The sequence below is a fragment of the Blastococcus carthaginiensis genome, from assembly GCF_030731085.1.
Lineage (GTDB): Bacteria > Actinomycetota > Actinomycetes > Mycobacteriales > Geodermatophilaceae > Blastococcus > Blastococcus carthaginiensis.
In genome coordinates, this window is record NZ_JASNFN010000036.1 from 1 (window position 1) to 53,214 (window position 53,214).

General features: G+C 71.3%; 49 protein-coding genes and 1 tRNA gene. 12 read left to right on the top strand and 38 right to left on the bottom strand.

Features of this window, described 5'->3' with window-relative positions:
* The first annotated feature begins 132 nt into the window (after positions 1 to 132).
* Positions 133 to 1,419: an ISL3 family transposase gene (locus QOZ88_RS20665; protein WP_305997790.1), complete on the top strand. Its 1,287-nt coding sequence runs from the start codon at positions 133 to 135 to the stop codon at positions 1,417 to 1,419.
* Positions 1,420 to 1,428: 9 nt separating this feature from the next.
* Here the strand turns inward: QOZ88_RS20665 and QOZ88_RS20670 are convergent, their stop codons facing one another.
* The 6 genes from QOZ88_RS20670 to QOZ88_RS20695 all read right to left on the bottom strand — a co-directional run bounded on the left by QOZ88_RS20670 (position 1,429) and on the right by QOZ88_RS20695 (position 10,236).
* Entirely contained in the window at positions 1,429 to 2,670 is a 1,242-nt protein-coding gene (locus QOZ88_RS20670; RefSeq protein ID WP_306001583.1) for an SIR2 family protein, read from the bottom strand.
* Between the two features lie 380 nt (positions 2,671 to 3,050).
* Positions 3,051 to 4,205: an EVE domain-containing protein gene (locus QOZ88_RS20675; RefSeq protein ID WP_306001584.1), complete on the bottom strand. Its 1,155-nt coding sequence runs from the start codon at positions 4,203 to 4,205 to the stop codon at positions 3,051 to 3,053.
* A complete protein-coding gene (locus QOZ88_RS20680; RefSeq protein ID WP_306001585.1) occupies positions 4,202 to 5,731 on the bottom strand; it encodes an HsdM family class I SAM-dependent methyltransferase in 1,530 nt (509 codons plus the stop codon). The genes QOZ88_RS20675 and QOZ88_RS20680 overlap by 4 nt, the downstream gene beginning before the upstream one ends.
* Positions 5,725 to 6,264, bottom strand: a complete 540-nt coding sequence (locus tag QOZ88_RS20685; RefSeq protein WP_306001586.1) for a restriction endonuclease subunit S — start codon at positions 6,262 to 6,264, stop codon at positions 5,725 to 5,727. Before QOZ88_RS20685 ends, QOZ88_RS20680 begins: the two co-directional genes overlap by 7 nt.
* Positions 6,265 to 6,404: 140 nt before the next feature.
* A complete protein-coding gene (locus tag QOZ88_RS20690) occupies positions 6,405 to 8,777 on the bottom strand; it encodes a DEAD/DEAH box helicase family protein (RefSeq protein ID WP_306001587.1) in 2,373 nt (790 codons plus the stop codon).
* Positions 8,778 to 9,810: 1,033 nt separating this feature from the next.
* Positions 9,811 to 10,236 (bottom strand): hypothetical protein, encoded by a 426-nt coding sequence (locus tag QOZ88_RS20695; RefSeq protein WP_306001588.1) that lies wholly within the window; start codon positions 10,234 to 10,236, stop codon positions 9,811 to 9,813.
* A gap of 189 nt (positions 10,237 to 10,425) precedes the next feature.
* On the opposite strand from QOZ88_RS20695, the gene QOZ88_RS20700 reads away from it, so the two are divergent.
* Positions 10,426 to 10,671, top strand: coding sequence for a helix-turn-helix domain-containing protein (locus QOZ88_RS20700; protein ID WP_306001589.1), 246 nt, complete (start codon positions 10,426 to 10,428; stop codon positions 10,669 to 10,671).
* A 216-nt stretch (positions 10,672 to 10,887) separates the two neighbouring features.
* On the opposite strand, the gene nucS (QOZ88_RS20705) is transcribed toward QOZ88_RS20700, so the two are convergent.
* Positions 10,888 to 11,547, bottom strand: coding sequence for an endonuclease NucS (gene nucS / locus QOZ88_RS20705; protein WP_306001590.1), 660 nt, complete (start codon positions 11,545 to 11,547; stop codon positions 10,888 to 10,890).
* Between the two features lie 423 nt (positions 11,548 to 11,970).
* Complete coding sequence (gene nucS, locus QOZ88_RS20710; RefSeq protein WP_454971285.1) at positions 11,971 to 12,573, bottom strand: endonuclease NucS; 603 nt, start codon at positions 12,571 to 12,573, stop codon at positions 11,971 to 11,973.
* An 86-nt stretch (positions 12,574 to 12,659) separates the two neighbouring features.
* Between nucS (QOZ88_RS20710) and QOZ88_RS20715 the strand changes: the two genes are divergently transcribed.
* The 4 genes from QOZ88_RS20715 (at position 12,660) to QOZ88_RS20730 (ending at position 15,500) form a co-directional block, all read left to right on the top strand.
* Complete coding sequence (locus tag QOZ88_RS20715) at positions 12,660 to 12,929, top strand: EAL domain-containing protein (RefSeq protein ID WP_306001591.1); 270 nt, start codon at positions 12,660 to 12,662, stop codon at positions 12,927 to 12,929.
* On the top strand, positions 12,926 to 13,831 hold the full coding sequence (locus tag QOZ88_RS20720) for a hypothetical protein (protein ID WP_306001592.1): 906 nt from the start codon (positions 12,926 to 12,928) through the stop codon (positions 13,829 to 13,831). Before QOZ88_RS20715 ends, QOZ88_RS20720 begins: the two co-directional genes overlap by 4 nt.
* A 172-nt stretch (positions 13,832 to 14,003) precedes the next feature.
* Entirely contained in the window at positions 14,004 to 14,216 is a 213-nt protein-coding gene (locus QOZ88_RS20725; protein ID WP_306001593.1) for a hypothetical protein, read from the top strand.
* 123 nt (positions 14,217 to 14,339) lie between these two features.
* On the top strand, positions 14,340 to 15,500 hold the full coding sequence (locus tag QOZ88_RS20730; protein ID WP_306001594.1) for a Fic family protein: 1,161 nt from the start codon (positions 14,340 to 14,342) through the stop codon (positions 15,498 to 15,500).
* Between the two features lie 43 nt (positions 15,501 to 15,543).
* Here QOZ88_RS20730 and QOZ88_RS20735 read toward each other — a convergent pair whose 3' ends face one another.
* Positions 15,544 to 16,314, bottom strand: a complete 771-nt coding sequence (locus QOZ88_RS20735) for an enoyl-CoA hydratase-related protein (protein ID WP_306001595.1) — start codon at positions 16,312 to 16,314, stop codon at positions 15,544 to 15,546.
* A 52-nt stretch (positions 16,315 to 16,366) separates the two neighbouring features.
* Complete coding sequence (locus QOZ88_RS20740) at positions 16,367 to 18,397, bottom strand: protein meaA (RefSeq protein WP_306001596.1); 2,031 nt, start codon at positions 18,395 to 18,397, stop codon at positions 16,367 to 16,369.
* 100 nt (positions 18,398 to 18,497) lie between these two features.
* On the opposite strand from QOZ88_RS20740, the gene QOZ88_RS20745 reads away from it, so the two are divergent.
* The gene (locus QOZ88_RS20745; RefSeq protein WP_306001597.1) at positions 18,498 to 18,827 is read left to right on the top strand and encodes a hypothetical protein; all 330 of its coding nucleotides are present in this window, start codon (positions 18,498 to 18,500) and stop codon (positions 18,825 to 18,827) included.
* Here the strand turns inward: QOZ88_RS20745 and murA are convergent.
* Complete coding sequence (gene murA, locus QOZ88_RS20750; protein ID WP_306001598.1) at positions 18,824 to 20,104, bottom strand: UDP-N-acetylglucosamine 1-carboxyvinyltransferase; 1,281 nt, start codon at positions 20,102 to 20,104, stop codon at positions 18,824 to 18,826. The two genes, QOZ88_RS20745 and murA, sit on opposite strands and share 4 nt — an antisense overlap.
* 137 nt (positions 20,105 to 20,241) lie before the next feature.
* Here murA and QOZ88_RS20755 point away from each other — a divergent pair, with 137 nt between their 5' ends.
* The gene (locus QOZ88_RS20755) at positions 20,242 to 20,853 is read left to right on the top strand and encodes a cob(I)yrinic acid a,c-diamide adenosyltransferase (protein WP_306001599.1); all 612 of its coding nucleotides are present in this window, start codon (positions 20,242 to 20,244) and stop codon (positions 20,851 to 20,853) included.
* Between the two features lie 53 nt (positions 20,854 to 20,906).
* Here the strand turns inward: QOZ88_RS20755 and QOZ88_RS20760 are convergent, their stop codons facing one another.
* The 25 genes from QOZ88_RS20760 to argS all read right to left on the bottom strand — a co-directional run bounded on the left by QOZ88_RS20760 (position 20,907) and on the right by argS (position 46,012).
* Positions 20,907 to 21,308, bottom strand: a complete 402-nt coding sequence (locus tag QOZ88_RS20760; RefSeq protein ID WP_306001600.1) for a DUF2550 domain-containing protein — start codon at positions 21,306 to 21,308, stop codon at positions 20,907 to 20,909.
* A 21-nt stretch (positions 21,309 to 21,329) separates the two neighbouring features.
* Positions 21,330 to 21,719 carry a F0F1 ATP synthase subunit epsilon gene (locus tag QOZ88_RS20765; protein WP_306001601.1) on the bottom strand — a complete coding sequence of 130 codons (390 nt, stop codon included), beginning with the start codon at positions 21,717 to 21,719 and terminating at the stop codon, positions 21,330 to 21,332.
* 134 nt (positions 21,720 to 21,853) lie between these two features.
* Positions 21,854 to 22,042 carry a hypothetical protein gene (locus tag QOZ88_RS20770; protein WP_306001602.1) on the bottom strand — a complete coding sequence of 63 codons (189 nt, stop codon included), beginning with the start codon at positions 22,040 to 22,042 and terminating at the stop codon, positions 21,854 to 21,856.
* 242 nt (positions 22,043 to 22,284) lie between these two features.
* Positions 22,285 to 23,727 (bottom strand): F0F1 ATP synthase subunit beta, encoded by a 1,443-nt coding sequence (gene atpD / locus QOZ88_RS20775; RefSeq protein WP_306001603.1) that lies wholly within the window; start codon positions 23,725 to 23,727, stop codon positions 22,285 to 22,287.
* Between the two features lie 48 nt (positions 23,728 to 23,775).
* Positions 23,776 to 24,747, bottom strand: coding sequence for a F0F1 ATP synthase subunit gamma (locus QOZ88_RS20780; protein WP_306001604.1), 972 nt, complete (start codon positions 24,745 to 24,747; stop codon positions 23,776 to 23,778).
* A 4-nt stretch (positions 24,748 to 24,751) separates the two neighbouring features.
* Positions 24,752 to 26,389: a F0F1 ATP synthase subunit alpha gene (atpA, locus tag QOZ88_RS20785; RefSeq protein ID WP_306001605.1), complete on the bottom strand. Its 1,638-nt coding sequence runs from the start codon at positions 26,387 to 26,389 to the stop codon at positions 24,752 to 24,754.
* 49 nt (positions 26,390 to 26,438) lie between these two features.
* The gene (locus tag QOZ88_RS20790) at positions 26,439 to 27,311 is read right to left on the bottom strand and encodes a F0F1 ATP synthase subunit delta (RefSeq protein WP_306001606.1); all 873 of its coding nucleotides are present in this window, start codon (positions 27,309 to 27,311) and stop codon (positions 26,439 to 26,441) included.
* Positions 27,311 to 27,928 (bottom strand): F0F1 ATP synthase subunit B, encoded by a 618-nt coding sequence (locus QOZ88_RS20795; protein WP_306001607.1) that lies wholly within the window; start codon positions 27,926 to 27,928, stop codon positions 27,311 to 27,313. The genes QOZ88_RS20790 and QOZ88_RS20795 overlap by 1 nt, the downstream gene beginning before the upstream one ends.
* Before the next feature lie 25 nt (positions 27,929 to 27,953).
* Positions 27,954 to 28,160, bottom strand: a complete 207-nt coding sequence (locus QOZ88_RS20800; RefSeq protein ID WP_091928810.1) for an ATP synthase F0 subunit C — start codon at positions 28,158 to 28,160, stop codon at positions 27,954 to 27,956.
* A gap of 86 nt (positions 28,161 to 28,246) precedes the next feature.
* Positions 28,247 to 29,029, bottom strand: coding sequence for a F0F1 ATP synthase subunit A (atpB, locus tag QOZ88_RS20805; RefSeq protein ID WP_211434908.1), 783 nt, complete (start codon positions 29,027 to 29,029; stop codon positions 28,247 to 28,249).
* 83 nt (positions 29,030 to 29,112) lie between these two features.
* Positions 29,113 to 29,358 (bottom strand): hypothetical protein, encoded by a 246-nt coding sequence (locus QOZ88_RS20810; RefSeq protein ID WP_091928811.1) that lies wholly within the window; start codon positions 29,356 to 29,358, stop codon positions 29,113 to 29,115.
* Positions 29,355 to 29,801 (bottom strand): hypothetical protein, encoded by a 447-nt coding sequence (locus QOZ88_RS20815; protein ID WP_306001608.1) that lies wholly within the window; start codon positions 29,799 to 29,801, stop codon positions 29,355 to 29,357. Before QOZ88_RS20815 ends, QOZ88_RS20810 begins: the two co-directional genes overlap by 4 nt.
* Positions 29,802 to 29,859: 58 nt before the next feature.
* Positions 29,860 to 31,095 carry a glycosyltransferase family 4 protein gene (locus QOZ88_RS20820; RefSeq protein WP_091928813.1) on the bottom strand — a complete coding sequence of 412 codons (1,236 nt, stop codon included), beginning with the start codon at positions 31,093 to 31,095 and terminating at the stop codon, positions 29,860 to 29,862.
* 4 nt (positions 31,096 to 31,099) lie between these two features.
* Complete coding sequence (locus QOZ88_RS20825) at positions 31,100 to 32,404, bottom strand: serine hydroxymethyltransferase (RefSeq protein ID WP_306001609.1); 1,305 nt, start codon at positions 32,402 to 32,404, stop codon at positions 31,100 to 31,102.
* Positions 32,405 to 32,592: 188 nt separating this feature from the next.
* On the bottom strand, positions 32,593 to 33,234 hold the full coding sequence (locus QOZ88_RS20830; protein ID WP_306001610.1) for an L-threonylcarbamoyladenylate synthase: 642 nt from the start codon (positions 33,232 to 33,234) through the stop codon (positions 32,593 to 32,595).
* Positions 33,235 to 33,280: 46 nt separating this feature from the next.
* Positions 33,281 to 34,744 (bottom strand): protein kinase domain-containing protein, encoded by a 1,464-nt coding sequence (locus QOZ88_RS20835; protein WP_306001611.1) that lies wholly within the window; start codon positions 34,742 to 34,744, stop codon positions 33,281 to 33,283.
* Positions 34,745 to 34,835: 91 nt separating this feature from the next.
* The gene (gene prmC, locus QOZ88_RS20840; RefSeq protein ID WP_306001624.1) at positions 34,836 to 35,693 is read right to left on the bottom strand and encodes a peptide chain release factor N(5)-glutamine methyltransferase; all 858 of its coding nucleotides are present in this window, start codon (positions 35,691 to 35,693) and stop codon (positions 34,836 to 34,838) included.
* On the bottom strand, positions 35,690 to 36,769 hold the full coding sequence (gene prfA / locus QOZ88_RS20845) for a peptide chain release factor 1 (protein WP_306001612.1): 1,080 nt from the start codon (positions 36,767 to 36,769) through the stop codon (positions 35,690 to 35,692). The genes prmC and prfA overlap by 4 nt, the downstream gene beginning before the upstream one ends.
* Before the next feature lie 108 nt (positions 36,770 to 36,877).
* Positions 36,878 to 37,111: a 50S ribosomal protein L31 gene (gene rpmE / locus QOZ88_RS20850; protein WP_306001613.1), complete on the bottom strand. Its 234-nt coding sequence runs from the start codon at positions 37,109 to 37,111 to the stop codon at positions 36,878 to 36,880.
* 139 nt (positions 37,112 to 37,250) lie between these two features.
* Positions 37,251 to 39,296: a transcription termination factor Rho gene (rho, locus tag QOZ88_RS20855; RefSeq protein ID WP_306001614.1), complete on the bottom strand. Its 2,046-nt coding sequence runs from the start codon at positions 39,294 to 39,296 to the stop codon at positions 37,251 to 37,253.
* A gap of 246 nt (positions 39,297 to 39,542) precedes the next feature.
* The gene (gene thrB, locus QOZ88_RS20860; protein WP_306001615.1) at positions 39,543 to 40,493 is read right to left on the bottom strand and encodes a homoserine kinase; all 951 of its coding nucleotides are present in this window, start codon (positions 40,491 to 40,493) and stop codon (positions 39,543 to 39,545) included.
* Positions 40,490 to 41,563, bottom strand: a complete 1,074-nt coding sequence (gene thrC, locus QOZ88_RS20865) for a threonine synthase (protein ID WP_306001616.1) — start codon at positions 41,561 to 41,563, stop codon at positions 40,490 to 40,492. The genes thrB and thrC overlap by 4 nt, the downstream gene beginning before the upstream one ends.
* The gene (locus QOZ88_RS20870; RefSeq protein WP_306001617.1) at positions 41,560 to 42,864 is read right to left on the bottom strand and encodes a homoserine dehydrogenase; all 1,305 of its coding nucleotides are present in this window, start codon (positions 42,862 to 42,864) and stop codon (positions 41,560 to 41,562) included. Before QOZ88_RS20870 ends, thrC begins: the two co-directional genes overlap by 4 nt.
* The gene (gene lysA / locus QOZ88_RS20875; protein WP_306001618.1) at positions 42,861 to 44,354 is read right to left on the bottom strand and encodes a diaminopimelate decarboxylase; all 1,494 of its coding nucleotides are present in this window, start codon (positions 44,352 to 44,354) and stop codon (positions 42,861 to 42,863) included. Before lysA ends, QOZ88_RS20870 begins: the two co-directional genes overlap by 4 nt.
* Positions 44,351 to 46,012, bottom strand: coding sequence for an arginine--tRNA ligase (gene argS / locus QOZ88_RS20880; protein WP_306001619.1), 1,662 nt, complete (start codon positions 46,010 to 46,012; stop codon positions 44,351 to 44,353). Before argS ends, lysA begins: the two co-directional genes overlap by 4 nt.
* Positions 46,013 to 46,169: 157 nt before the next feature.
* Between argS and QOZ88_RS20885 the strand changes: the two genes are divergently transcribed.
* From QOZ88_RS20885 to QOZ88_RS20895, 3 genes are all read left to right on the top strand, one after another.
* Positions 46,170 to 46,892, top strand: a complete 723-nt coding sequence (locus QOZ88_RS20885; RefSeq protein ID WP_306001620.1) for a DUF3105 domain-containing protein — start codon at positions 46,170 to 46,172, stop codon at positions 46,890 to 46,892.
* A 31-nt stretch (positions 46,893 to 46,923) separates the two neighbouring features.
* The gene (locus QOZ88_RS20890; protein WP_306001621.1) at positions 46,924 to 47,586 is read left to right on the top strand and encodes a DUF305 domain-containing protein; all 663 of its coding nucleotides are present in this window, start codon (positions 46,924 to 46,926) and stop codon (positions 47,584 to 47,586) included.
* A gap of 70 nt (positions 47,587 to 47,656) precedes the next feature.
* Positions 47,657 to 47,728: transfer RNA gene (locus tag QOZ88_RS20895), tRNA-Arg, on the top strand.
* Between the two features lie 188 nt (positions 47,729 to 47,916).
* Here the strand turns inward: QOZ88_RS20895 and QOZ88_RS20900 are convergent.
* A complete protein-coding gene (locus tag QOZ88_RS20900; protein WP_306001622.1) occupies positions 47,917 to 49,266 on the bottom strand; it encodes an aminotransferase class V-fold PLP-dependent enzyme in 1,350 nt (449 codons plus the stop codon).
* 138 nt (positions 49,267 to 49,404) lie between these two features.
* Between QOZ88_RS20900 and QOZ88_RS20905 the strand changes: the two genes are divergently transcribed.
* Positions 49,405 to 51,609, top strand: a complete 2,205-nt coding sequence (locus tag QOZ88_RS20905) for a putative bifunctional diguanylate cyclase/phosphodiesterase (protein ID WP_306001623.1) — start codon at positions 49,405 to 49,407, stop codon at positions 51,607 to 51,609.
* On the opposite strand, the gene QOZ88_RS20910 is transcribed toward QOZ88_RS20905, so the two are convergent.
* Complete coding sequence (locus tag QOZ88_RS20910; protein ID WP_305999899.1) at positions 51,606 to 53,099, bottom strand: RNA-guided endonuclease InsQ/TnpB family protein; 1,494 nt, start codon at positions 53,097 to 53,099, stop codon at positions 51,606 to 51,608. The genes QOZ88_RS20905 and QOZ88_RS20910 overlap by 4 nt on opposite strands.
* Positions 53,100 to 53,214: the final 115 nt, after the last annotated feature.

The following is a 53,214-nucleotide window of genomic DNA, read 5'->3' on the forward strand; positions in this document are numbered from 1 at the left end:
GGCTCTTCGCGGTTCCTGGTGATGGCGAGGCGTGAGCCGGAGATCGTGAGGCTGGGCCGGAGACGTTGAGGGCCCGTGGTCCTGCTGGGATGGGTGTTGCCTAGACATCCGCACCAGTGAGGTCCACGAGCCGTGTTCGAGCCTACGGGCTCGCAGCGTGATGCTGCGAGCGCGATCTTCAACCTGCCCGACTACCGCGTCCTGAGCGCCGCCGACGTGGGCGACGGCGTGCGCCGGGTCGAGGTGGAGTCCAGCGATCCACCCGGCTGCCCGGTCTGCGGGGTGCTCGCGGTCCGGGTGCACTCGCGCCGCCGGCAGGCGTTGCGGGACCTGCCGGTCGCCGGCCCGACCGAGGTGGTGTGGCTCAAGCGTCGCTGGTTCTGCGACCAGGCCCGATGTCCGCGGGGGACGTTCAGCGAGGTCACCGACCAGGTGCCGGCGTTCGCCCGCTCGACCGCCCGACTGTGTCAGGCGCTGGTCGCCGCGGTCGTGGTCTCCGGCCGGGCGGCCAGCGAGGTCGCCCGCGCGCATCGGGTGTCGTGGTGGCTGGTGCAGTCGATGCTCACCGCGGCCGCCGACCTGATCGGCGACCCCGATGACGTGCTGGTGCGCCGGCTCGGGGTCGATGAGCACCGCTACCGCTCGGTCCGCTTCTTCCGTGACCCCGACGGTGGCTGGCGGCGCTACGAGCCGTGGATGACCACCCTGGTCGATGCCGACACCGGCCGGGTGCTCGGCGTGGTCGACGGCCGCGACTCCGCCGGCGTCGGCGCCTGGCTGGCCGCCCGCAGCTGCGCCTGGCGGGATGCCGTGGAGGTGGTGGCGATCGATCCGTCAGCGGCGTTCCGTAAGGCGCTGCGCGAGCAGCTGCCGCACGCGGCGGTCAGCGTCGACCCGTTCCACCTGGTCAAGCTGGCCAACGACATGGTCACCGCCGTGCGGCAGCGGGTCGTCCGCGACCGCAAGGGCCGCCGCGGCCGCGGCATCGACCCGGCCTGGGCCAACCGACGGCTGCTGCTGCGCGCCGGCGACACGCTCGGCCCGCGGGCGCTGGCCCGGCTGAAGGCGACCTTGCGCACCGATGACCCGACCGATGAGATCGGCGCTGCCTGGGGCGTCAAGGAGGCCCTGCGCCGGCTGCTGACCAGCGGCTCCCTGGCCGAAGCCCACGAGCACAAGATGCGGCTCGGCGTCTTCGTGCTCGCCGCCAACATGCCCGAGACCGACCGGCTCTGGGCGACCATCGACGCCTGGTGGGACGCCATCGAGGTGCTCGTCGTCACCGGCGTCACCAACGCCCGCACCGAGGCTGCGAACACCGGCATCAAGCAGATCAAGCGCACCGGGCGCGGCTACCGGAACGCTGCCAACTACCGCACTCGTATCCTGCTCGCCAGCGCCGCCCGGACGGCAGCGTGAACACCCTTCTCAGCGACACCGTTCACCAGGAACCGGGAAAAGCCTGTAAAGCGGATAGCAGATGGGCGCATACTTGGCACCCTTGAAGATTTCGGGAAGTAGAACCTCGGTCAGCATCTTGACGTCGTGCTGACGGGACCCCTTCAGCATGTCGCGGAAGACGTCCCAGCGGTCGTACTGCGCGTACCCCTTCTCACCCAGCCGGGCCATGATTCCGACACCGATGACGACCTGGACTTTGTCGAGGTCAGTGTCGTCCTCTATGTCGACGACATGCACGGTTCCGGTCGGAGGGGTGTTGAATGCCAGTTCGTACACGTCGTGCTTCAGCCTGCGAATCAGGCTTACGTCAAACCTCTGAGGTAGTCCGTTCAGGACCTTGTACAATAAGCCAAAGTCGGACAGGACGACTTCCCGAGCGTTAACGGAGTGACCGTGGATCGTCAAGGGGGCATTGTTGAGACTCTCGACCTCATTCGGAGTCCTTGGCCTCCGGACGAAGACGAGTCGATCGTTCAACACCTGCACCTGGCTCGCAGTCAAGCATGCAATAAGGTTGCCTAGGAGTCGCTGAATGTGAGGGTCCGTGAGGCTGTACCCCAGGAAGATGACCGGATGCTCGACGAACATTGTGAGCATCTTGGCGATAAGGTACGGATTCTTAGCCCAGTAGTCCTCGTAGTCCTCGGCGGTAAGAACCATGGAAGACGGGTCCGTAACCGAACCGTGGATCTTGTAGATTTCTCCGATCGCCTGAGTCTGAGCGAACAAGATGTCTTGCTGGCCGACGAAGACCTCTAAGTGGGGCAGTGACTCCTCAAGGAAGGTATCCCAGTTGGTGGTAATCACTGAGTGGACGCGGACCGACTTCAGAGCCTTGACTTCTGCCACCATGTCGGCCTTTTTTACTGGCCGAAGGGTACGCAGGTACTTGGCAATCTCAAACTTCAGTGGGTCGGCTCGCTGACGGACGCTAGCCTGCTGTTCCCGCCGGGAATGCTGGTACTTCCGCTTCGTGAACCATTGCTCGAAGAAGTCTTCGGCCAGGAGCGAGGCGACGGCGGGCAGGTCATCGCCCGCCTTTCCGCGATAGTAGGGCATTGGGCGACCCGCATCCGCGGCGAAGCGCTCCAACAGTGCAGCCCATGTGGGAGCCTTCAGATACCGGAGAGAGAGGCCAGAGCCAACAAAGAGAACTGGAAGGCTGTTGGGCTGTTGGAGGAGTTCCTCTAGGTCTTGTTCGACACTCACGTTGCTTCGCCGCGCTCCTTAGGGGACGCCTGAGGCAGGCACCCTTAACAGTCCGAATAGAACCAGCGTCAAACGTTCCAGCGGCCGGGCGGGGACGCTCGTGTCTCCGAGGTTCACGGAGCCGTGGCAACGAACGCCTGGACGCCCTCGCACGATACGTGTCAGGGGCCTGGCCCTCGTCTTCTCCACCGAGTCGCGGACGGTCTAGTGGGCGCACGAGTCGTGCGCGAGACGGGCTCGGGCGCCCCGCTACACGGACCCCCCTGGGCCCTGGAGCCGGGTCAGCCGACCGTCGAGAGAAGCGGAGTACGAACAACGTGCCGCTTGGCGCGGTGGACCCCGCTCTGGCACCGGCAGTGGCAGTGGCAGTGGGGCGCTGGCTACACGTCGTCTGGCGCGCAAGACTCACTGATCGTCTGGAGCCAGTCTGCCTTGAGGTAGCGGACATACGGCTGTGCGGCTTGCAGGTTCTCGCGCAACACATCGAATGAGATGTAGCGACACACACCAAGCAGCGGACGCTTCATCCGATCAAAGGTCGGTCGATTGACCTGTTGAATCACCTTGCCTCGTCGCTCGTCAGGTGCGACAAGGAATAGGGGGATCGCGATGTTGGGTTGCATCGCCAGCAAGTCACTCATGCGCAGTAGACCCGAGTAGATCGATGTCGTGCTTTCGATCTCGAAGGCCGCCGTGATCGCGTTCCCCTGCAACCAAAGCAGATCGATCAACTCGATAGTCCGATTGGTGGCGGGGTCGAACTGTTGCGGTAGATGCTCGCGCAGGCGGGGCAGGTCCCCAAGCCGCTGCCCCTTCCACACTCGACTGGTGTCGTTGCGTGCGACGTGTACGTCGAACCCCATGTCGGCGCCCAGGCGTGCCAAGAGGAACTGGATTTCGGTATGCGTCGTGCCCTCGTCTTGGGCGGGCGCAGGCTCGACGGAGTCCTCGACGGGGACGTGCTCTACGTGCCCGTCATCCGGACCGTCGACCGGAACGGCGACCGATCTGGACGCCCGACGCAATCTTCCGAGGGGGCGTTCAATGGGGTGGTCGACAGCACGTTGGAGCGCCCGGACGACTGCCTCCCCGTCCGCTGGCTTCCACTTCGCTGGTGAACCTCGAAAGGGGCCGCTCCACATGTTGGGGTTGCTCAGATTCTCGAAGACGCTGAGTTCATCGCGCATGTCGAGCACTGGCACGCCAAACTCAGCGTCCACAGCGAGGACTACCTTGACCGGCACGCGGCTCGGAAATACCTCGGAGGCCCAGATGGGGCTCTCGTCAAAGTAGGGCTCGCCGGTGACTTCGAGGATCCCAACCCACCGAGAAACTCGCGTCAAGTAACAGAGCAGGTAGTCTCCGGCCTTCATCCGCTGAACGGTGGCCATCCGGGCTTCGCTGAATCCAGACACGCTCGCGCCGTGGTCCCGGAACTCTTGCCAGGTGTCCACGGTGAACAGGTCGAGCCAGTAAGTACGCGACACCGGGCGAGTTCCAGTCTCGTCGAGTATGGGCGTTCCTGAACCGCTCACGTGATGGCAGCGAGGGCCGTCTCCATGATGTCCCGAGACTCCTTGAGTTCATCAAGAAGTTCAGAAGTCGTGCGGGGGTCCGATCGGTCGTTCGCTGTCGGGTTGATCGCCTTCAGGTCGTAGGTGCGGCTCTTGATGCTGTCGATGTCGACGAACCACGACCGATCGCTGACCCGCTCAGGGTCGTCCGCGTCAAGGGCCACTCGATACAGGAAGTCGTCGAAGTCGTCCCGCGTCAGAGGATTCGACTTATTGACCTTGCGGTCGGAGAGGTCGTAGTACCAGACACGCTCAGTTGACTGCCCCTTCTTGAAGAAGAGGATGTTCGTCTTGACTCCGGCACCAGCGTTGACGAACACACCCTTGGGCAGGCTGACGACACAGAACAGGTCGCACTCGTTGAGCAACTTGCGCTTGGTCTGGACCGACGCGGTGATGGTCTGGAACATCACGCCCTCGTCGATGACCATTCCACAGGTCCCGCCAGGAGCGAGGCTGTCGACGATGTGCTGGAGGAAAAGTACCTGCGCCTTCGCGATCTTGTACGCGAAGTGCGCCTGAGCATCCTTCCCCTCCTTACTCCCGAACGGAGGATTTGTGAGGATGTAGTCGTACTGCGCCGGGGCGTCCTGCCAGAGGTGGTCCGAGGTGGCGACCCCGGTGAGCGTGTTGCCGTGCCAGATCCTCGGCGTCTCAATGTCGTGCAGGATCATGTTCGCCAAGGTGATTGGGAGGGCCTCATTGGCGTACTCGCGACCCCAGAGAACGTCGCGCCTCAGGGATTCCAACTCCGTGGGTGCCGGACCCTGAAGGATCAGGTGCTTGTAAGCCTCGATGAGGAAGCCCGCCGTCCCGGCGCACGGGTCATAAACGGTCTTGCCCAGGCGCGGATTGACGACTTGAACCATCACGCGAGCGACTTCGCGCGGCGTGAAGAACTGTCCACCGTCGTTCTTCTTCTCGCCCAGGAAGGGCAGGAGACCCTCGAACGCCTGAGAGATCGTGAAAAGATGCTGCTGACTTACCTCGCTGCGCCCGAGAACGTCGACGCTGTCGAGCGCGTCCAGGAGCGTGGTCTCGCTCTCAAGGACGGTCGAGTCCTTGTTGCCGAAGATGAGCGCCGTGACTCGCTGCCGGGCGGTCGCATTCGGCTTCTTACCGAGGGAGCGAAGGTAAGGGAAGAGTTCGTCGTTGACGAAGGCCAGAAACTCGCCCATCGCACCCGACGCGAGTGAGGCACGGTGCTCGCCGTTACCGGCAGCGTCTGGCGTCGCGGCCCAGTCGCGCCACCGGTAGGGCGCTTCCAGTGTGGGCGTGAAGGAGGCGCCGACAGCCTTGGCCATCGCCTCCTCTTCGGCTTCCTTCACGTCAAGGGCGTTGAGGTACAGCATCCACGTCAGTTCTGCGACGTACAGGCGCGCACCCTTAGCCTTGTCGCGCCGCAGAATGTTGCAGATGCCCTTGATGTACCTGTTGAGGTCACCTTGCGTCTCGAACTTTCGCGGAGCCGCCGCACGCCTTACCATATTGCACCTTCCTCAAGGGGCGGCTGGTGAGCCCCAAATACATCTCGCAGCATTGAATGAGGCAGGGCCTCGGCCGCCTTCATCTGCCGGGTGGCAGCAATGCGCAGTCGTTCAATGGATTCGAACTTCGACTGGAGCGAAACTGCGAGTCCCTGCTGCTCAGGAAGAGGAGGCAGGGGGATGTGCATCGCCTTGACGATTTCGTCGCGAACACTGGCCTGGTTGACCCATTCCGTGGCTACACGTTCGAAGTAGCCTCGCCCCCAGTGGTAGCGGAGGAACGCAGCCAGCCACTCGGGCGCGAGGGTCTCCTCGTTCGTCCGATACCGGGTCAGGTGGTTGCTGTAGACCACGGGCTCGTCTCCGGCGACGGCCTGGTACAGCGCCGTCTTCCCGACGAGGGCCTTGCTGTTGGTGTTGTTGAACAGGACGTCAGAGTCACGCAGTAGGTAGCGAGCGACTTCACGGTCCTCCAACGGGATTCGCCACAGGGCGGACGAGTCCAACTCACCGCGCGTGTTGATGTTGTTCATCCGGAGGTGCACCACCCCCGCCGTCCGAGACTTCTCGCCGCTCGCGATGCCGCCCTGAGGCTCGCCGTCGAGGTGGTCTCGGACGAGAGCCCACTTCCATCCGGGCGGAAGGGCCTGCTCCGCCTCCGCAGTAGCCGTCGTCAACGAAGCAACCTCTTCTTCAGTCCTGTGAGCACCGCTTCCGCACCCTCGGGGTGCCGGTTCAGAGCCCGGAAGCCACCGGCGTTCCGGACGGCGGGGGTGTCGAACAGGGTAGCCGTCTCAAGTTCGTCGATCCCGCCGCGCCCGAACTCCAGCGCCATGGCGAGGACTGTGTTCTTGATGTCAGGGGCGAGGCTCGTGAGCCAGGGCTTCTCCTGCGCCTCGAAGGCCGCAACGCGCAGGGCCCGCGTCTTGGCCGGAGCCTTGAAGGTCAGCTCCGCGACGACGTCGTACAGGTCGCAGTCGTCCTGGTCCCGCATCTGCCGGAGCATGCGCAGGGAGGCTCCTCCGCCCTCCATGGCGCCGAACAGGTCTCCGCGACGTTGCGGGTCAGCCCAGACCTCCCGGAGACCATCCAGATCCCCCACAACGTCCTGTACTGCTGCTGCGATCTCAGCCTCGTAGTCCTCCAAGGGGATCAGCGCCTCGCGTCCGCCCCGCTGGACGACGATGGATCGACCCGCACCTTGGACCTCGACGTCGAAGCCCTCGACGCGGATCATCGTCGGGCCAGCACCCGGAGTGCCCGGATCATCGTGGTCGGGAGCGGGCGGCTGCCCTGCGTCCTCGGGCTTCTCCCTCGCCTCAAATGGCTGTCCAAAGAGGCGGGTCACGTTGGTGTAGTCGTACACGCGGAAGAGCAACTTGCTCCCCTGAGGAGTCCCGGTACGTGTTCCTCTACCCACCCGCTGATAGAACTCGATAGGTGAGTTCAGGTACTGGAAGAACACGACATTACCGAGATCGGGCACATCGACGCCGGTAGAAAGAAGATCGACTGTTACGGCGACGAAGTGGGACGCCTTGCTCCCACGGAAGTCGGGAATGAGTTCCGCTGCTGACGGTCGGAGATTCGGGTTCCCCGTGCACTGGAACGCATACGGTTCGGCGGGCTTCTGCCCCGTGGACTTGCACCACTCCTCGTAAATGTTGTTCAGGGCCAGGGTCACCTCGGTGGCATGGGTGTCCCTGACGCAGAAGATGGCGGCTTTCTGGTGCGGCCCGCCGGTCTCCAGCAGCATCGCGAAGAGGTCTTCGCACATGGCGTCCACACGGTCCGGCAGTTGCAAAGCCTGCTCGTAACGGCGAGCGTCGTACTGGTCATCGATGTCGCCCGGCTGGATGGTCCGGCCGGTGTAGTAGTCCTTCGCCGAGCGCTCGACGATGTCGTCGCGGGTGATAGCGGTCGCGTCCAAGTCCACCGTGCGCCGGATGACCTCAGACGCAGCCAAGTACCCGTCCTCCTGCCCTTGGACGAGGCTGTACTCGTACACGGGCTCCCCGAAGTAGCGCAGATTGTGCGCGGTGATCTGCTCATCGCGCTCCCGCCCCGGCTCGCCCGCGTGGCCACCAACAATCGTGCGCGGAGTGGCGGTCAATCCGATGTGGACGGCATTGGGGTTATCGCGCAGAACGACGCTCCACTTACCCCACGCGGATCGATGGCACTCGTCGATGATGATGTGACTGAAGTAGTCGGGCGGGTAGTTCTCGCGCCAGAACTGCGGCTCGCCGTCGCTGTCAACATTCAGCGTCTGATACGAAGCGACAAGGACGCGGGCGTTCGCCTGTGGGTTGGACGAGGTGACGATCTGCGCACCATCGCCGAAGAACCCGTGCAGTCTTGACCAGGCTTGGGTACGCAACTCATCCCGGTCACAGACAAACAGAGCGCGCCGGAGTTGTCCGCCGGTCGCCAACTTCCAGAGCAACTGTGAGGCGATGTTCGTCTTGCCCGCCCCGGTCGGAAGAGTCAGCAGGACACGGTCCTGGCCCGTGGCCATGGCTTCGAGTGCTGCACGGACGGCCGCGTCCTGGAAGTACCACCTGCTCGACTCCCCACCCTTGTAGGTCTTCAACAGCGGAGCGGCGGCCGGGGAACTCAGACTGATGCCACGGAGCGCCTCGTAGCGCTGCCTCAACTCATCCGGCGTCGGAAACTGAGCCAGGGGAAGGTGCGAGGCGATGTGGCGCGTGTCCTCGCCCCACTCGGTGTACAGATGGCCGTTGCTGGCAAAGACGAAGGGTACGTGGAAACGTCGCCGATAGTCCTGAGCCTGCTGGAGGCCCAGAGCATCGCCTTCCTCCTCCTTCTTGGCCTCGATGATGGCGATCGGCAGCGGACTGCCCCCGTCCGGTGCAGGGAGGCAGAGCAGGTAATCGGTCCGGCCCTTACGTCGCCTCGGCCGTCCTCCGATGATGTCCGACCCACCGACTGTTGTCTCGACTCTGATGAGGTCGCTTCCCCAGCCGCGTGCGGCCAAGGCCGGATCGATCAGGTCCCGTCGAGTCTGGTCCTCGTTGCGCGCCATCGTGCCTCCCCGTGACTCCGTCGTAACGTGTGGGAGCCATTGGACGCGGAGGGTATGACAGTCCGCTTGACGCGATGTATGCGCGGGTCTCGCCAGCAGCGCACGCGGCGTGTCGCTGGAGCGCGATCAACCGCTAGGACCAGGGGCCACGCCCGTCGGCGGGCTCGCCGTCGGGCGTGGTGGGTCTCGCCCCGCCCGCCCGCATCTGAGGGTCTACCCCGTCATGCATCAGGCTCCACAGGCGCCCCTCCGCATTGTTGCGCGATGCGGAGAATACGGTAGTGGCTCCGTTGAGCGTGTTGCGGAGATCGCGCGCAATGTCAGACCACGACAAGTCTGTCCGCCGCCATTGAACGCGGACAACATGTCTGCGCTCCGGTGGCTCGGAGCCCAGGTACTGGTACCCGGCGCTGCAAATACCCAAGGCTAACGAGCCAGACCCCTTAAGTGGCAGGACCACCAAGTCGCCAGGAGTGATGCGGTGGCGCAAAGCCCAGAGTTGATTAACGTAGTTCCCTACTCGACCCTTGGGGGCACTTTGCATCACTTCTCTGACGGTCTTTTCCATGGCTTCCCGACTCGCGACCAGTGTCAGGTCCGGGAAGTCACTGAAGCCTCCGCCAGCCAGGCCGCACCCGAGCGCCCATGCATCACGCTCGCCGCCAGCACCGGCGCGCACAACCCAGGCGGTCATTGCACCTTCCCGACGACGACGCGATCAGGCTCACGTTCACTGCCCTCAACCTAGGCACCACCGGCGCTGGTGGCATCAGGCGCGGCAGGAGATCACCCGTCCTTGCGCCTGATGCTCGCCTGCACGCTCGCTCGGCGGGGCGTGTCGCGGCAGGGGTGCTCAGCCCATCGTTCCGCGCAGGGCGTGCAGTCGCGTGTCGATCGCCAGGGATCTCATCGCTGGCTCTATGTCTGGCCCAGGAGGCCCGCCAGGCGCTGGAGAGGGGGGAGGTTACCTCCCTCCAATGATGGTCATTGCGTCACCCTCGAATGGTGGTGCATCGCTCGCGGGGTCCGGTCCTCACTCTTCTTCGTGCAGGATGCCTAGCGCTTCGTTTGAGTCGCTGGTCGTCACGAGAGAGAAGACGATGCGAGGCCGTCGATAATCGGGCGCACACGGCCTTACAAGTCTGCGGATGCTGATCTCCAGTTCCTCATGTTCGCCGACTGGAACGAGCCACTCGACAGGCTCACCCTCTGGCACGCCTCCAGGGTTTCTGATTGTGCGTTGCACGGTGGCGATGGACTCCTGGAGGTGGTCCTGGGGGACCACGGAAACCGTTGCAATGTCGGAGACGAGGATCGGCACGTCAGTGCCGTCATCTTGCTCAACCTCGACCTCTGCGGACTTGCCGGTCGGCGTCTCGACGGTATGAAGCAACCAGGGACGCCCTTCGATTCTCTGCCCGCCCGTAGTTTCAAGGGCGACGCGGCCTTGGACGCTCATCCAGGCCGCTGGGCGATCCTCCCCCGAGTCGGTCCGTACGCGCTCGCACGTGCATGGCTGTTCGCCTGGCGTCACGACTCCCCCTCTGGCGTGCTCCCGTCGACTTCTCCGTGAGGACTGCCGATCAGGCACAACATGGAACATAGATGTGGTGGTGGGTGGTACGCCAGCGCCGGACGGTTGCTGGTCGTGCCCGCCTACAAGTCGGCTCGCCACGCGAGCCTGTCCGCAGAGCGCAGGCAGACGCTTGGATCCCGGACTCGCTTGCTTCGAGAGGAGGCCGGACTGACGGTGGAGGCCCTCGCTCAGGCGTCGGGTATCGCGGACAAGCACATCCAGCGGATCGAGGGCGGCAAGGGCAACCCGACGCTGGCCACGCTGTACGCCTTGGCGGATGCAGTCGGACGCCATCCGCGCGACCTCATCCCCGATTAGGGGCCTCGTCCGCCCCCCTGGCACCTCCATCCCACGAGTTCTTCCTCCTCGGGGGCGACGGCATAGGCGCGCCACGGGTTCTGTCATGAGTGCAAGCCAGCATGCCCTTCGCTGGCTTGCACTCATGACAGGTTCTGTGGCCCGCTGGCGCCGACGACACCGGCCGGAGGAAGAACGGACCAGACACCCTCGGGCCGGACGAACACGATCAGACGACTAGAAGAGGGTGTCTTCGTCCTTGACGACGCCCCGCATCGCGTCGTAGTCCAGCGTCACGCACTGAATCTGTCGATCTGCGGCCAGCGTGCGCGCTTGACGGCTCAGGGACTGCGCCGCAAGAACCCCACGAACGGGGCGCAGCCGAGGATCGCGGTTCAGGTAATCCAAATACCGGGTCAACTGCTCCACGCCATCGATTTCGCCGCGCCGCTTCACCTCCACGGCTACGTGCCCCCCGGCCGCGTCGCGTAGCAGGTGGTCAACGGGGCCGATCGGCGTCGGCCACTCACGTCCGACGAGGGTCAGGCCATTGCCTACAACGTGAACCTGATCAGCAAGCAAGGCTTGGAGGTCCCGCTCAACGCCTTCCTTGACCAAGCCGGGCTCGACGCCGACGTCGGCCGTGTGCTCGTGAAGCACCTCGTGCAGGTCGATAACGAGTGTCTCAGCGGTCTTGGAGTGCGTGATCGTCCAGGTGCTGCCGTCAACCTTGCTGGTGCAAGGCGGCCCCATCCAGAAGAGTGCCTTGCTCCCCATGCTGCCGTGTACGAGGACCGTGCCGTCGGACTTCTGGACGATCAGCCGCTCGGCGACGGGCAAGGACGCATTCAACTTGCCGCTGTAGGTAGCCGAACAGCGGGCTACGAGGATGCGCATACGTTCTCCGTGGCGACGAAAGCCGAATCGGTCCAGGTGGCAGGTGCGGTTGCGCCGCGCTTAGGCGAGGACGTTAGCGACAAGGCGCAGACTCCCCGAGCATCGGCCCTGCTCCGGCCCGCCGCTACGCGGGTCGGAGCAGGGGTGCCCGAGGACGCTGCTACTCCGGACTCGGGCCGCGCTGGGTCGTCGGCCATCCGATCCAGTGCTCGGCGGGAACCGTAGTACTCGCACGCGACGGCTGCACCCGCGCTCAGCGCTCCCAGGAAGCGGCGTCAGGCAGCAACGCCCGACACTCCGAGAGGTCGGTCGTATCTGTCGTACCTGCGTAGGTCGTACCCAGCCGACCAGGTGCGCGAGGGGTAGTGCGTGGAGCCCAGTCGCAATGTTGCTGGTCAGGCCGGAAGCGAGGGCCGCAGGGGGTCATAGAACGGTGGCCAGCACGCGCGCCTGCGGCTTGATCTCCTGCGCCGCGAACACGCCCTTGACCGGGGCCAGCAGCGGATCCCGGTTGAGCAGCTCCAGGTACCGCGTCAGCTGCTCGACCCCGTCGATCTCGCCCCGGCGCTTGATCTCCACCGCGACGACTCCCCCGTCGGCGTCCCGGCAGAGCAGGTCCACCGGACCGATGGCCGTCGGGTACTCCCGCCGTACCAGCGACCAGCCCACCCCGAAGGTCTCCACGTGCAGGGCCAGCAGGCGCTGCAGCTCGGCCTCGACGCCGTCCTTCTGCAACCCGGGGTCGACCCCGAGGTCGTGGGCGTGGTCGTGCAGCACCTCCTCGATGCTGATGATCAGCTGCTCGCCGGCCTTGTTCGTCACCGTCCACGTGCCCGAACCGTCGGTGAGCGCCTCGTCGAGACGGCACGGCGGGCTCATCCAGTTCAGCGGCTTGTAGGCGCGGTCGTCGGCGTGCACCGACACCGAGCCGTCGGCCTTGACCAGCAGGAGACGGGTCGCCATCGGCAGGTGGGCGGTGAGCCGACCGACGTAGTCGACGGAGCAGCGGGCGATGACCAGACGCACGGGCGCCGACGCTACCGCGCCGCGATCGGAGCCCGGGCCGGCACCGAGTTCCGGAAACATTCCGGTGCGGAAACGTGGCCGTCCGGGTGACCGGCACCCCAGAACGGGCGGGTGAGCGCAGCGTCGGCGACCGGCACCCCTCACGCGGACCGGCTGGCCGGGCGGCGATCGCCGTGAGCGTGGACGACGCGGGCGCCGGCTACGCCAGCCTCCGGCACATCCTGCGGCTGGACCCCGACGTCATCGAGCTCGACATCGGGCTGGCCACGGGGCTGCACACCGACCCTGCCCGCCAGGCCATGACCTGGGCCCCGGGGGAACCTCCCGGCCACCCCGACCCGTCGTCAGGGGTATGAGCACCCGCCCCCTGCGCGCCGCCACCCTGCTGGTCCTGGCCCTGCTGCTCGCCGCCTGCGCCGACGCGGCCGGTGGCGGCGGCACGCCCGCTGCAGACCCGTCGTCCCCGGCCGCGGAGGACGCCACCGTCGTGCTCCAGGTCAGCGAGGTCGGCGGCTTCACCACGCCGGCCCTGCTCGCCGGACGAGTGCCCTCCGCGACGCTCTACGCCGACGGCCGGCTCATCACCGACGGTCCCGTGATCGCCATCTGGCCGGCCCCCGCCCTGCCGAACCTGCAGGTGTACCGGCTGGGTGACGGCGGGGTGCGCGACCTCGTCGAGCGCGCGGTCACCGCCGGGGTGACCGAGACCGGCGACCTCGGCAGCCCGCCGGTCGCGGACGTGACGAGCACCCGGTTCACCGTCCGCACCGGCGGGGAGACGGTGACCCGCGAGGTGTACGCCCTCGGCATGGGCCCGGCGCCCGAGCGGGAGCCGGACGGCGGTCTCCCCACCGGGTTCGACACCGGGATCACCGAGGAGCAGGCGGCCGCGCGCGCCCGGCTCTCGGAGCTCGCCGAGGCGCTGCGGGACCCGGTCGCCGCCCTGGGTGCCGACCGGGTGAACGGGCCGGAGCCGTACCAGCCGGAGGCCGTCGCCGCGGTGGTGGGCCCCTACGTCGAGGTGGACCCCCCTCAGGCCGAGCAGCCGTGGCCGGGGTCGGAGCTGCCGGGCGAGCCCATCGCACCGGGGACGACGTGCGTCACGGCCACCGGGGAGCAGGCCCAGGCGGTGCTCGAGGCCGCCGCCGAGGGCAACGCGGCCACCCCGTGGGTCGGCGAGGCCGGGGCGCGGTGGTCGGTGGTGCTTCGGCCGCTGCTGCCGCACGAGTCCGGCTGCGCCGACCTGACCGAGGGATGAGCGATGGGCCCGGATCTCCTGCGAGGTCCGGGCCCGTCGCGGCCGGCCGCCTACGCGGTGGTGGGCCTCGTAGGTCGGTGTCGACGCCGGCGCGCTCCTGGACCGGGTCGGCGCCACTGCCCGTCACCGGCACGACCCTGCCCGTGCGGCCGGACGTCGCACTGGCCTCGGAGTGCGAACCCTGGACCCGCAGACGTACGGCAAGGACTTCGCCGTCGTCGTGGAAGGGGTGCTGCAGCGACTGTCGGCCACCGGCGCGCAGCTGGCGGTGAAGCTGGAGATCTCGGCGACCACGGCCGACGGCTTCGGCGACGACGCCGTCCGCACAGTCTCGGAGAATGCCGGCACCCTCCGCTTCGAGCAGTCCGGCTTCGAGACCGACTGATCGATGTCCACCGAAGTGGGGAAAACGGAGAAACCTAGTTCTCATATCTTCTTCTAAGTGAGAATAAGGTTGGCTCGTGTTCTCGCCTCCCACGCCCTCCTGGCCCACGTCACGTGGCGCGACGTGACGTGGCGGCCGAGCGTGCCACCCGACGCCGTTCCGCGGTCGGTTCGGCAACGGCACTCCGGCCCCTACCGTGCGGCGATCGTCCCGCGGATCGCGACTACGTCGACACTGACGGTCGACGGTGCAACCGCCGCGCTGGCGGACGAGGCATCTCGCGAGGTCACCCGCTTCGATGCGCAACTGGGCGGTGAGGTCGCCCCGTTCGCGTCGGTACTACTGCGCAGCGAATCGGCTTCCTCATCGCAGATCGAGCAGCTCACCGCCGGCGCCAAGGCCATCGCTGTGGCCGAGCTGGGCAACGGCACGACCCGTAACGCAGTCTCGGTCGTCGGCAACGTCAGGGCGATGAGAGCCGCACTCGACCTGGCCGGCGAGCTGGACCCGACTTCCATCCTGGCCATGCATGCGGCCCTGCTCGAGGAGGTCGAACCCGCCATCGCCGGCCGGTGGCGCACCGAGCAGGTGTGGATCGGCGGGAGCTCCTACGGACCCCACGGCGCGGCATTCGTCCCGCCGGTCGCCGACGACGTTCCCGACCTCATCGACGATCTGATCGCCTTCGCCCGGCGGGACGACATCCCCCCGCTGGTGCTCGCTGCCCTCGCCCACGCCCAGTTCGAGACCATCCACCCCTTTCCCGACGGCAACGGGCGGACGGGTCGGGCGCTGATCCACGCCCTGCTTCGCCGGTACGAGCTGACTCGGGCGGTCACCGTCCCGGTGTCCGCCGGGCTGCTCACCGACGTGGACGGGTACTTCGCAGCCCTCACCGCTTACCGGGAGGGCGATCCGACCGGCATCGTCGCGGCGCTGGCCAACGGCGCACTGGAGGCCATCGTCAATGCCCGGCAGCTGGTGGCCGACCTGCACCAGGTGCGCGCCCGGTGGGACGACGTCGTGGTCGCCCGCCGCGACGCCGCCGCCTGGCGGGTCGCCGATCTCCTCCTCCGCCAACCGGTGATCGACGCCGCCACCATCGCCCGGGACGTGGGCGTCGCACCGAGCAACGCGCTTCGTGCTCTAGAACCGCTGCTCGCCGCTGGCGTGGTCACCGAGTTCTCCGGCCGGGCGCGCAACCGGCTGTGGCAGGCCCGCGAGGTGCTGGCGGCCGTGGACGCCTTCGCGGCCCGGGCCGGCCGTCGTCGCCCGGGTAGCTGACCCGGCCGCAATGCCCGTCGGCGGACGACGGGGCACCGGCCCCTCAGTCCGTCCAGACCGGCTTCCGCTTCTCCAGGAAGGAAGCCATGCCCTCGCGCGCTCCCGGCAGCTGGCTGGCCGCGGCCATGACCTCGATCGCGGTGGTGTAGGCGTCGCGCTCGGGCCGGTCCAGCTGCGCGTACATCGTCTGCTTGCCCCACCCCTTGCTGGCCCGCGACCCCCGCGTGGCCCGCTCGACGAGCTCGTCGACGGCGGCGTCGAGCTCTGCGTCGGGCACCACGCGGTTGACCAGCCCCCAGTCCAGCGCCGTCGCCGCGTCGATGACGTCGCCGGTCAGCGCGAGCTCCATCGCCCGCTTGCGGCCGACGTTGCGGGCGATGGCCACCATGGGCGTGTGGCAGAACCAGCCGCCCTTCCCGCCGGGTGCGGCGAATCCCGCGGACTCCGCCGCGACGGCCAGGTCGCACGAGGCCACCAGCTGGCAGCCGGCGGCCGTGGCCAGGGCGTGCACGCGTGCCACGACGACCTGCGGCACGTCCTGGACGGTCTGCATCAGCTCGGTGCACAGCTGCAGCAGGCTGCGCACCCCGGGCAGCGAGGCCCCGGCGACGTCGGCGAAGTCGTGACCGGCGCTGAACACCGGGCCCTCCGCGCCCAGCACGATGCCGGCGGCGTCGCTCTCCCCCGCCTCGGTGACGGCGGCGAGCAGCTGCGTCAGGTGTTCGCGGGAGAGCGCGTTGCGCTTCCCCGCGCGCGTCATCGTGATGCGGACGACGTCGCCGTCGCGCTCGACCCGGGGTGCTCCGTCAGCCATGCCCCGACGCTAGAGGAGATCCGCGGGCGGGACACCCGCGGATCTCCTCCGGTCACGCCGGGGCGGGGACCTGCTCCCGCGGGTGGGCGGGGAGGCCGTTGGCCTCGCGGACCACGTCGACCACCTGGCCCATGATGTCGTTCAGCCCGAAGTCCTTGGGCGTGAACACCCGGGCGACGCCCTGCTCGCGCAGCCGCCGGGCGTCGCTGTCGGGGATGATCCCGCCGACCACGACCGGGACGTCGTCCAGCCCGGCTTCCCGGAGCCCCTGCAGGACCGCCGGCACCACCTGGAGGTGGGAGCCGGAGAGCACCGACAGGCCGACCACGTGCACGTCCTCCTCGACGGCGGCGCTCACGATCTGGGCCGGGGTCAGCCGGATGCCCTGGTAGATCACCTCGAACCCGGCGTCGCGGGCGCGCACCGCGATCTGCTCGGCGCCGTTGGAGTGGCCGTCGAGCCCCGGCTTGCCGACCAGGAAGCGCAGCCGTCCGCCCAGCTCCTCCCCGGTGGCCCGCACGCGCTCGCGGACCTCGGTGAGCGTCTCGTCGGCCTCTCCGCCACCGGTGGCGGCGGCGACGCCCGTGGGGGCCCGGTACTCGCCGAAGACCTCCCGCAGCACGCCGGCCCACTCGCCCGTCGTCACCCCGGCGCGCGCGCACTCGAGGGTGGCGGGCATGAGGTTCACGTCGTCGCCCGCGGCCTGCCGGAGGGCGTCGAGCGCGCGGTCGGCGGCCGCCTGATCTCGCTCGGCCCGCCACGTCCGCACCGCCTCCTGGGCCGCGGCCTCGACGGCCGGGTCGACCACCATGATCGCGGTGTCCAGGTCGGCGGTGAGCGGGTTGGGCTCGGTGGTGTCGAACTTGTTGACCCCGACGACGACGTCCTCGCCGCTCTCCATCCGGCGCCGGCGCTCGGCCAGCGAGGCCACGAGCTCGCCCTTCATGTAGCCGGACTCGACCGCGGCCACGGCGCCGCCCATCTCCTGCACCCGGGCGATCTCGGCCCGGGCGCCCTCGACGAGCTCGGCGACCTTCTTCTCCACGACGACCGAGCCGGTGAACAGGTCGTCGTACTCGAGCAGGTCGGTCTCGTAGGCGAGCACCTGCTGCAGTCGCAGCGACCACTGCTGGTCCCAGGGCCGGGGCAGGCCGAGGGCCTCGTTCCACGCCGGCAGCTGCACGGCGCGGGCGCGGGCGTCCTTGGAGAGGGTGACGGCGAGCATCTCCAGCACGATGCGCTGGACGTTGTTCTCCGGCTGCGCCTCGGTGAGGCCCAGCGAGTTGACCTGCACGCCGTAACGGAAGCGGCGGTGCTTGGGGTCCTCGACGCCGTAGCGCTCCTTCGTCAGCTCGTCCCAGAGCTGGGTGAAGGCCCGCATCTTGCACATCTCCTCGACGAAGCGGACTCCCGCGTTGACGAAGAAGGAGATGCGCGCGACCACCTCGCCGAAACGCTCCTGGGGCACCTGGCCGGAGTCGCGGACCGAGTCCAGGACCGCGATCGCGGTGCTCATCGCGTAGGCGATCTCCTGCACCGGCGTGGCCCCGGCCTCCTGCAGGTGGTAGCTGCAGATGTTGGTCGGGTTCCACTTCGGCATGGTCGTCACCGTGTAGGCGACCATGTCGGTGATCAGCCGCATCGAGGGCGCCGGCGGGAAGACGTAGGTCCCCCGCGACAGGTACTCCTTGATGATGTCGTTCTGCGTCGTCCCGGCCAGCTTCGAGACGTCGTGCCCGTGCTCCTCCGCGACCGCCTGGTAGAGCGCGAGCAGCCACATCGCCGTGGCGTTGATCGTCATCGACGTGTTCATCTCGTCGAGCGGGATGCCGTCGAAGAGCGCGCGCATGTCACCGATGTGCGTGACCGGCACGCCGACCTTCCCGACCTCCCCGCGGGCGAGCTCGTCGTCGGGGTCATAGCCGGTCTGCGTCGGCAGGTCGAAGGCGACCGAGAGACCGGTCTGACCCTTCGCCAGGTTGCGGCGGTAGAGGGCGTTGGACTCGGCCGGCGAGGAGTGGCCGGCGTAGGTGCGCATGACCCAGGGGCGGTCACGCTCGTCCGGCGTCTGCGGGAACGGCATACCGGCGGAGTGTAGGGCGGTTACCGGCCGGTAGCAGCCCCGCCGGGAAGAGTGTGCGGTGGGACACTCGAGAAAGGGTGAACCCGGAGGGAGGAGAGCCGTGGCGGTCGCGGACAGCCTGCTGCACGCCGGGGGGCCGGTGATCGCCCTGGCGGCGTTCGCGCTGGTGGCGCTGTTCACCCGGTGGGCCTTCGGCAGCGACCTCGCCCGCGACCGCAGGCACCGCGGGCCCGTCGACGACGGGCTGCTCACCCACGTGGCGACGCTGAGCCGCCGCGAGTCGGCCCTGGCGCTCCGGGCGGTGCTCTCCGACGCGGGGATCCGCTCCACCCTGCGCTTCCCGGCCGCCCACCGCGCCGAGGTGCTGGTCTTCCCGGAGGACGCCGACCGCGCGCGGCAGCTGGCCGCCTCGTTCGGCGGCGGCGCCTAGCCCGGCCGCTCGGTGCGCCGTACCACGGCGCCCAGACCCGCCAGCTGGTCGACGAAGTCGGGGTAGCCGCGGTCGACGTGGTGCACGTCCTGCACCTCAGTGACGCCGTCGGAGCACAGGCCGGCCAGCACCAGCCCGGCACCGGCGCGGATGTCGGTCGCGAGCACCGGGGCGCTGGAGAATCGCTCGCGCCCGCGGACGACCGCGTGGTGCCCGTCGATGCGGACGTCGGCGCCCAGCCGCACCAGCTCGTTGACGAACATGAACCGGCCCTCGAACACATTCTCGGTGATCAGGGCCGTGCCGGTGGAGACGGCGGCCAACGCCACCGCCATCGGCTGCAGATCGGTGGGGAACCCCGGGAACGGCAGGGTGACGACGTCGACGCAACGCGGCCGTCCGTCCATCGCCACCCGGATGCCGTCGGGCAGCGCCTCGACGACGGCCCCGGCGTCGGTCAGCTTGTCCAGGGCGACGGTGAGGTGCTCGGCGACGCCGCGCTCGATGACGACGTCGCCGCGGGTCATCACCGCGCCGATCGCCCAGGTCCCGGCGACGATGCGGTCGGGCACCGTCGTGCACTCGACCGGCCGCAGCGACTGGACGCCCTCGACGGTGATCGTGGAGGTGCCCGCGCCGTCGATGCGCGCCCCCATCTCACCGAGCATCCGGCAGAGGTCGACGATCTCGGGCTCGCGGGCGGCGTTGTCGACCACGGTCGTGCCGGTGGCGAGCACCGCCGCCATGACCAGGTTCTCCGTGGCGCCGACCGAGGGGAAGTCCAGCCAGATCGAGGTGCCGGTCAGCCGCGGGGCGGTCGCCACCAGGAAGCCGTGCTCGCTCACGATGGTCGCGCCGAGGCGTTCCAGGCCGGAGATGTGCATGTCCAGCCCGCGGGAGCCGATGGCGTCACCACCCGGCAGCGCCACCCGGGCGCTGCCGCAGCGCGCGACGAGCGGGCCCAGGACGCTGATCGAGGCGCGCATCCGGCGGACCAGGTCGTAGTCGGTCTCGGTCGAGGGCGCGTCCGGGACGTCGATGGTCAGCCGGCCACCGCCCCCGCTGCCGGGGGTGCGCTCGTAGGAGACGGCGCAGCCCAGCCGGCGCAGCACCTCGCTCATGATCGCCACGTCGAGGATGTCGGGGACCTCGTCGATGGTCGAGCGCCCGGGCGCGAGCAGCGTCGCCGCCATGAGCTTCAGCGCGCTGTTCTTGGCACCGGTGACCCGCACCCGGCCCGCGAGCCTCGCTCCCCCGGTCACCTCGAAGCACTCCACCGGACCACCCTACGGTGGTCCCACTGCCGGGTCCCGCCGCGCACCCGGTGACGCGGGAACGTCCCCCTGCGGCGACCCGCTCCGGGCGCCGGCGAGGAGTGGGGGCAGGAGGGTCCTCCTCCCCCTAGGCTGCGGGCATGACCGTCCGGCTCACGCGCATCTACACGAAGACCGGCGACGCCGGTCAGACCCACCTGGGCGACATGAGCCGGGTGGCCAAGACCGATCCCCGACTGGTCGCCTACGCCGACGTGGACGAGGCCAACAGCGCGATCGGGGTGGCGATCGCGCTCGGCTCCCCCGAGCCGGCGCTGGTAGAGCTCCTCCGCAGCATCCAGAACGACCTGTTCGACGTGGGGGCCGACCTCTGCACGCCGATCGTCGCGGAGCCGCAGTACCCGCCGCTGCGGGTGACGGCGGCGTACACCGAGCGCCTCGAGGCGGCGTGCGACACCTACAACGAGACGCTGCCGAAGCTCGACAGCTTCATCCTCCCCGGGGGCACCCCGCTGGCCGCGCTGCTGCACCAGGTGCGGGTGGTCGTGCGCCGGGCGGAGCGCAGCGTCTGGGCCCTGCTGGAGAGCGACGGCGAGCGCACCAACCCCGAGACGGCGCGCTACCTGAACCGGCTCTCGGACCTGGTGTTCATCCTGGGCCGGGTGGCCAACCCCGACGGCGACATCCTGTGGGAGCCCGGCGCGCACAGCGGCGTGCACGCCCAGCGCGCGGCCGCCGCCCCGCAGGAGTAGGCAGCCCCCTCCAGGGCACCGCCCGAGCGCGAGGAGGAGAGAGGGGTACGTCGTCAGCTGCCCGGCGGGGCCGACTCCAGCCAGGACAGGAAGCCGGTCACCGTCGAGCGGTCCATCGCCAGCTCCCGCCGTCCCTGCGCGGTGCTGCACTGGAGCACGTGGACGTCGGCCGGAAGGGCCAGGTCGTCGCGATGCGCCGGCCGCTGGGCGAGCACCCGGAAACCGGCCCGGGTGAGCCGCTGCTGCGGCCGGACCGACAGCGAGAGCGCCCGGTACCAGAGCAGGGCGTCACCGCCGTACCAGGCGACGCCCACCGACCAGCGGGGCGTGCCCTCGGGGCGCAGCCACATCGTCACCGCGCCGAGCCCCGACAGCAGGAAGCGGCGGCGTAGCAGGAAGACCACGACGACGAGCAGCAGCAGGACGCCGATCAGCACCCACAGGGCGGTGGTCATCCCGCGCGCTCGCCGGCCGGGTCAGGCGCTCGCGCCGGCCGCCCTCAACCGCGACTGGGCGCGGCGTGCGGCGGCGACCGCCTCGGGGTCGTCGCCCTCGCTCTCGGCGCGGCGCAAGGCCTCGCGAGCGCGCTCGACGTCGATCTCCGAGGAGATCTCCGCCGTCTCGGCGAGGATCGAGACGCCCCGCTCGGTGACGGAGAGGAAACCACCGTGGGCGGCGATGACCATGTCCTCGCCGGACTCGGTGTGGATGGTCACGACGCCGCCGTCGGCCAGCTGGCCCAGCAGCGGCGTGTGCCCGGGCAGCACACCGAGCTCGCCCTCCGTGGTGCGGGCGATGACGCTCGTGGCCTCGCCGGACCAGATCTTGCGCTCGACGGCCACCAACTCGACCTGCAGGGTCGCCACGACACTCCTCGGGATCCACGCGGACGGGCCTTCACTGTAGCCACGGGGCCGATCGCCCCGATCCACCGGGGCCGTCGACCCCGCCCGGGCACAGAACCTCGCCTCGGCCGAGGTGGAGAGGGCAGGGCCCTGCGTCAGGCGGCGCGGCGGTACAGCAGCGTCCAGCGGCCGACGCGCACCCACGGGTGGCGGACGCAGGTGGACGACGCCCAGCGCTCGGTGTCGAAGTCCGCGGTGCGCACGTCCACGGGTGCGCACGGCGGCCAGGTCCAGTCGAGCGCCGGACGGCTCGCCGGCCGCAGTACCGCGCTGTCCCGCTCCACGTCGCCCCTCGTGCCGGCACCCGTCTCCCGGGTGCGCCTGCGGGGATGGTCGGCAGGCCCGCGCCCGTCCCGCAGACCCCGCGGTCGGATCTCACCCCATCGGGCGACCGGATCACCCCGCGAACGCCGAAGGCCGGGCCTCTCCTGCGAGAGACCCGGCCAAGGCGACCGTCCTGGAACGGCCCCGCTGCAGGAACCCGCGCCGAGCGGAGCCAGGAGTGGGGGGCAGCGGGGTCCTTCTCCTACTTCTTGAGCTTCGAGGCGTTCTTCTCGAGGTCCTCGAGGCCACCGCACATGAAGAAGGCCTGCTCCGGGACGTTGTCGTACTCGCCCTCGGTGATCGCCTTGAAGGCCTGCAGGGTCTCCGAGCGCGGCACGAACGAGCCCGGCTGGCCGGTGAAGGCCTCGGCCACGAACATGTTCTGCGACAGGAAGCGCTCGACGCGACGGGCCCGGTTCACGGTGACCTTGTCCTCTTCGGACAGCTCGTCGATACCGAGGATCGCGATGATGTCCTGCAGCTCCTGGTAGCGCTGCAGCACCTGCTTCACGCGCTGGGCGATGTCGTAGTGCTCCTGGCCCACGTACTGCGGGTCGAGGATCCGGCTGGTCGAGTCCAACGGGTCCACGGCCGGGTAGATGCCCTTCTCCGAGATCGGCCGCGAGAGCACGGTCGTCGCGTCGAGGTGGGCGAACGTGGTGTGCGGCGCCGGGTCGGTGATGTCGTCGGCGGGCACGTAGATCGCCTGCAGCGAGGTGATCGAGCGGCCACGGGTCGAGGTGATCCGCTCCTGCAGCTCACCCATCTCGTCGGCCAGGGTCGGCTGGTAGCCCACGGCCGACGGCATGCGGCCCAGCAGCGTCGAGACCTCGGACCCGGCCTGGGTGAACCGGAAGATGTTGTCGATGAAGAGCAGCACGTCCTGGTTCTGCTCGTCGCGGAAGTACTCGGCCATCGTCAGCGCCGAGAGGGCGACGCGCAGGCGGGTGCCCGGCGGCTCGTCCATCTGGCCGAACACGAGCGCGGTGGACTCGATGACGCCGGACTCGGTCATCTCGGTGATGAGGTCGTTGCCCTCGCGGGTGCGCTCACCCACGCCGGCGAACACCGACACACCGCCGAACTCCTGGGCGACGCGGCGGATCATCTCCTGGATCAGCACGGTCTTGCCGACGCCGGCACCGCCGAACAGACCGATCTTCCCGCCGGCCACGTACGGGGTCAGCAGGTCGATGACCTTGATGCCGGTCTCGAGCATCTCGGTGCGGCCCTCGAGCTGGTCGAACCGCGGCGCGTGCCGGTGGATCGACCAGCGCAGCGCATCCTCGGCGTAGCCGGGCTGGTCCAGGCACTCGCCCAGCGCATTGAACACGTGCCCGGTCACCACGTCACCGACCGGCACCATGATCGGGTTGCCGGTGTCGGTGACCTCGGCGCCGCGGACGAGGCCGTCGGTCGGCGCCATCGAGATGGTGCGCACGACGTTCTCACCCAGGTGCTGGGCGACCTCGAGGGTGAGGGTCTTGCCGAGGTCGGCCAGCGTGACATCGACCTTCAGGGCGTTGAACAGGTCGGGCATCGCGTCGCGCGGGAACTCGACGTCGACGACCGGCCCGGTGACCCGCACGACACGGCCGGAACCGGTGGTCTGCGAGGTGGTCGGACGGTCCTCGGTGACGGTCATCTGTACTGCTCTCCTGCCCTGGGGCTCGGTGGTCTGCTGTTCGGTGGATCAGTCGTTCGAGCCGGCCGAGACCAGCGCGTCGGCACCACCGACGATCTCGCTGATCTCCTGGGTGATCTCCGCCTGACGGGCCTGGTTGGCCTGCCGGGAGAGATTCTTCGCCAGCTCCTCGGCGTTGTCGGAGGCCGACTTCATCGCCCGTCGGCGCGAGGCCGATTCGGAGGCGGCCGCCTCGAGCATCGCCGCGTAGATGCGCGTGGTGATGTACTTCGGCAGCAACGCGTCGAGCAGCCCCTCGGCCGAGGGCTCGAACTCGTAGGCCGTCGGCAGCTCGTCGGCGGTGGCGTTCTCCCGCTCCCGGTCCTCCCGCTCGTAGTCGAACTCCTCGACCTCCTCGACCTCCAGCGGAGCCATCCGCTTGGCGACCGGGACCTGCGAGAGCAGCGACCGGAACTCGGTGTAGACGATGTGCAGCTCTTCGACGCCGAGGATGCCGTCGGCACCCGCGCCGCCGTCCTCGTCATCCAGGCCGGCGGTGAAGGCCGCGATCAGCTGCTCGCCCACGGCCTGCGCGTCGGAGTAGTTCGGCTGCTCGGAGAACCCGGTGAAGGTCTCGGCCATCTCGCGGTTGCGGAAGGAGTAGTAGGTCTCCCCCTTCCGGCCGACCACGTAGAGCACCGGCTCCTTGCCCTCCTGCCGCAGCAGGGAGAGCAGCTCCTCGGTCCGCCGCAGCACGTTGACGTTGTACGAGCCGGCGAAGCCGCGGTCGGAGGTGATCACCAGGACGGCCGCCCGGCGCGGGTTCTCCGGCTCGGTCAGCAGCGGGTGGTCCAGCGACGCGGAGGACGCCAGCGCCGACAGGACGCGGGTGATCTCCCGGGCGTAGGGCTTGGACGCCTCCACCCGGGCCTGGGCGCGCACGATGCGGGCACCGGCGATCAGCTCCTGGGCCGAGAAGATCTTCTTCGTCGACTGGGTGGAGCGGATGCGGCGCCGCAGCGCGCGGAGAGAGGCTGCCATCGCGTCAGGCCTTCTTCTTGACCTGGACGCGCTCCTGACCCCGCTCCGAGGCGTCCATGGCCTCGGCCTCGGGCTCGTTCACCCTGAGCGACTCGCCCTCACCGGTGGTGAACTGGCCGTAGAAGGCGTCGACCGCCTGCTCCAGGTTCCGCACCGTGTCGTCCTCGAGCTTCTTCGACGTCCGGATGGTGTCGAAGACGCCGTCGTTGTTGCGGGACACGAAGTCGAGGAACTCCGACTCGAAGCGCCGCACGTCGCTCACCGGGACGACGTCGAGCTTGCCGGTGGTGCCCAGCCACAGCGAGACGACCTCGCGCTCCACCGAGTACGGCGAGTACTGACCCTGCTTCAGCAGCTCGACCAGGCGCTGGCCGCGCTCCAGGGTCGCGCGGCTGGAGGCGTCCAGGTCCGAGGAGAACGAGGCGAAGGCCTCGAGCTCGCGGTACTGGGCCAGGTCCAGGCGCAGTCGGCCGGCGACCGACTTCATCGCCTTGATCTGGGCCGAACCACCCACGCGCGACACCGAGATGCCGACGTTGATGGCGGGGCGGACACCGGAGTTGAACAGACCAGTCTCGAGGAAGATCTGCCCGTCGGTGATCGAGATGACGTTGGTCGGGATGTAGGCCGACACGTCGTTGCCCTTGGTCTCGATGAGCGGCAGCCCGGTCATCGACCCCGCGCCGAGCTCGTCGGAGAGCTTCGCGCAGCGCTCCAGCAGGCGGGAGTGGAGGTAGAAGACGTCGCCCGGGTAGGCCTCGCGACCCGGCGGGCGGCGCAGCAGCAGCGAGACGGCGCGGTAGGCCTCGGCCTGCTTGGACAGGTCGTCGAACACGATGAGGACGTGCTTGCCCTCGTACATCCAGTGCTGGCCGATGGCCGAGCCGGTGTAGGGGGCGATGTACTTGAAGCCGGCGGCCTCGGAGGCCGGGGCGGCGACGATGGTCGTGTACTCCATCGCACCGGCGTCCTCGAGGGCGGACCGGATGGAGGCGATCGTCGAGCCCTTCTGGCCGACGGCGACGTAGATGCAGCGCACCTGCTGCGACGGGTCACCGGTCGCCCAGGCCTGCTTCTGGTTGATGATCGTGTCGATCGCGATCGCCGTCTTGCCGGTCTGGCGGTCGCCGATGATCAGCTGGCGCTGGCCGCGGCCGATCGGCGTCATGGCGTCGATGGCCTTGATGCCGGTCTGCATCGGCTCGTGCACCGACTGGCGCTGCACCACGGTGGGGGCCTGCAGCTCCAGGGCGCGCCGGCCGGTGGTGGTGATGGGGCCGGCACCGTCGATCGCGTTGCCCAGCGGGTCCACGACGCGGCCGAGGTAGCCGTCGCCGACGGGCACCGAGAGCACCTCGCCGGTGCGGCGGACCTGCTGGCCCTCCTCGATGCCGGAGAAGTCACCCAGGATGACGACACCGACCTCGCGGACGTCCAGGTTCAGCGCCAGACCGCGGACGCCGCTCTCGAACTCGAGCAGCTCGTTGGTCATGACCGAGGGCAGGCCCTCGACCCGGGCGATGCCGTCGCCGGCCTCGGTGACGATCCCGACCTCTTCGCGGGACACGTCAGGCGAGTACTCGGTGACGTAGTTCTGGATGGCACTGCGGATCTCTTCTGCGGAGATCGTCAGCTCGGCCATGGCTCTGAGTCCTCTTCCCTGCGGGGTCGTGATCTGTGGTGGTGGGCGGTCAGCCGGCGAGCTGCCGTCGGGCGGCTTCCAGCCGATGGGCGATGCTGCCGTCGATGACCTCGTCGCCCACCTGGACGAGGAGGCCGCCGAGCACCGTCGGGTCGACGGTCACCTGCAACCCGATGGTCCGCCCGTAGAGGCGACCCAGCACGTCGGTCAGCCGCCGTTCCTGGGCCGGGGTCAGGGGGGCCGCCGTCGTCACGCGGGCCACGGACCGGCCGCGGCGGCGGCTGGCGACGTCCGAGAGCCGCTCGACCGCGACCCCCGCCGTGCCGGCGTGCGAGGTGGTGAGCACGTTGCGCAGCAGGAGCTCGGTCACCGGGCTGACCCGGCCGGACAGCAGCTGGTCGAGCAGCGCCGCCTTGCCCGCGGCCGGGGCCTTGCGGTCGCTGAGGATGCGGGACAGCTCCCGGTCACCCTCGATGATCCGGCCGAAGCGGAACAGCTCGTCCTCGACGCCGTCCAGCTCGCCGCGGGCACCCGCCGCGTCGAGAGCCGCCTCGGTGGCCAGGGTCGTCGCGGCCTCGATGAGGTCGATCGGCCGCGACCAGCGCTGCCGCACGCTGAACTCGACGACGTCGAGCGCGACCGGGGACAGGCGCCTGCCGAACAGCCGCTGCGCCAGCGCCGCCCGCTCCTCGGGCTTGCCCGAGGGATCGGTGAGCGCCCGGCGCAGCGAGGGCTGGGCATCCAGCAGCCGCGCCACCGCGAACAGCTCCTCGGCCAGCGCGAGCTGGTCCTCGGCGGCGGTGGCGCGGGCCTGCCCGGTCAGCCGGTCCTTGGCCTTCCCGAGGAACCCCGAGGGGTCCCGGGTCAGCTCGTCCAGCCGCTCCCGGGCGGCGAGCAGCGCCGCGCGGCTCGAGGCCTCCATCAGCGGGTGCCTCCGGCGACGGTGCTGCCGCTCCGGCCGTCGGGGGCACCGGCGGCCAGCTCGTCGAGCTGGTCGAGGAAACGGTCCACCGTGCCCTGCCGGCGCGCCTCCTCGGCGAGGGACTCCCCGACGACTCGCCCGGCGAGCTCGACGGCGAGGCCTCCGACCTGCCCGCGCAGCTCGTTGACCACCTGCTGGCGGGCAGCAGCGATCTGCTCCTCGCCGCGGGCGACGATCCGCGCCGACTCCTCCTGCGCCTGGACCCGCAGCTCCTCGAGGATCTGCTGCCCCTCGGCCCGGGCCTGGTCGCGGATCTGCGCGGCCTCGTTGCGGGCCTCGGCCAGCTGCGCGCGGTACTGCTCGAGCGCCGCCTTCGCCTCGGCCTGCATGGCCTCGGCGCGCTCGATGCCGCCCTCGATGGTGCGCTGGCGCTCGGCCAGCATGGCCTCGAGCCGCGGCACCACGAAGCGCTTGTACAGGAAGTACAGGATGGCGAAGGAGATGATGCCGACGATCAGCTCACCCGGGTGCGGGATGACCGGGTAGGCGTCCTCCCAGAAGCCGCCTTCACCGCTCTCGGCGGCCAGGACATCGGCCGCGTTGTCGATCGCGCCCATCACGTGTTCTCCTTCCGGTCCTCGGTCAGCTGAAGACGAAGGCCAGGGCGATGCCGAAGATGGCGAGCTGCTCGCAGAGCACGAAGCCCAGGATGGCGATGGTCTGCAGCACACCGCGGACCTCGGGCTGACGGGCGACGCCGGCCACGTAGGCAGCGAAGATCAGGCCGATGCCCACGCCCGGCCCGATGGCCGACAGGCCGTAGCCGATGATCGCAAGGTTGCCTTCCATTGGGTGTGTCCGTTCCTCTCAGTCGGTCTGTGCTGCCGGGTGGCGCACATGGGTGGTGCAACTCGGGGGCGGTGACTCCGCGGACGTCAGTGGTCGTCCGCGTAGACCTCTGCGATGTACACAGAGGCCAGCAGGATGAAGACGTAGGCCTGCAGGAATGCGATCAGGATCTCGAACGCGCTGAACAGGAAGAACATGAAGAAGGCCGGGATGGACACCAGCTTCAGGAGCCCGTCGCCGTTCAGCAGCAGGAACTCCCCGCCCACCGCGAACAGCAGGAGCAGGATGTGGCCGGCGAACATGTTGCCGAAGAGCCGCAGCGCAAGCGTCACCGGGCGGGTGATCAGGAACGTCACCAGCTCCAGGATGAACACGACCGGCACGACCCAGAAGGGCAGCCCGCTCGGCACCAGGTTCTTGAGGAAGCCCCCCAGCCCGCGACGGCGGACGCCGGCGACCAGGTAGACCACGTAGACCCCGAGCGCGAACGCGATGGGGAAGCTGATCCGGCTCGTGGTGGGGAACTGGACGACCGGGATGATGGCCATCAGGTTGTTCAGCAGGATGAGCGTGAACAGGGTGAACAGCAGCGGGACGTAGGGCCGGAAGTGGTCCGAGCCGATGATGTCCCGGCCGATCGAGTTGCGGACGAGGCCGTACACGCCCTCGAGCCGGTACTGCCCGCGCCCCGGGACCACCGAGAGGCGGCGCGTGGCGAGCATCATGACGACCGCGAGGCCGATGGTCACCAGCACCATCACGATCATCGAACGCGTGATGGCGAAGGCGCCGTCGCCGACGAGCGGCTGCCAGAAATCCGGCGCACTCGGCGGTACGAACTCCTCGGCGGCCGAGACCACGGTCGTCACTACTCAGCCTCCGTCACGAACTTCTGGGTGGTTTCGTACTGCGGCCCGGAGGGCTGCCTTCCGCATCTGCGGCGTGGCACGCCTCACGGGCCGTGGTGAGCGTAGCGGACCCAGATCGCGGAGATCGAAGCGGCCATCCCCAGGACGAGGGCCACGGGCAGCACCCACACCTGGTCGAGCGCCTCGCTGAGCCACCACGCGGGCAGCCCGAAGACCAGCACGCCGGACAGCAGCATGCCCAGCGCGTCCCACGCCTCGCGCAGGTGGGCACCCGCGACCATCTGGTGGTGGACCGGCGCCGGCCGCTCGGTCCCGCCGGGCTCGGTCAACGCGCCGCCCCGGACGCCGCCCCCGGCTGGTCGTAGATGTAGGTCTTCACCCGGGTGAAGGCGACGACCTCGCCGATGGTCCCGGCCAGCGACACGACGATCGCGGTGACGGCGAACGCGATCGGTGAGAGCCACTCCGCGTTGCGGAACAGCACGAGGAACACCCCGAGCAGCATCACCTTGAAGAAGTAGCCGACGAGAGCGCCCATGAAGACCACGCGCGGGTCGAGGCCGGCCATCCGACGCAGGAGCACCAGGGTGGAGACGGTGCTCACCAGGACGACGGCGATGGCGAGGGCGCTGCCCGCCGCACCGAGCGCGCCGTCGACCGCCACGAAGACGGCGAACGCGACGACCCCGATGACGGCCGCGGGGACCAGCCCACCGCGGAGCATGGCGGCGTAGGGATCGGGTCTCGTGGCCGGTTCACCTTGCGAAAGCACGCCTCACGGTACCTGGAGGGACCCCGCCGCCCTACCGGGTACGGGGCCGCGTCCGCACTCAGAGCGGGACCCGCTCCGCGCCGGCGGCCGGGGGCGCCGGCTCCTGGCTGCCGGCGCGGTGCGCCCGCGCCGTGGGGTGGTCGGCCCGGCTGCGCCGGCGCTGCGCCTCCAGCTCCGCGGCGCGGGCCTCCCGGGCGGCCCGGCGGGCCCGCGGGCTGAGCACCACGACCACGCCGACGACCAGCAGGACCGCCACGGCCACGACGAGCTCGACCCGGCCTCCGGTGATCGACATCCCGACCGCGCCGAACGAGAGCAGCGCGGCCCAGAAGTACATGACCAGCACCGCGCGCTTGTGCGAGTGGCCGATGGACAGCAGCCGGTGGTGCAGGTGCATCTTGTCCGGCGAGAAGGGCGACTGCCCCTTCCGCGTGCGCCGGACCACGGCCAGCAGCAGGTCGATGAAGGGGATGAAGAGGATCGCGATCGGCACGAGCAGTGGCAGGGTCAGCGGCAGCAGGCTGGCCGCCGAGTCGAAGGTTTGCGCGTCCACCCCCCCGGTGGCGGTCACCGCCGCGGCCGAGAGCATGAGCCCGACGAGCATCGAGCCCGAGTCGCCCATGAAGATCCGCGCCGGGCTGAAGTTGTGCGGCAGGAAGCCCAGGCAGGCCCCGGCGAGCACCGCGGTGATCAGCGCCGGGGCGCTGGCGGTCTCCACGTAGCCGGTCAGCCCCAGGTGGAAGCTGTACGCGAAGAAGGCCAGGGCGGCGATCGCCGAGACGCCCGCGGCCAGGCCGTCGAGGCCGTCGATGAAGTTCAGCGCGTTGACCGCGAACACGGTCAGCAGGATGGTCAGCGGCACGCCGACGTCCGGGCCGAGGATCAGCGTCCCGATGTCGGCGAACGGCAGGAACAGGAACGCCAACTGGACGCCGAGCAGCACCATGACGCCGGCCGCGGCGATCTGCCCGGTGAGTTTCGTCAGTGCGTCCAGGCCCCACTTGTCGTCGAGCACCCCCAGCAGGCAGATGAGCCCACCGGCGACGAGGACCGCGTAGACCTGGGTGTCGTCGAACGTCCGCTGCAGCGCGGGTAGCCGGGAGGCCACCAGGACCGCGGCCACCACGCCGAGGTACATGGCCACGCCCCCACCCCGCGGGGTGGGGATGACGTGCACGTCCCGCTCGCGGGGAGCGGCCATCATCCGCAGCCGGATCGCCATCATCCGCACCACCGGCGTGGCCAGGAAGGTGACCAGCGCCGCGGTGAGCAGGACGACGACGTACTCGCGCACGGGCTCAGGTGGTCCGCGCCGGCTCGGGGTGCGCAGTCGGTCGGTTCGGGTGGGGGTAAGCAGGGTGGGCGCCGACGAGCTCACGGACGCCCGCGGCGACCTCGGCGGTGCGGCTGCCGTCGGCGTCGCGGATGGCGGCACCGATCAGGGAGGCGATCGACTTCATCTCCGGCTCCGTCATGCCCTGGGTGGTGATGGCGGGGCTGCCGACCCGGATGCCGGAGGCCACGGAGGCCGGCTGCGGGTCGAACGGGATCGCGTTCTTGTTGAGCACGATGCCTGCGGCGTCGCACCGCTTCTCGGCGTCGGCACCGGTCACGCCCGTCCCCCGCAGGTCGAGCAGGGCCAGGTGGGTGTCCGTGCCGCCGGCGACCGGCCGGAGCCCCTCGGCGGCCAGCCCCTCGGTCAGCGCCTGCGCATTGGCGATCACCTGGCGGGCGTAGGCCTGGTAGCCGGGCTGCAGGCACTCCCTGAAGTTCACCGCCTTGGCGGCCACGGCGTGCATGAGCGGGCCGCCCTGCATCATCGGGAAGGCGGCCTTGTCGATCGCCGTGGCGTGCTCGGCCCGGCAGACGATGGCGCCACCGCGCGGGCCGCGCAGCACCTTGTGCGTGGTGAAGGTGACGACGTCGGCGTGGGGCACCGGGCTGGGGATCGCCTTCCCGGCGACGAGGCCGATGAAGTGCGCGGCGTCGACCATGAAGATCGCGCCGACCTCGTCGGCGATCTGCCGGAAGGCGGCGAAGTCGATGAGCCGCGGGATGGCCGAGCCGCCGGCGACGATCAGCTTCGGCCGGTGCTCGCGGGCCAGGTCGCGCACCTGGTCGTAGTCGATGTGCTCGGTGCGCGGGTCGACGCCGTACTGCACGGCGCGGAACCACTTGCCGCTGAAGCTGACCTTCGTGCCGTGCGTCAGGTGGCCGCCGTGCGGCAGCGCCATCCCCAGGAAGGTGTCCCCCGGCGAGAGGAATGCGCCGTACGCGGCCAGGTTGGCGTTCGCCCCGGAGTGCGGCTGCAGGTTGGCGTGCTCGGCGCCGAAGAGCTCCTTGGCCCGCTCGATGCCGATCTCCTCGGCGCGGTCGACGACCTCGCAGCCGCCGTAGTACCGCCGTCCCGGGTAGCCCTCGGCGTACTTGTTGGACAGCGTGCTGCCCAGCGCCGCGAGGACGGCGGGGCTGGTGAAGTTCTCGCTGGCGATCAGCTGCAGCCCGCCGCGGAGGCGCTCCAGCTCACCGGTGACCACACCGGCGATGTCGGGGTCGACGGCGGCGAGGGCCTCGAAGTCCGGTCCCCAGTAGGGGGTGCTCATCTCAGGCGCACTCCAGACGAGTCGGATGCGGACCGCGACGCCCGGGCGCGGCAGCGGCTGGTCCACGGTATCCCCCTCGGGGGCGCAGACGAGGGAGCGCACCGGCCACGGTCGACGCGAGAGCCTGTCCAGGGCACCGCCACGAGCGTGCGAGCGGTGGGGCGGACGGGGTCGTCCTGGGGCCCTCCTCAGTCGCTGAGCTCGGGGACGACCTCGCGCAGTCGCTCGACCGGCACGGCACCGACCCGCAGCACCCGGGGTGCCGGACCGGTGCAGTCGACGATCGTGCTCGCCCCCGAGCTGGTGCGCGGACCGCCGTCGAGCACGACGGCGGCGTGCAGACCGAGCTGCTGCACGGCCTGCTCCGCGGTGGTCGCCGCCGGCCGCCCGGAGCGGTTGGCGCTGGACACCGCGAGCGGCCCGGTGCGCCGCAGCAGATCGCGGGTGAGCCCGTCGTCGGGGAGCCGGACGGCCACCGTGCCCTGGGCGTCACCCAGGTCCCACGCCAGCGACGGGGCGTGCTCGACGACGAGGGTGAGACCGCCGGGCCAGAACTCCTGGGCGAGCCGCGTCGCGACCGCGGGGGTCTGCAGCACCAGCCCGGCCAGGGTGGAGGCCTCGCCGACGAGCACCGGGACCGGCATCGCCCGGCCGCGGTTCTTGGCGTCCAGCAGCCGGCGCACCGCCGCGGGCGAGAAGGCATCGGCGGCCACGCCGTACACGGTGTCGGTCGGGAGCAGCACCAGCTCGCCCCGCCCGATCGCCGCCGCCGCGGCGTCCAGGCCGGCGGCGCGCGCCTCGGGGTCGGAGCAGTCGTAGAAGTCGGACACGAATGCCGAGTCTGTCATCGAGGTGGGTGCGCGCGACGCGCCGGCGTCACCCCCCGCCCTCGTCGTCCCCCTCGTCTTCCTCGTCGTCCCTCTGCTGCTCGGCCTCCTTCTGCTGCGCCTCCCGCTCCTTCTGCTCCTCCTTCCGCTCCTTCTCCTCCTCCTCCTTTCTCTTCTCCTCCCGCTCCTCCGACTCCTCGTCCTCGCCGCCGCCCTGGTCGACGGGGGCAGGCACCGCCACCGGCGGCACCGCGTAGGACAGCCGCACCAGGTCCCCGGGGGCCAGCGTCCCCACCGGCTCCACCGCCGTCACCGCACCGGCCGGCACGTCCGCGACCTCGACCGGCACGACCTCCACCCGGAGCCCGCGGCCGATCAGGTCCGCCTGCACGTCCCGCACGGGCCGGCCGAGGTGGTCCGCGGCCACCACGTCGATGCCCGCGGGTGCCGTCCCCGTGGGCGTGGTCCCGCCGGAGGGGCGGTCCGACCCGCCCGGCAGGAGGAACACCGCCAGCACCACCGCGATCAGGACGGCGGCCATGCCCGCGAGCACGGGGACGAGTCCCCGTGGCAGGCGCCGGCGACCGGACGGGGACGCCGCCACAGCAGGCAGGGGCCTGGTGCCCGGACCGGGGACGGGGAGCACCGCGGTGGCTCCCGGCCTCCCCGGCTCGGTGGGCATCCCCGCGGCCGAACGCGCGGCGGCCTCGTGCAGAGCGCGACCGTCGGGGAACCGGGCCGCCGGGTCCTTCGCCATGGCCCGCACCACCAGCGCCCGCACCCCGGGCGGGACGGACGCCGGCAGGGGCACCGGCTCGTCGCGGATGTGCATGACGGCGATCTGGACGGGGCTCTCGGCCTCGAACGGACGCCGCCCCGTGAGGCACTCGTAGGCGACCGCGCCGAGCGCGTAGACGTCGCTGGCCGGGGTCGCCTGCCCGCCCGCCGCCTGCTCGGGCGAGAAGTAGTGCGCCGTGCCGATGATCTGCCCGGTGCCGGTCACCGCGGCGCTGGCCGCGGACCGCGCGATGCCGAAGTCGGTGAGCTTCACCGTCCCCTGCGGCGTGACCAGCAGGTTCGCGGGCTTGATGTCACGGTGCACGACCCCGGCGGCGTGCGCGGCGGCGAGCCCGGCGGCCGCCTGCCGGACGACGTCGACGACCCGCGCCGGCGTCAGGCGCCGCTCCCGTGCGAGCACGTCCGCGAGGGACTCCCCCTCGACGAGCTCCATCACCAGGTAGGCCAGCGGCGCGGCACCGGGCCCGGCCGGCACCTCGCCGTAGTCGAAGACCGCGACGATGTGCGGGTGCGTGAGGAGGGCGGCGTGCTGCGCCTCCGCCCGGAAGCGGGTGCGGAACACCGCGTCCGCCGCGAACTGGTCGCGCAGCACCTTGACCGCGACCGGCCGGTCGAGGAGCGTGTCGTGCCCCCGCCAGACCTGGCCCATCCCTCCGCCGGCGATCAACGACGTCAGCCGGTAGCGGTTCGCCAGCACCTCGGCCGGTGGCCCCATCGCGCTCGCCCCCTGTCGTCCGTTCCCCCGTGCCACCGCACCCCTGCGGGTAATCGGCAGATCCTCGGAAAGCACCCGTCCGGGTGCCGGCTCAGCCGGCGCGGCGGGCGGTGGTGTACCGCGGCCGGCCGGCCAGGTCGCGGTGGTCGTCGACGTCGGCGAACCCGCCGTGGGCGCGGACGACGGCGGGCAGCGACCCGCCCTGCTGGTCGGCGTGCTCGACGCCCAGCCACCCACCGGGTCGCAGCAGCCGCGCCGCGGTGGCCAGCAGCCCGCGCACGACGTCCAGCCCGTCGGGACCACCCCAGAGGGCGAGCGGCGGGTCGTGGTCGGCGACCTCGCGCGGCACCCGGGCGCCGTCGGGCACGTAGGGCGGGTTGCTGACCACGAGGTCGGCACTGCCGTCCAGCTCACGCAGCAGCCCCGGGTCGGTCATGTCACCGGCGAGGACGTCGACCGGGGTGTCCCCCGCTGCCGAGCGCGCACCGGCGTTGTGCCGCGTCCACGCGATCGCGCCGGGGTCGCGCTCCACCGCCGTCACCCGCGCGCCGGGGTGCTCGTGCGCCAGCGAGAGCGCGATCGCCCCGGATCCGGCCCCGAGGTCGACGACGACGGGGGCCGCGACCCCGGACAACCGCTCCAGGGCCCAGCTCACCAGCAGCTCGGTCTCCGGCCGGGGCACGAACACGCCGGGACCGACCGCGAGCTCCAGGTGGCGGAACGGCGCCCGGCCGGTGAGGTGCTGCAGCGGCACCCGGTCGGCGCGCTGGGCCACCAGCTCCTCGAACCGGGCGGCGGCCGCGTCGTCCACGGCGCCCAGCGTGAGCAGCCGGGTGCGCGGGACGCCCAGGACGTGGCCCAGCAGCAGCTCGGCGTCCACCCGCGGGCTCTCGACGCCGGCCTCGGCGAGGCGGGCGACCGCCCCGCTCAGCAGGGGCCGCGCGTTCAGGAGCCGGCCGCCAGCAGCTCGGCGGTGTGCGCGCCGACCAGCGCGTCGATCACGCCGTCGAGGTCGCCGTCGAGCACCTGGTCGAGGTTGTGCGACTTGTAGCCGACGCGGTGGTCGGAGATCCGGTTCTCCGGGAAGTTGTACGTGCGCACCCGCTCGCTGCGATCGACGGTGCGGACCTGGCTGCGGCGCTGGTCGCTCGCCGTGGCGGCGGCCTCCTCGCGCGCAGCGGCCAGCAGGCGGGACCGGAGCACGCGCAGCGCGGATTCGCGGTTCTGCAGCTGGCTCTTCTCGTTCTGCGAGCTGACCACGATGCCGCTGGGCAGGTGGGTGATCCGCACGGCCGAGTCGGTGGTGTTCACGCTCTGCCCGCCGGGGCCCGACGAGCGGAAGACGTCGATGCGCAGGTCGTTCGGGTCGACGCTGACGTCGACCTCCTCGGCCTCGGGCAGCACCAGGACGCCGGCAGCCGACGTGTGGATGCGGCCCTGGCTCTCCGTCGCGGGCACGCGCTGGACCCGGTGCACGCCGCCCTCGAACTTCAGCCGCGACCAGATGCCCTCGTCGGTGCGCGACTTCACCGCGATCGCGACGTCCTTGTAGCCGCCGAGCTCGGCGTCGACGGCGTCCAGGACCTCGGTGGCCCACCCCCGTCGCTCGGCGTACCGCAGGTACATGCGCAGCAGGTCGCCGGCGAACAGCGCCGACTCGGCACCGCCCTCGCCGGCCTTGATCTCGAGGATGACGTCCTTGTCGTCGTCCGGGTCCTTGGGCAGCAGCTGCTCGCGAAGCCGGCCGGTGAGCTCGGCGATCTGCCGCTCCAGCGCCGTCGCCTCGGCCGCGAACGACGGGTCCTCGGCGGCCAGCTCGCGGGCGGCGCTGAGGTCGTCGCGGGCCTGGTCCAGCCCGCGGGCGGTCTCCACCAGCGGCGCCAGCTGGGCGTAACGGCGACCCATCCGGCGGGCGCGGGCCTGGTCGGCGTGCACCGCCGGGTCGGCCAGCTCCTGCTCCAGGCGGGCGTGCTCGGCGAGCAACCCGGCCAGCCGGTCGGGCGCCGACGTCTCGGTGCTGCTCATCGCTGGTGCTGCCTCTCGGGGTGCGGGACGTGCGGGGATCGGGCGCGGGCCGGACATGACGACGGCGCCCGCCCCACCGCAGAGGTGGGACGGGCGCCGTCGGGGGTGCTACTGGGCGTCGGTCGAGGCGCCGGCGCTGCGCTTGCCGAACCGCTTCTCGAAGCGGGCGACGCGGCCGCCGGTGTCGAGGATGCGCTGCTTGCCGGTGTAGAAGGGGTGGCAGGCGGAGCAGGTCTCGACGGTCAGCTGACCGGTCGGGGAGGTGCTGCGGGTCGTGAAGGTGTTGCCGCAGCCGCAGGTCACGGTGGTGACGTTGTAGGCCGGGTGGATGTCGGGCTTCATGGCTGCTGCCTCTTCTACGAAGTCTGGGTCGTTCAGTCGGTCAGAACGCCGGGGGCCGGACGGGTATTTCCGGCCGCGCCAGCGGGGCTCGGCCGACCAGTCTCCCAGATCGGTGAACCCCGCCGGTGGGCGGACCTGCTCAGTCCTGGCCCGGGCCCAGCGTCGTCTTCTGGATCTGCATGAGGAACTCGACGTTGTTGCGCGTCTTCTTCAGCTTGTCCAGCAGCAGTTCTAGGGCCTGCTGCGGCTCGAGCGCGGCGAGTACCCGGCGCAGCTTGATGACGATGGCCAGCTCGTCGGGCGACATGAGGATCTCCTCCTTGCGCGTGCCCGACGCGTTGACGTCGACGGCCGGGAAGACCCGCTTGTCCGCCAGCCGGCGGTCCAGCTTGATCTCCGCGTTCCCGGTGCCCTTGAACTCCTCGAAGATGACCGTGTCCATCGTCGAGCCGGTCTCGACCAGCGCCGAGGCGATGATCGTGAGCGAGCCGCCGTTCTCGATGTTGCGGGCCGCGCCGAGGAAGCGCTTGGGCGGGTAGAGCGCCGTGGAGTCGACACCACCGGAGAGGATGCGCCCGCTGGCGGGGGCCGCCAGGTTGTAGGCGCGGCCCAGGCGGGTGATCGAGTCCAGCAGGACGACGACGTCGTGACCCATCTCGACCAGGCGCTTGGCCCGCTCGATGGAGAGCTCGGCGACCGTGGTGTGGTCGGCCGGCGGCCGGTCGAAGGTCGAGGCGATGACCTCGCCCTTCACCGAGCGCTGCATGTCGGTGACCTCTTCGGGGCGCTCGTCGACCAGGACGACCATGAGGTGGCACTCGGGGTTGTTCGTGGTGATCGCGTTGGCGATCGACTGCAGCACCATCGTCTTGCCGGCCTTCGGCGGGCTGACGATGAGCGCGCGCTGCCCCTTGCCGATCGGCATGACCAGGTCGATGACCCGGGTGGTCAGCAGGTGCGGCTCGGTCTCCAGCCGCAGGCGGTCCTGCGGGTAGAGCGGGGTCAGCTTGGTGAACTCCGGCCGGTTGCGCGCCTGTTCGGGGTCCAGGCCGTTGACCGTGTCGAGGCGGACGAGCGCGTTGTACTTGTCCTTGCGCTCCCCCTCGCGCGGCTGCCGGACGGCGCCGGTGATGGCGTCACCGCGGCGCAGGCCGTAGCGGCGCACCTGGGACAGCGAGACGTAGACGTCGTTCGGCCCGGTGAGGTAGCCCGAGGTGCGGACGAACGCGTAGTTGTCCAGGACGTCGAGGATGCCGGCGACCGGCAGCAGGACGTCGTCCTCGCTGACCGTGGGCTCGCCCTGCTCGAAGCGGTCGCGGGTGTTCCCGCCGCGCTTGTTGCGGTCGCGGTAGCGACGGCCACGCCGGCCGCGGCCACCCTCGAAGTCGTCGTCCTCGTCCTCGGCGGGGCGGTCGTTGCGGCCGCCGTCGGTGCGGTTGTCGCTCCGGTTGTCCGGCCGGCCGCCCCGGTCGTTGCGGCCGTCGGGACCGCGGTTGCCGTCGCGGTTGCCATCACGGTTACCGCCGTCACGGTTGCCCCGCTCGGCGCGCTCACCGCCGTCACGGTTGCCCCGCTCGGCGCGCTCACCGCCGTCGCGGTTGCCGTCCCGCTCGCCGCGGTTGCGGCCGCGGTCGCGGTTCCGCTGCGGGCGCTCGTCGTCGCGCTGCTCGTCCTCGCGCGGCTCGGCCGGGGTGGTGTCCCGCGCGGGGGCCTCGGCCGGGGCGGCATCGGCCGGAGCCGCGGAACCCTCGGCCGGGGCGCCGGGCGCGCCGGCCGGGCGGCTGGCCGACCGGCGGGTGCGCACCGGGGCCTCGCCGGTCACCGGGCCGCCGTTGGCGCCGCCGCTGACGGGCGCCTCGAGGGGCGCGGCCGACACGGCCGCACCGCGCGCGGCCTCCGCGCCACCGGTCGAGCCGCTCTCCGTGGCCGGCGCGGGCGCGCCGCCCTCGGAGCCGGCGCCCACCTGGCGGGCGGAGATGGCCGCGACCAGGTCGCTCTTGCGCATCCGTCCGGTGCCGGGGATGCCCAGCTCGCCGGCGAGACGCTGGAGCTCGGGCAGGAGCATGCCCGACAGCCCGTTGCCGCGGCGGCGGGGGCGCCCGGCCGACCCAGAAGCGGCAGTGCCCTCGGCGGAGGCGGCGGCATCGGGCGCGCCGGTCGTGCCGAGGTCGGTGGTTTCGCTCACGTACAGGTCCTTCCCTGCGGTGACCTGCGCGTCTCAGCGCAGGGGGTGCCCGGTCCCCGGCGGACCGGCCCGGAGGGCGGGTGCGCGTCAGGAGACAGGTCGAGAGGTGCGAGGCGGATCAGCGGCGAAGAGGTTCGGACATCTGCTTCGGCCCCGCGCGAGGCTCGCCCGAGTGGGCGGCTACGCCGTGAGCCTAGTCGCGGCGCACGGGCAGGACAACACCGGATGATCTCGGCGTGTTCCCCGTTACCGAGACGATACCTGGCGCACCGGGCGGTCGACCCGGGCGCCGGCTGGGTCGATGGGGAGCGGGAGCATGCGCCAGCCGGCCGGCACGAGGGCACCGACCTCCCTGACCCGCACCGCGGCGGCGGGATCGCCGGGCGGGTCGTCCGGATGCCGTCGCGTCAGCACGAGGACGCTCGGACCGGCTCCGGAGACGACGGCGGCGTGGCCGGCGTCGCGAAGCCGGTCGATCAGCGCCAGCGACCCGGGCATCGCCGCGGCCCGCTGCCGCTGGTGCAGCCTGTCCTCGGTGGCCTCCAGGAGGAGCCCGGGCTCACGGGTCAGCGCATGCACGAGGAGGGCGGCGCGACCGGCGTTGAAGGCGGCATCGCCGTGGGGCACCGACTCCGGCAGCAGGGTGCGGGCCACGTGGGTGGGCAGCACGCCCTCCGGGACGAGCACGACGGCGAGCAGCTCGTCGGACACGTCCAGCCGGTCGGCCCGGGCGCCGCCGGCCGTCGACCACGACAGCGTGGCTCCGCCGAGGAGGCACGGCGCGACGTTGTCGGGGTGCCCTTCCAGGGCGTCGGCCAGGCGCAGGACCGCATCGCCGTCGATCGCGTCGACGTCCGGGCACAGCGACCACGCGGCGAGCAACCCGGCGACCACCGCGGCCGCGGAGGACCCCATTCCGCGCCCCTGGGGGATCCCGTTGTCCGCCTCGATCCGCAGGCCCGGCGCATCCCACCCCAGCTCTGCGCACCCGGCGCGGAAGGCCCGTGCCACCAGGTGCGACTCGTCCCCGGCCAGCGTGCCGGCGCCCTCGCCGCGCACGACGATCTTCGTCGACCCGCGTTCGATCAGCGAGAACTCGAGGACGTCGTGGCACGCCAGCGCGAGCCCGGCGCAGTCGAAGGCGGGTCCGAGGTTGGCGCTCGTGGCGGGGACCCGGACCCGGACGACCCCGGTCACAGGCCGAGCTGGGCCGCGGCCGCGGCGGCGTCGACCGCCACCGTGACGGGGGCCGGCGCCCCGGAGATGGCCCACTCCGGGTCCTTGAGCCCGTTGCCGGTGACGGTGCAGACGATCCGCTGGCCGGGCTCGAGCTCGCCGGCATCGGCGACCTGCAGCAGGCCGGCGACCGAGGCGGCCGAGGCCGGCTCGACGAAGACGGCCTCGCTGCGGGCCAGCAGCCGGTAGGCCGAGAGGATCGCGCGGTCGGTGACGGCGTCGATGCGCCCACCGGACTCGTCACGGGCGGCGAGAGCCTTGGTCCAGGACGCGGGGTTGCCGATGCGGATCGCGGTGGCGATCGTGCTCGGGTTCTCCACCACCTGCCCGTTCACGATCGGGGCCGCACCGGCGGCCTGGAAGCCGAACATCCGCGGCGTCCGCGAGGCGGTGCCGTCGGCGGCGTACTCGCGGTAGCCCTGCCAGTAGGCGGTGATGTTGCCCGCGTTGCCCACCGGCAGGCAGTGGACGTCCGGGGCGTCGCCGAGCACGTCGACGATCTCGAACGAGGCGGTCTTCTGCCCCTCGATGCGGAACTGGTTGACGCTGTTGACCAGGCTGACCGGGTAGTCGATCGCCAGCTTGCTGGCCAGGGCGAGGCAGTCGTCGAAGTTGCCGTCGACCTGCAGCAGCTTGGCCCCGTGCACCAGCGCCTGGGCCAGCTTGCCCATCGCGATCTTGCCCTGCGGCACGAGGACGGCGCAGGTCATGCCGGCGCGGGCGGCGTAGGCGGCCGCGCTCGCGCTGGTGTTGCCGGTGGAGGCGCAGATGACCGCCTGCGCGCCCTCCTCGAGGGCCTTGGTGATGGCCATCGTCATGCCCCGGTCCTTGAAGGAGCCGGTCGGGTTGGCGCCCTCGACCTTGAGGTAGACCTCGCAGCCGGTCCGCCGGGAGAGCTCGCGGGCGGGCACCAGCGGGGTGGCGCCCTCCTGCAGCGTGACCACCGGGGTGGTGTCCGACACCGGCAGGCGGGACCGGTAGGCCTCGATGAGGCCGGGCCAGCCCGGGGACACGACCGACGAGACCGTCATTGCAGACCCTCCACGCGCAGCACGCTGGTGACCCCCCGGACCGCGGCCATCTCCCGCAGTGCGGCAATGGTGGCCGACAGCGCCGCGTCCGGGGCGCTGTGGGTGACGATGACCAGCGTGGCGGCGTCGCCGCGGCCGGTCTGTCGGACGGTGGAGATGCTGACGCCGTGCTGCGCGAACTCCTGCGCGACCGCAGCGAGCACACCCGGCTTGTCGGCGACGTCGAGGCTCACGTGGTACCGCGTCGGCGTCTCGGCCATGGGCCGGACGGCGAGGTCGGCGTAGCCCGAGGGCCCCTGCCCGGCGGCCCCGGCCAGCCGGTTGCGGGCGACCGCCACCAGGTCCCCCAGCACCGCGCTCGCGGTGGGCTCTCCCCCGGCGCCCTGCCCGTAGAACATCAGCTGCCCGGCGGCCTCGGCCTCGACGAAGACGGCGTTGAACGCGCCGCCGACCGACGCCAGCGGATGGGTGGTCGGGATCATCGCCGGGTGCACCCGCACGGCGACCGAGTCGCCGGGGTGGGTGGGGGAACCGTTCGCCACGCGCTCGCAGATGGCCAGCAGCTTGACCGTGCAGCCGATCTCCGCAGCCCGGGCCACGTCGGTGGCGGTCACCGTCGAGATGCCCTCGCGGTGCACGTCGGCGGCCGAGACCGGCGTGTGGAACGCCAGGGACGCGAGGATCGCGGCCTTCGCGGCGGCGTCGAAGCCGTCGACGTCGGCGGTCGGATCGGCCTCGGCGTAGCCGAGCTCGGTGGCCTCGGCCAGGGCCTCGCCGAAGCCGGCACCGGTCTCGGCCATCCGCGACAGGATGTAGTTCGTGGTCCCGTTGACGATGCCCACGATGCGGGACAGCTGGTCGCCGACCAGCGACTCGCGGAGCGGGCGCAGGATCGGGATCGCCCCGGCGACGGCCGCCTCGTAGTAGAGGTCGACGCCGGCCTTCGCCGCCGCGGCGTGCAGAGCGACGCCGTCCTCGGCGAGCAGTGCCTTGTTGGCGCTGACCACCGACTTGCCGGCCTCGAAGGCGGCGAGCATCAGCGAGCGCGCCGGCTCGATGCCGCCGATGACCTCGACGACGAGGTCGACGTCATCCCTCGTGACCAGCCCGTGGGCATCGGTGGTCAGCAGGTCCGCGGGCACGTCGGGGTGGTGCGCCGGGCGGCGGACGGCGACGCCCGCCACCTCCACGGCGCGGCCGACGCGGGCGCCGAGGTCGTCGGCCTGCTCCTGCAGCGCGCGCAGCACCGCGCTGCCGACGGTGCCGCAGCCGAGCAGCGCCACCTTGAGGGGTCGGTTCACGAAGTCGCTCCCGCGGGGTGCTCGGGCGCCGGCTGGTCGAGGGCCGGCGAGGGGGCGGGGCGGTCGGCGAGGACCGCGTCGAGGGCGAACACGTCCGTCAGCGTCTGACGTCGCACGATCTCCCTGGCAGCGCCGTCCCGGACGGCGACCACCGGGGGCTTGAGCAGGTAGTTGTAGTTGTTCGCCATCGACCAGCAGTACGCCCCGGTGGCGGCGACGGCGAGCAGATCGCCGGGCTGGACGTCCGAGGGCAGCCAGAGGTCGCGGACCAGGATGTCGCCGCTCTCGCAGTGCTTCCCGACGACCCGGCACAGGGCGGGCGGGGCCTCGGAGACGCGGTTGGCCAGCACGCAGGTGTAGGCGGCGTCGTAGAGGGCGGTGCGGATGTTGTCGCTCATCCCGCCGTCGACCGACACGTAGTTGCGCACCTGCGGCGCGCCCGGGGAACCGCTCGCGCCCAGCCGCACCGGCTTGATCGTGCCGATCTCGTACAGCGTGACCGTGCCCGGCCCGGCGATGGCGCGGCCGGGCTCGACCGCGAGCCGCGGCACCGGCAGGCCCAGCTGGGCGCACTCGGCGGCGACGACGGCCCGCAGCCGCGTCGCGACGTCCGCCGGGCTCACCGGGTCGTCCTCGGGCAGGTAGGCGATGCCGAAGCCGCCGCCGAGGTTCAGCTCGGACAGGACCTCACCGGTGGCCTGGTGCACCTGCCCGAGGAGCCCGACCACCCGGTGCGCCGCGGCCTCGAAGCCGGCGGTGTCGAAGATCTGCGAGCCGATGTGGCTGTGCAGGCCGGCCAGCCGGAGCGCGGGTTCGCGGATGACCCGCACCGCGGCGGTGAGCGCGTCACCGGTGGCCAGGGAGAAGCCGAACTTCTGGTCCTCGTGCGCCGTGGCGATGAACTCGTGGGTGTGCGCCTCGATGCCGACGGTCGCACGGATGAGCACCGGCACCGGCGCCCCGCCGTCGGCGACCCGCTTCTCGGCCATCGGGACCAGCCGCTCGATCTCGTCGAAGGAGTCGAGGACGACGTGGCCGATGCCCGAGTCGACGGCCAGCTGCAGCTCGACCAGCGACTTGTTGTTGCCGTGCAGCGCGATCCGCTCCGCGGGGAACCCGGCCGCCAGGGCCAGCGCCAGCTCGTTGCCGCTGCAGGCGTCCAGGTGCAGGCCGTCGTCGGCGATCCACCGGGCCACCTGGCCGCAGAGGAACGCCTTGGACGCGTAGTGCACGTCGGCGTCGTCGAAGGCCGCGGCGAACTCCGCGGCGCGGCCGCGGAAGTCCTCCTCGTCCAGCACGAAGAGCGGGGTGCCGTGCGCGCGGGCCAGATCGGTGACCGCCCGGCCGCCCAGGTGCAGCTCGCCGTCGACGCGGGTGGCCGAGCGCGGCCAGACGTGCGGGTCCAGCGCACCGAGCTCCTCGGGCGGGGCGCCGGCGGCCGTGGGCGGGGTGATGGTGCCGTGCAGCGGCCCCGCGGGGTGCGCCCTCACATCCGCTCCGGCGCGGTCACACCGAGGACGCCGAGCCCATTGCGGAGCACCACCGCGGTCGCGGCGCAGAGCCAGAGCCGGGCGGTGGTGAGCGGCGTGGTCTCCTCGTCGCCGCGGGGCAGCACCCGGCAGGCGTCGTAGAAGCGGTGGTAGGTGCCGGCGAGCTCCTCCAGGTAGCGCGCCACCCGGTGCGGAGCGCGCAGCTCGGCGGCCGAGGTGAGCACCCGCGGGAACTCCCCGAGCGCACGGAGCAGGTCGTTCTCCCGCTCGTGCACCAGCGCGGTGACGTCGACGTCGCCCGCCTCGCCCAGCACGATCCCGAGGTCGGCGGCGTTGCGCAGCACCGACGAGATGCGGGCGTGCGCGTACTGCACGTAGAAGACCGGGTTGTCGTTGGTCTTCCTGGTCCACAGGTCGATGTCGATGTCGATCTGCTGGTCGACCGAGGCCCGGGCCAGGGCGTACCGGGAGGCGTCGGCGCCGATCGCGTCGACCAGGTCCTCCAGGTTGACCACGGTGCCGGCGCGCTTGCTCATGCGCACCGGCTCGCCGTCGCGGAGCAGGTTGACGAGCTGGCCGAGCAGGATCTGGAGGTGGACGGCGGGGTCGTCACCGGCCGCGGCCACCAGCGCCTTGTACCGGCCGACGTAGCCCGAGTGGTCGGCGCCCAGCATGATCACGACCTTGTCGAAACCGCGCTCGCGCTTGTCCAGGTAGTAGGCGCAGTCGGCCGCGAAGTAGGTGGGCTCGCCGTCGGCCTTGACCAGCACCCGGTCCTTGTCGTCGCCGAAGGTCGTGGTGCGCAGCCACACCGCGCCCTCGGAGTCGTAGACGTGCCCCTGCTCGCGGAGCCGGGCCACGGCCTTCTCCAGGGCACCGGCCCGGTGCAGCGACGTCTCGGAGAACCAGACGTCGAAGTGGACGCCGAACGCCTCCATCGTGCTGCGGATCTCGGCGACCATGAGCTCCACGCCCCGGGCGCGGAAGACCGGCAGCTGGTCGGCCTCGGACCGGTCCAGCAGGCCGGGCTCGGCGGCCACGACCTGGGTGGCGATGTCGCCGATGTAGCTGCCCGCGTAGCCGTCCTCGGGCACCTCGCGGCCGTGCGCCGCCGCGAGCAGGCTCCGGGCGAACCGGTCGATCTGGGCCCCGGCGTCGTTCAGGTAGTACTCGCGGGTGACGTCCGCCCCGCTGGCCTGGAGCAGGCGGGCGATCGCGTCGCCGACGGCGGCCCAGCGCGTGCCGCCGATGTGCACCGGTCCGGTCGGGTTGGCCGAGACGAACTCCAGGTTGAGCTTCTGCCCGGCCAGGGTGCCCGTGCACCCGTAGGCCTCCCCCGCCGTCACGGCGTCGACGGCGATCCTGCCGAGCGCGCCCTGCGCGAGGGTGATGTTGAGGAAGCCGGGGCCGGCGATGTCGACGGCCGCGACGCCCGGGTGGGCGCGCAGCTCCTCGGCGAGCAGCGCGGCCACCTCGCGCGGCGGCCGGCCCGCCGGCTTGGCCAGGCGCAGGGCGACGTTGGTGGCGTAGTCGCCGTGCTCGGGATTCTTCGGCCGCTCGACGACGACCTCGGCGGGTACGTCGACGGGCAGCACACCTCGCCCGACGACCGCGGCCACGGCGGTGCGGACGACGTCCTGGAGCTGCTCCGGTGTCACCCGGCGAGCGTACTGATGGCACCGGCGGCGCCCCGCCGCCCCCGCCCGGCTCCCAGCTGACGTACAGGCGGCCGACCTAGACTCGCGCCCGGTGAGCCGGGGTCCGCCCGGTCCCCACCGCATCGGCGCGGACGCGCCCCGTGAACGAGGAGAGGCCTTGGCCAAGGACCGCACGCCCGACAAGAGCCGAGCCACCGGTGGTGGGGCCACCCGGTCCGGCGGGCGCGCAGGGGGCCGCACCCGACCGCCGACGCAGGTCGTGGCGCAGCAGCGGCCCTGGGGGCTGATCGCCGCCGCGATCGCCGTCGTCGTCTTCGCCGCGGCCGTCATCTACTACGCCGTCGCTCAGGTCCAGGAGGCCGACGCCCTGCGGGTGGACTCGATCGACGAGATCGCCGGCGCCGAGACCTACGAGTACGAGGCCGGTGAGCACACCTATGATCCGATCGACTACGAGCAGAGCCCACCGGTCGGCGGCGTGCACGACTACGTCTGGGCCGACTGCACCGGCACCGTCTACGACGTGGACATCCGGCACGAGAACGCGGTGCACAGCCTCGAGCACGGCGCCGTGTGGATCACCTACGACCCGGACGAGGTCTCCGGCGCCGACGTCGAGACGCTGGCCGGGCTCGTGGACGGTGTCTCCGGCCGGATGCTCTCGCCGTACGAGGGTCAGGACTCCCCGATCAGCGTCCAGTCGTGGGGCGAGCAGCTGAAGGTGGACAGCGCCGACGACGAGCGGATCAAGCAGTTCGCCGACCTGATGACCTACAAGGCCGGTGAGTTCCCGGAGCCCGGCGCCACCTGCGAGCGGCCGGACTTCCTCGCCGACCCGGCCCTGGAGAGCGACGACGCCGGCGCTCCCACCGCCCCCTGACCGGTACCGACGGCGCCCCGGAGGTGACCACGTGACCGACCCCGCCAGCACCACCCGCAGCCCTCTGCGCATCGTCCTGCTCGCCGTCATCGGCGTCGGCTTGCTCCTCCTCGGCGGAGGGCTCGCCGTCGCACTCGGCATCGGCCGGGACGCCGACCCCGCGGCCGACTCGGTCGACGCCGGGTTCGCCCGGGACATGTCCCGCCATCACCTGCAGGGCGTGGAGATGGCCAACCTCGTCGCCGAGCGCAGCGAGGATCCCGAGGTCGAGTCGCTGGCCTTCGACATCTCCGAGACCCAGATGAACCAGGCGGGGCGGATGCAGGGCTGGCTGGCGCTGTGGGGCATCCCGCCGACCGGCGGGGAAACCATGGCCTGGATGCCCGGGGGCGCGGGGCACGGCGGGCACGACATGGCCATGGACACCGGCGTGCCCATGCCCGGCATGGCCACCGAGGAGGAGCTGGCCCAGCTGCGCAGCCTGTCCGGCCGCGCCTTCGACGTCGAGTTTTTGCAACTGATGATCCGGCACCACCAGGGTGGTTTCGACATGGCAACCTACGCCGCGGAGCACGCGGAGGAGCGGGCCGTGCGCGACCTCGCCGAGTCCATCGTGGAGTCGCAGGGCGCGGAGACCGGGACGATGACCGACATGCTCGCCGCCCGGGGGGCCACCCCCCTCCCGGAGCCGTGACCCGCGGCCCGGGAGCCGCGTCCCGGGCCGCGATGGTGGGCTGGTAGTTTCTTCCCTGCCCCACCACCGAGCCCCCGTAGCTCAGGGGATAGAGCACCGCCCTCCGGAGGCGGGTGCGCAGGTTCGAATCCTGCCGGGGGCACAGAGCGGACATGCAGCCTCCGCGGCACAGGCTGACCGGCGAGGGGCCGGAGCCCGGAACGGCCCGCCCGAGCGGCGCCGGTGCCGGTCACGTCGATCGGACGTCGGCCACCGATCCGGTCGGTGAGGGACGACGGGCTCGGGCTCGCACAGGTCTGCCCATCGGCAGGCGGACGACGGCGCCGGCGATCACGCTCCCGTGGGCACGTGGACGCGGACCCCGGGCAGCACGTGGTCCCCGTGCTCGTCCAGGCCGTAGCGACGCCCCTGCTCGGGGGTCGCGGCGATGGCACGGAGGGCATCCCCGAGCGCCACGACCTCGTCGATCGAGGTGGCCCGGTTGGCACTGGCGCGCACGGCGCCGGGCACCTGACGGCGCCCGGCGCGGGCGTCCTGGTGGAAGCGGTTCACCTCTTCCTCGGTCAGACCAAGCAGCCGGGCCATGTAGGGATGGGCGCAGAAGCAGCCACTGCGCACGCCGATCCCGTACTCGGCCGACAGCCGGGCAGCCAGCAGCCCGTGCGGGACGCCGTCGAGGTTGAAGGCCGCCACCGGCAGCCGGTCCCCGGAGGCGGGTCCGTAGCGACGGAGCCCCGGGACGCTGCTCAGCTCGGCGTCCAGCGCATCGACCAGGGCCTGCTCGTGGGTCAGCAGGCCGGCCCAGCCGCTCCGCAGCTCCTCGGCGGCCGTGGCCAGTGCGACGGCACCCAGGACGTTCGGCGACCCGGCTTCGTCGCGGTCGGGCCCATCGGCCCAGACGACGTCGTCGAACGAGACGGCCTTCACCGCGCCGCCACCGACGAGCATCGGCTCACCGCGGTCGAGGACCGTCCGGGGGGCGATGAGCGCCCCGGTACCGAACGGTGCGTACATCTTGTGCCCGGACAAGGCGAGGGCGTCCACCCCGAGAGCCGCCATGTCGATGGGCCGGTGCGGCGCCAGCTGGGCAGCGTCGACGACGACGAAGACACCTCTCTCCCGTGCCGCGGCCGTGATCGCAGCCAGGTCGGGCAACCAGCCGGTGACGTTCGAGGCCCCGGTGACTGCCAGGACGCGCGGCGCGGGCTGCCGGTCGAGTTCGGCGACGACCTGCTCCGTGGAGAAGGTCCCACCGGCGTCGACGTCGACGACCCGCAACCGCGCGTGGCGGCGCCAGGGCAGCAGGTTGGCGTGGTGCTCGGCGGCCGTGGTCACGACCACGTCGTCCGGCGCCAGGCGCAACCGGAAGGCCAGCGCGTTCAGCGCCTCGGTGGTGTTCCGCGTGAACACCGCGCCGTGCGAGCGCCGGTCGGCCCCGACGAAGTCCAGCACCGTCTCCCGCGCGTCCTCGTAGCGGGCGCTGGTGCACCGGGACTTCGCCCCCGCCCCGCGGTGCACGCTGGAGTACCAGGGCAGGAGGTCCTGCACGGCCTGCACCACCCGGACGGATGCGGAGCTGGTCGCGGCGGCGTCCAGGTCGACGTAGCGGGACAGCCCCCCACCGACCGTCGGGACCCGGACGTCGTCGCCGACGAGCCGGCTCAGGGTCGTATCACGCACCGGTTGCATGCTTGTCCCATCGGCCGCCGGCCGCATTTCTCAAGCGGGCGCGCGCAACGCTGCCCGATGCACTGACCCGTCCGAGGGATCTACGGGCAGCAGCCTCAAGCGCCGGTACCGGTTGTCGAGTGACTGAGCATGAGCGGAACGCGCATCGAGGTCGGCAACGGCCGTCGCCGGCGACGGGGACTGCGGCTGACATCACGGGTCTTCTGGGACCTGGCGGTCTGGATGGTCGGTCTCGGCATCGCGGTCGGGCTGGTCTTCCCACCGTTCGCGACCGGGCTGGGCGTGCCCGCCCAGTACGCCGAGCGCCCGGTCTTCAAGGCGGCGTGCCTGGGGGCCGGCTTCCTCGTCGGCGCCCTCAGCTACACGCTGTGCCGGTGCCTCGTCGGCGGCCGGCTCGCCGTGCTCAGCAGCCACCTGCGGTCGGTCGCCCAGGGGATCTCGCAGGCCAGCCGCACCGGCGACTGGACCCAGTCGACCTCCCAGCGCATCCGCGTGGACTCCGACGACCAGCTCGGGGAGACCGCCCAGGCATTCAACAGCCTGCTCGACGCACTCGAGGCGGGGGAGCACTTCCGCTCACTCGTGCGCAACGCCTCCGACGTCATCACCGTCGTCGACCCCGCCGGCACGGTCACCTACCAGACGCCGTCGGTCGGCTGGGTGCTCGGCTACCCGCCCGGGACGCTCATCGGCACCGACATCCACGAACTCGTGCACCCCGAGGACGCACGGACCTTCCGCGACCAGCTGGCCTCGGTCGTCCGTGGCCCGTCCCCGACATCCAGCCCCGCCGTCCGGATGCGGCACCGCAACGGCTCCTGGCGGTGGACGGAGACCGTGGTCAACGACCTCCTGGACGACCCCGCCGTCACCGGTGTCGTGCTCACCACCCGGGATGTCAGCGACCGCAGGGAGCTCGAGGAGCAGCTGCGGACCCAGGCGTTCTACGACCCGCTGACCGGCCTGCCCAACCGGGCCCTGTTCATGGAGCGCCTGCGCGCCGCCGAGGAGCTCGAGCACGAGACCGGTACCCCGGCCGCGGTGCTGTTCCTGGACCTCGACAACCTCAAGACGGTCAACGACACGCTCGGCCACGACGGCGGCGACGCACTTCTCGAGGTGGTGGCCCAGCGGATCGGCGCCTGCCTGCGTCCGGGCGACACGCTCGCCCGCCTGGCCGGCGACGAGTTCGCCGTCCTGCTCGGCGGCCCGCAGAGCGGTGAGATGGCTCCGCGCGTGGCCGAGCGCATCCTCGCCGCACTCCGCGAACCGGTGCTCATCGTCGACCGCATGGTCCGGGCCGGCCTCAGCATCGGCCTGGCCACGACCACCACCGCCGGCGCCAGCGGCATCGGTCTGCTCCGCGCGGCAGACATCGCCATGTACGTGGCCAAGACCAGCGGCAAGGGCCGCTGCGAGGTGTTCCAGCCCAGCCACCACGCCGATCACCTCGACCGCGAGCGCCTGCAGGCAGACCTGTACCAGGCCCTGGAGCGGCAGGAGCTGGTGCTGCACTACCAGCCGATCGTCGACCTGGCCCCCCGCCGGATCAGCGGCTACGAGGCGCTGGTGCGCTGGGAGCACCCGACGCGCGGAATGGTGCCGCCGGTGCAGTTCATCACCCTCGCCGAGGACAGCGGCCTCATCGTCCCGATCGGCCGCTGGATCCTCCGGGAGGCCACGCGCCAGGCCGCGGCCTGGCAGCAGCCCGACGGCCGGGGACCGCGGATGAGCGTCAACGTCTCGGTGCGCCAGTTCCAGCACCCCGACCTGGTCGACGACGTCACGGAGGCGCTGCGCGCCTCCGGCCTCGCGCCGGACCGCCTCACCCTGGAGATCACCGAGTCGCTGTTCGCCGAGGACACGGCCGGCACGACGCAGAAGCTCGAGGCGCTCAAGGCTCTCGGGATCCGGCTCGCCCTCGACGACTTCGGCACGGGGTACTCGTCGCTGAGCTACCTGCGACGCTTCCCCATCGACGTCCTGAAGATCGACAAGTCCTTCGTCCACGGCATCGCGACCTGTTCCGAGGATCGGGCGGTCATCGGTGCGATCGTCGCACTCGGGCAGATCCTGGACCTCGTCCTCGTGGCCGAGGGCATCGAGACGGCCGACGAGCTCGCCGCCCTGGAGCAGCTCGGCGTGCAGTACGGGCAGGGCTACCACCTGGGACGGCCCGGTCCTCCGCAGCACGCCTCGCCCGCCGCAGAGCGCCGCCGGTCGGGCAGCCCCGGAGCCGCGCTTCGTCCCGCACCGGCTCCCCGGGCAGCCACCGCGGCTCCACCAGGTGGGGTCGACCCGGTCCGGGGAGCCACGACACGCGGCCACGCCTAGTGCCGTGTCAGGCAGGGTTTGCCCCGGTGGGGCGGTGCCTGATCCTCGCGGCGGGTGCCGGCGAGCGACTTCCCGGAACCGGGCTGGTTCTCGGGGCGGGCCACGGCGGGCCAGGTGGATCCGCCGCCACGGGCCACCGGATGGGTGGAGGTCGACCGGCCCGGGGGCCGGCTGAGGAGTCCGCGGCGGGGATCACGCCGGGACCGGCCGGCACCGGGCAGGTGCCGGCCGGCTCGACGGTGCGTGGTCACCGGCGGCGATCCGGTGACGAGGGAGCCACCGCTCGCGGTCCCGACCGGAGCCGGGGCGCGGGCGGCGATGTTGGCGGCACCGACCAGGTCGCGGTGCCCGGTGAAGCCGCACCCGGGGTGCGGACAACGGAAGACCCGGCCGCGCGGCTTGGCGACGCGGCGGGTGCAGACGGGGCAGGTGGAGGAGGTGCCGCGCTCGTCGACCGGGTGCACGGCGATCCCGGCGGCCTCGGCCTTGTCGGCCAGTTTGTGCAGCAGGTCGCCGACGGCCCAGTCGCGGACGGCCTTGTTCTGGCGCCGCCCGGCATCGCGGGCCAGCAGGCCGCGCGGGTCGCCGACGGCCAGGGTGCCGATCCGCCGCGCCACAGCCCAGCGCACGACCTCGGTCGCGGCCTCGTGGCGGGCCTGGGTCAGCCGGCGCCGGTGCCGGCCCTCCAGCCGGCGGCCGCGGGCCCGGTAGCGGCGCCACCGCCGGGAGCCGCGCTGGCCCGGTCGGGGGGCGCGGGCGGCGGTGGCGCGGGCGCGGGCCTTGCCTTCGGCCAGATGCAGTCGGTGCTCGGCGCGCAGCGCCCGCCCCGACACCAGCAGCCCGGCATCCCGCTTCCCGTCGGCGCCGCGTGAGGCCAGGACGGCGAAGGGATGGATGATGCCCAGGTCCACTCCGGCGATCCGGGCGGGATCGGGGCCGGCGCCGGGCGGATAGGTCGCGACGGGTACCTCAACGGTGACGTCGAGGAACAACCACCGACCTTGGTGTACCAGCCGCACCGAGCGCACCCGTTCGGCCGGGTAAGGAAGCGGGCGGGCCAGCCGCACCCACAACGGCGGGCGACCGCGGGCCACCGGTAGCCGCACCCGCGGTCGCCCGCTATCGGTTTCGATGGTGAAGGTGCCGGCGTAGAAGCGCACCGGCACCAGCCCGCGCCGCCGCCGCGGAAACCGAACCGACGCCTCACCGGCCCGGCGGCGACGGGCGGCGCTGATCCACGCATCGGAGTAGCCGCGCAGCACCGACCGCGCCCCCACGCTGGACAGCTCGCCGAACGTTCCCTCACCGGCCGCGGCCAGCTCCCGGCACAGCTCCTGATAACCGGCCAACGGCCGGTCACCGCGCCGGCGACGCCAGCCGTTGAGCTCCAACACCGCCGCCCACACATCCCCGCCCGAGCGCAGCAGACCGAACAGCCGCTGCCGCTGGCCGCCGGTCACCCGCAGCTCCACCCGGGCGGTGCGGTGCACCACCGGCGCCGCGGACCGATCCCGATGACGAGGCACATCCACACCCTGCCCGACCCCACCGACAGAAACAGGCGACCACCCAACAGGGCAAACCTTCGAGGCCGCAGCACTAGCC

What these genes read in the sequence shown, in the direction of transcription:
- QOZ88_RS20680 (WP_306001585.1), bottom strand. Translation starts at nt 5,731, where the DNA reads ATGGTAAGGCGTGCGGCGGCTCCGCGAAAGTTCGAGACGCAAGGTGAC.
- QOZ88_RS20685 (WP_306001586.1), bottom strand. Translation starts at nt 6,264, where the DNA reads ATGAACAACATCAACACGCGCGGTGAGTTGGACTCGTCCGCCCTGTGG.
- QOZ88_RS20690 (WP_306001587.1), bottom strand. Translation starts at nt 8,777, where the DNA reads ATGGCGCGCAACGAGGACCAGACTCGACGGGACCTGATCGATCCGGCC.
- QOZ88_RS20695 (WP_306001588.1), bottom strand. Translation starts at nt 10,236, where the DNA reads ATGAGCGTCCAAGGCCGCGTCGCCCTTGAAACTACGGGCGGGCAGAGA.
- nucS (WP_306001590.1), bottom strand. Translation starts at nt 11,547, where the DNA reads ATGCGCATCCTCGTAGCCCGCTGTTCGGCTACCTACAGCGGCAAGTTG.
- QOZ88_RS20720 (WP_306001592.1), top strand. Translation starts at nt 12,926, where the DNA reads ATGAGCACCCGCCCCCTGCGCGCCGCCACCCTGCTGGTCCTGGCCCTG.
- QOZ88_RS20735 (WP_306001595.1), bottom strand. Translation starts at nt 16,314, where the DNA reads ATGGCTGACGGAGCACCCCGGGTCGAGCGCGACGGCGACGTCGTCCGC.
- QOZ88_RS20740 (WP_306001596.1), bottom strand. Translation starts at nt 18,397, where the DNA reads ATGCCGTTCCCGCAGACGCCGGACGAGCGTGACCGCCCCTGGGTCATG.
- QOZ88_RS20755 (WP_306001599.1), top strand. Translation starts at nt 20,242, where the DNA reads ATGACCGTCCGGCTCACGCGCATCTACACGAAGACCGGCGACGCCGGT.
- QOZ88_RS20760 (WP_306001600.1), bottom strand. Translation starts at nt 21,308, where the DNA reads ATGACCACCGCCCTGTGGGTGCTGATCGGCGTCCTGCTGCTGCTCGTC.
- atpD (WP_306001603.1), bottom strand. Translation starts at nt 23,727, where the DNA reads ATGACCGTCACCGAGGACCGTCCGACCACCTCGCAGACCACCGGTTCC.
- QOZ88_RS20780 (WP_306001604.1), bottom strand. Translation starts at nt 24,747, where the DNA reads ATGGCAGCCTCTCTCCGCGCGCTGCGGCGCCGCATCCGCTCCACCCAG.
- atpA (WP_306001605.1), bottom strand. Translation starts at nt 26,389, where the DNA reads ATGGCCGAGCTGACGATCTCCGCAGAAGAGATCCGCAGTGCCATCCAG.
- QOZ88_RS20790 (WP_306001606.1), bottom strand. Translation starts at nt 27,311, where the DNA reads ATGGAGGCCTCGAGCCGCGCGGCGCTGCTCGCCGCCCGGGAGCGGCTG.
- QOZ88_RS20795 (WP_306001607.1), bottom strand. Translation starts at nt 27,928, where the DNA reads ATGGGCGCGATCGACAACGCGGCCGATGTCCTGGCCGCCGAGAGCGGT.
- QOZ88_RS20800 (WP_091928810.1), bottom strand. Translation starts at nt 28,160, where the DNA reads ATGGAAGGCAACCTTGCGATCATCGGCTACGGCCTGTCGGCCATCGGG.
- QOZ88_RS20825 (WP_306001609.1), bottom strand. Translation starts at nt 32,404, where the DNA reads ATGAGCACCCCCTACTGGGGACCGGACTTCGAGGCCCTCGCCGCCGTC.
- QOZ88_RS20835 (WP_306001611.1), bottom strand. Translation starts at nt 34,744, where the DNA reads ATGGGGCCACCGGCCGAGGTGCTGGCGAACCGCTACCGGCTGACGTCG.
- prfA (WP_306001612.1), bottom strand. Translation starts at nt 36,769, where the DNA reads ATGAGCAGCACCGAGACGTCGGCGCCCGACCGGCTGGCCGGGTTGCTC.
- rpmE (WP_306001613.1), bottom strand. Translation starts at nt 37,111, where the DNA reads ATGAAGCCCGACATCCACCCGGCCTACAACGTCACCACCGTGACCTGC.
- thrC (WP_306001616.1), bottom strand. Translation starts at nt 41,563, where the DNA reads ATGACGGTCTCGTCGGTCGTGTCCCCGGGCTGGCCCGGCCTCATCGAG.
- QOZ88_RS20905 (WP_306001623.1), top strand. Translation starts at nt 49,405, where the DNA reads ATGAGCGGAACGCGCATCGAGGTCGGCAACGGCCGTCGCCGGCGACGG.